The 57,671-nt window shown below is 64.5% G+C and carries 55 protein-coding genes and 3 pseudogenes (2 of these 58 running past the window's edge); 43 read left to right on the top strand and 15 right to left on the bottom strand.

All coding sequences use genetic code 11. The features are described from left to right. Together ACOQPP_RS12725 and ACOQPP_RS12720 are read left to right on the top strand one after the other, a co-directional pair. Positions 1-919 carry the 3' portion of a hypothetical protein gene (locus tag ACOQPP_RS12725; RefSeq protein WP_420636688.1) on the top strand. 5 nt of this gene lie to the left of the window's left edge, so only the last 919 of its 924 coding nucleotides appear in the window; its start codon lies off the left edge, out of view; it ends in the stop codon at positions 917-919. Further along, on the top strand, positions 906-1,772 hold the full coding sequence (locus tag ACOQPP_RS12720; protein WP_419166135.1) for a DNA adenine methylase: 867 nt from the start codon (positions 906-908) through the stop codon (positions 1,770-1,772). The genes ACOQPP_RS12725 and ACOQPP_RS12720 overlap by 14 nt, the downstream gene beginning before the upstream one ends. Before the next feature lie 34 nt (positions 1,773-1,806). Here the strand turns inward: ACOQPP_RS12720 and ACOQPP_RS12715 are convergent, their stop codons facing one another. Beyond that, a complete protein-coding gene (locus ACOQPP_RS12715; RefSeq protein WP_420636687.1) occupies positions 1,807-2,382 on the bottom strand; it encodes an arginase family protein in 576 nt (191 codons plus the stop codon). A gap of 366 nt (positions 2,383-2,748) precedes the next feature. On the opposite strand from ACOQPP_RS12715, the gene ACOQPP_RS12710 reads away from it, so the two are divergent. The 5 genes from ACOQPP_RS12710 (at position 2,749) to ACOQPP_RS12690 (ending at position 6,615) form a co-directional block, all read left to right on the top strand. Next, the gene (locus tag ACOQPP_RS12710) at positions 2,749-3,231 is read left to right on the top strand and encodes a very short patch repair endonuclease (RefSeq protein WP_420636686.1); all 483 of its coding nucleotides are present in this window, start codon (positions 2,749-2,751) and stop codon (positions 3,229-3,231) included. After that, complete coding sequence (locus ACOQPP_RS12705; RefSeq protein ID WP_420636685.1) at positions 3,228-4,559, top strand: DNA cytosine methyltransferase; 1,332 nt, start codon at positions 3,228-3,230, stop codon at positions 4,557-4,559. Before ACOQPP_RS12710 ends, ACOQPP_RS12705 begins: the two co-directional genes overlap by 4 nt. 22 nt (positions 4,560-4,581) lie before the next feature. Next, a complete protein-coding gene (locus tag ACOQPP_RS12700) occupies positions 4,582-5,313 on the top strand; it encodes an endonuclease (RefSeq protein WP_420636684.1) in 732 nt (243 codons plus the stop codon). A gap of 165 nt (positions 5,314-5,478) precedes the next feature. Then, complete coding sequence (locus tag ACOQPP_RS12695; protein ID WP_420636683.1) at positions 5,479-5,706, top strand: DUF2188 domain-containing protein; 228 nt, start codon at positions 5,479-5,481, stop codon at positions 5,704-5,706. A 147-nt stretch (positions 5,707-5,853) separates the two neighbouring features. After that, positions 5,854-6,615 carry a hypothetical protein gene (locus ACOQPP_RS12690; RefSeq protein WP_420636682.1) on the top strand — a complete coding sequence of 254 codons (762 nt, stop codon included), beginning with the start codon at positions 5,854-5,856 and terminating at the stop codon, positions 6,613-6,615. 127 nt (positions 6,616-6,742) lie between these two features. Here ACOQPP_RS12690 and ACOQPP_RS12685 read toward each other — a convergent pair whose 3' ends face one another. Further along, positions 6,743-7,900: a helix-turn-helix transcriptional regulator gene (locus ACOQPP_RS12685; protein ID WP_420636681.1), complete on the bottom strand. Its 1,158-nt coding sequence runs from the start codon at positions 7,898-7,900 to the stop codon at positions 6,743-6,745. Between the two features lie 308 nt (positions 7,901-8,208). On the opposite strand from ACOQPP_RS12685, the gene ACOQPP_RS12680 reads away from it, so the two are divergent. Next, entirely contained in the window at positions 8,209-9,384 is a 1,176-nt protein-coding gene (locus ACOQPP_RS12680) for a toxin-antitoxin system YwqK family antitoxin (protein ID WP_420636680.1), read from the top strand. Positions 9,385-9,793: 409 nt separating this feature from the next. Beyond that, positions 9,794-10,950 (top strand): IS3 family transposase gene (locus tag ACOQPP_RS12675; RefSeq protein ID WP_420636121.1). Its coding sequence is split into 2 segments (ribosomal slippage): positions 9,794-10,043 and positions 10,043-10,950, totalling 1,158 coding nucleotides; the frame shifts between segments, so codons are not numbered across the junction. Between the two features lie 473 nt (positions 10,951-11,423). Here the strand turns inward: ACOQPP_RS12675 and ACOQPP_RS12670 are convergent. Next, positions 11,424-12,547, bottom strand: a protein-coding gene (locus tag ACOQPP_RS12670; RefSeq protein ID WP_420635870.1) for an IS3 family transposase whose coding sequence is annotated in 2 segments (ribosomal slippage) — positions 11,424-12,271 and positions 12,271-12,547 — 1,125 coding nt in all. Because the reading frame shifts where the segments join, the coding sequence is not laid out codon by codon here. An 86-nt stretch (positions 12,548-12,633) separates the two neighbouring features. Here ACOQPP_RS12670 and ACOQPP_RS12665 point away from each other — a divergent pair. The 4 genes from ACOQPP_RS12665 (at position 12,634) to ACOQPP_RS12650 (ending at position 16,482) form a co-directional block, all read left to right on the top strand. Beyond that, positions 12,634-13,299, top strand: coding sequence for a hypothetical protein (locus tag ACOQPP_RS12665; protein WP_420636679.1), 666 nt, complete (start codon positions 12,634-12,636; stop codon positions 13,297-13,299). Positions 13,300-13,798: 499 nt separating this feature from the next. Further along, complete coding sequence (locus ACOQPP_RS12660) at positions 13,799-14,341, top strand: hypothetical protein (RefSeq protein ID WP_420636678.1); 543 nt, start codon at positions 13,799-13,801, stop codon at positions 14,339-14,341. Positions 14,342-14,351: 10 nt separating this feature from the next. Continuing rightward, a complete protein-coding gene (locus ACOQPP_RS12655; protein WP_420636677.1) occupies positions 14,352-14,978 on the top strand; it encodes a YiiX/YebB-like N1pC/P60 family cysteine hydrolase in 627 nt (208 codons plus the stop codon). A gap of 223 nt (positions 14,979-15,201) precedes the next feature. Next, positions 15,202-16,482, top strand: a complete 1,281-nt coding sequence (locus ACOQPP_RS12650) for an Ig-like domain-containing protein (protein ID WP_420636676.1) — start codon at positions 15,202-15,204, stop codon at positions 16,480-16,482. A gap of 369 nt (positions 16,483-16,851) precedes the next feature. Here the strand turns inward: ACOQPP_RS12650 and ACOQPP_RS12645 are convergent, their stop codons facing one another. Continuing rightward, positions 16,852-17,442 carry an XRE family transcriptional regulator gene (locus ACOQPP_RS12645; RefSeq protein ID WP_420636675.1) on the bottom strand — a complete coding sequence of 197 codons (591 nt, stop codon included), beginning with the start codon at positions 17,440-17,442 and terminating at the stop codon, positions 16,852-16,854. 221 nt (positions 17,443-17,663) lie between these two features. Here ACOQPP_RS12645 and ACOQPP_RS12640 point away from each other — a divergent pair, with 221 nt between their 5' ends. Continuing rightward, complete coding sequence (locus ACOQPP_RS12640) at positions 17,664-17,885, top strand: hypothetical protein (protein WP_420636674.1); 222 nt, start codon at positions 17,664-17,666, stop codon at positions 17,883-17,885. Positions 17,886-18,205: 320 nt separating this feature from the next. Then, positions 18,206-19,329 (top strand): IS3 family transposase gene (locus tag ACOQPP_RS12635; protein ID WP_420636673.1). Its coding sequence is split into 2 segments (ribosomal slippage): positions 18,206-18,482 and positions 18,482-19,329, totalling 1,125 coding nucleotides; the frame shifts between segments, so codons are not numbered across the junction. Positions 19,330-19,716: 387 nt separating this feature from the next. Here ACOQPP_RS12635 and ACOQPP_RS12630 read toward each other — a convergent pair. After that, positions 19,717-20,814 carry a helix-turn-helix domain-containing protein gene (locus ACOQPP_RS12630; protein ID WP_420636672.1) on the bottom strand — a complete coding sequence of 366 codons (1,098 nt, stop codon included), beginning with the start codon at positions 20,812-20,814 and terminating at the stop codon, positions 19,717-19,719. Positions 20,815-20,942: 128 nt separating this feature from the next. On the opposite strand from ACOQPP_RS12630, the gene ACOQPP_RS12625 reads away from it, so the two are divergent. Next, positions 20,943-21,374, top strand: coding sequence for a hypothetical protein (locus ACOQPP_RS12625; protein ID WP_420636671.1), 432 nt, complete (start codon positions 20,943-20,945; stop codon positions 21,372-21,374). 234 nt (positions 21,375-21,608) lie between these two features. Here the strand turns inward: ACOQPP_RS12625 and ACOQPP_RS12620 are convergent, their stop codons facing one another. The 4 genes from ACOQPP_RS12620 to ACOQPP_RS12605 form a co-directional block, all read right to left on the bottom strand. After that, positions 21,609-21,959: a nucleotidyltransferase family protein gene (locus ACOQPP_RS12620; RefSeq protein WP_420636670.1), complete on the bottom strand. Its 351-nt coding sequence runs from the start codon at positions 21,957-21,959 to the stop codon at positions 21,609-21,611. A 43-nt stretch (positions 21,960-22,002) separates the two neighbouring features. Next, positions 22,003-22,875, bottom strand: coding sequence for a hypothetical protein (locus ACOQPP_RS12615; protein WP_419166141.1), 873 nt, complete (start codon positions 22,873-22,875; stop codon positions 22,003-22,005). Next, on the bottom strand, positions 22,857-23,981 hold the full coding sequence (locus ACOQPP_RS12610; RefSeq protein ID WP_419166142.1) for a type IV toxin-antitoxin system AbiEi family antitoxin: 1,125 nt from the start codon (positions 23,979-23,981) through the stop codon (positions 22,857-22,859). Before ACOQPP_RS12610 ends, ACOQPP_RS12615 begins: the two co-directional genes overlap by 19 nt. 112 nt (positions 23,982-24,093) lie before the next feature. Continuing rightward, positions 24,094-24,807 (bottom strand): agmatinase family protein, encoded by a 714-nt coding sequence (locus ACOQPP_RS12605; RefSeq protein WP_419166143.1) that lies wholly within the window; start codon positions 24,805-24,807, stop codon positions 24,094-24,096. A gap of 942 nt (positions 24,808-25,749) precedes the next feature. Between ACOQPP_RS12605 and ACOQPP_RS12600 the strand changes: the two genes are divergently transcribed. From ACOQPP_RS12600 to ACOQPP_RS12580, 5 genes are all read left to right on the top strand, one after another. Then, positions 25,750-26,214, top strand: coding sequence for a DUF3800 domain-containing protein (locus tag ACOQPP_RS12600; RefSeq protein ID WP_420636669.1), 465 nt, complete (start codon positions 25,750-25,752; stop codon positions 26,212-26,214). Further along, the gene (locus ACOQPP_RS12595) at positions 26,109-26,525 is read left to right on the top strand and encodes a DUF3800 domain-containing protein (RefSeq protein ID WP_420636853.1); all 417 of its coding nucleotides are present in this window, start codon (positions 26,109-26,111) and stop codon (positions 26,523-26,525) included. The genes ACOQPP_RS12600 and ACOQPP_RS12595 overlap by 106 nt, the downstream gene beginning before the upstream one ends. A 310-nt stretch (positions 26,526-26,835) precedes the next feature. Continuing rightward, complete coding sequence (locus tag ACOQPP_RS12590) at positions 26,836-27,171, top strand: helix-turn-helix domain-containing protein (protein ID WP_420636668.1); 336 nt, start codon at positions 26,836-26,838, stop codon at positions 27,169-27,171. A 349-nt stretch (positions 27,172-27,520) separates the two neighbouring features. After that, positions 27,521-28,666 carry a hypothetical protein gene (locus ACOQPP_RS12585; protein ID WP_420636667.1) on the top strand — a complete coding sequence of 382 codons (1,146 nt, stop codon included), beginning with the start codon at positions 27,521-27,523 and terminating at the stop codon, positions 28,664-28,666. Positions 28,667-28,932: 266 nt separating this feature from the next. Then, positions 28,933-29,328, top strand: coding sequence for a hypothetical protein (locus ACOQPP_RS12580; RefSeq protein WP_420636666.1), 396 nt, complete (start codon positions 28,933-28,935; stop codon positions 29,326-29,328). 60 nt (positions 29,329-29,388) lie between these two features. Here the strand turns inward: ACOQPP_RS12580 and ACOQPP_RS12575 are convergent, their stop codons facing one another. Beyond that, positions 29,389-30,465: a hypothetical protein gene (locus tag ACOQPP_RS12575; RefSeq protein WP_420636665.1), complete on the bottom strand. Its 1,077-nt coding sequence runs from the start codon at positions 30,463-30,465 to the stop codon at positions 29,389-29,391. A gap of 384 nt (positions 30,466-30,849) precedes the next feature. On the opposite strand from ACOQPP_RS12575, the gene ACOQPP_RS12570 reads away from it, so the two are divergent. Then, complete coding sequence (locus tag ACOQPP_RS12570; protein WP_420636664.1) at positions 30,850-31,611, top strand: DUF2442 domain-containing protein; 762 nt, start codon at positions 30,850-30,852, stop codon at positions 31,609-31,611. A gap of 127 nt (positions 31,612-31,738) precedes the next feature. Here ACOQPP_RS12570 and ACOQPP_RS12565 read toward each other — a convergent pair whose 3' ends face one another. Further along, positions 31,739-32,896, bottom strand: coding sequence for a helix-turn-helix transcriptional regulator (locus tag ACOQPP_RS12565; protein ID WP_420636663.1), 1,158 nt, complete (start codon positions 32,894-32,896; stop codon positions 31,739-31,741). Positions 32,897-33,191: 295 nt separating this feature from the next. Here ACOQPP_RS12565 and ACOQPP_RS12560 point away from each other — a divergent pair, with 295 nt between their 5' ends. The 6 genes and pseudogenes from ACOQPP_RS12560 (at position 33,192) to ACOQPP_RS12535 (ending at position 39,078) form a co-directional block, all read left to right on the top strand. Beyond that, positions 33,192-34,379 (top strand): toxin-antitoxin system YwqK family antitoxin, encoded by a 1,188-nt coding sequence (locus tag ACOQPP_RS12560; protein WP_420636662.1) that lies wholly within the window; start codon positions 33,192-33,194, stop codon positions 34,377-34,379. Positions 34,380-34,478: 99 nt separating this feature from the next. After that, positions 34,479-35,687 carry a hypothetical protein gene (locus tag ACOQPP_RS12555; RefSeq protein ID WP_419166153.1) on the top strand — a complete coding sequence of 403 codons (1,209 nt, stop codon included), beginning with the start codon at positions 34,479-34,481 and terminating at the stop codon, positions 35,685-35,687. A 105-nt stretch (positions 35,688-35,792) separates the two neighbouring features. Continuing rightward, entirely contained in the window at positions 35,793-36,140 is a 348-nt protein-coding gene (locus ACOQPP_RS12550) for a hypothetical protein (RefSeq protein ID WP_420636661.1), read from the top strand. Between the two features lie 132 nt (positions 36,141-36,272). Then, positions 36,273-37,448 carry a hypothetical protein gene (locus ACOQPP_RS12545; RefSeq protein WP_419166155.1) on the top strand — a complete coding sequence of 392 codons (1,176 nt, stop codon included), beginning with the start codon at positions 36,273-36,275 and terminating at the stop codon, positions 37,446-37,448. 155 nt (positions 37,449-37,603) lie between these two features. Further along, positions 37,604-38,556 (top strand): annotated as a pseudogene (locus tag ACOQPP_RS12540) (IS630 family transposase); the annotation flags it as partial. Positions 38,557-38,820: 264 nt separating this feature from the next. After that, complete coding sequence (locus ACOQPP_RS12535) at positions 38,821-39,078, top strand: hypothetical protein (protein ID WP_420636660.1); 258 nt, start codon at positions 38,821-38,823, stop codon at positions 39,076-39,078. A 745-nt stretch (positions 39,079-39,823) separates the two neighbouring features. Here the strand turns inward: ACOQPP_RS12535 and ACOQPP_RS12530 are convergent. The 4 genes from ACOQPP_RS12530 to ACOQPP_RS12515 form a co-directional block, all read right to left on the bottom strand. Continuing rightward, positions 39,824-41,614: an IS630 family transposase gene (locus ACOQPP_RS12530; protein ID WP_420636659.1), complete on the bottom strand. Its 1,791-nt coding sequence runs from the start codon at positions 41,612-41,614 to the stop codon at positions 39,824-39,826. Positions 41,615-41,986: 372 nt separating this feature from the next. Then, positions 41,987-43,120 carry a hypothetical protein gene (locus ACOQPP_RS12525; protein WP_420636658.1) on the bottom strand — a complete coding sequence of 378 codons (1,134 nt, stop codon included), beginning with the start codon at positions 43,118-43,120 and terminating at the stop codon, positions 41,987-41,989. A gap of 86 nt (positions 43,121-43,206) precedes the next feature. Further along, a complete protein-coding gene (locus tag ACOQPP_RS12520) occupies positions 43,207-44,040 on the bottom strand; it encodes a PDZ domain-containing protein (RefSeq protein WP_420636657.1) in 834 nt (277 codons plus the stop codon). 38 nt (positions 44,041-44,078) lie between these two features. Continuing rightward, a complete protein-coding gene (locus tag ACOQPP_RS12515; RefSeq protein WP_420636656.1) occupies positions 44,079-44,378 on the bottom strand; it encodes a hypothetical protein in 300 nt (99 codons plus the stop codon). A gap of 239 nt (positions 44,379-44,617) precedes the next feature. On the opposite strand from ACOQPP_RS12515, the gene ACOQPP_RS12510 reads away from it, so the two are divergent. The 15 genes and pseudogenes from ACOQPP_RS12510 to ACOQPP_RS12440 form a co-directional block, all read left to right on the top strand. After that, positions 44,618-44,836, top strand: coding sequence for a hypothetical protein (locus ACOQPP_RS12510; protein WP_420636655.1), 219 nt, complete (start codon positions 44,618-44,620; stop codon positions 44,834-44,836). A 42-nt stretch (positions 44,837-44,878) separates the two neighbouring features. Continuing rightward, positions 44,879-45,064: pseudogene (gene mobC / locus ACOQPP_RS12505) on the top strand (plasmid mobilization relaxosome protein MobC); the annotation flags it as partial. Positions 45,065-45,413: 349 nt separating this feature from the next. Further along, positions 45,414-46,145: a hypothetical protein gene (locus ACOQPP_RS12500; protein ID WP_420636860.1), complete on the top strand. Its 732-nt coding sequence runs from the start codon at positions 45,414-45,416 to the stop codon at positions 46,143-46,145. A 46-nt stretch (positions 46,146-46,191) separates the two neighbouring features. Beyond that, positions 46,192-46,410, top strand: a complete 219-nt coding sequence (locus ACOQPP_RS12495) for a hypothetical protein (RefSeq protein WP_420636859.1) — start codon at positions 46,192-46,194, stop codon at positions 46,408-46,410. A gap of 778 nt (positions 46,411-47,188) precedes the next feature. Next, complete coding sequence (locus tag ACOQPP_RS12490; RefSeq protein ID WP_420636654.1) at positions 47,189-47,653, top strand: hypothetical protein; 465 nt, start codon at positions 47,189-47,191, stop codon at positions 47,651-47,653. 120 nt (positions 47,654-47,773) lie between these two features. Beyond that, positions 47,774-48,994: an ISL3 family transposase gene (locus ACOQPP_RS12485; protein WP_420636653.1), complete on the top strand. Its 1,221-nt coding sequence runs from the start codon at positions 47,774-47,776 to the stop codon at positions 48,992-48,994. 381 nt (positions 48,995-49,375) lie between these two features. Beyond that, complete coding sequence (locus tag ACOQPP_RS12480; protein WP_420636652.1) at positions 49,376-50,092, top strand: hypothetical protein; 717 nt, start codon at positions 49,376-49,378, stop codon at positions 50,090-50,092. 175 nt (positions 50,093-50,267) lie between these two features. Beyond that, positions 50,268-50,627: a hypothetical protein gene (locus tag ACOQPP_RS12475; protein WP_420636651.1), complete on the top strand. Its 360-nt coding sequence runs from the start codon at positions 50,268-50,270 to the stop codon at positions 50,625-50,627. 434 nt (positions 50,628-51,061) lie between these two features. Next, positions 51,062-52,213, top strand: coding sequence for an ImmA/IrrE family metallo-endopeptidase (locus ACOQPP_RS12470; RefSeq protein WP_420636650.1), 1,152 nt, complete (start codon positions 51,062-51,064; stop codon positions 52,211-52,213). 16 nt (positions 52,214-52,229) lie between these two features. Continuing rightward, complete coding sequence (locus tag ACOQPP_RS12465; protein WP_420636649.1) at positions 52,230-52,712, top strand: DUF4411 family protein; 483 nt, start codon at positions 52,230-52,232, stop codon at positions 52,710-52,712. 432 nt (positions 52,713-53,144) lie between these two features. Continuing rightward, positions 53,145-54,392, top strand: a complete 1,248-nt coding sequence (locus tag ACOQPP_RS12460; protein WP_420636648.1) for a tyrosine-type recombinase/integrase — start codon at positions 53,145-53,147, stop codon at positions 54,390-54,392. Next, a complete protein-coding gene (locus ACOQPP_RS12455; protein WP_420636647.1) occupies positions 54,389-55,339 on the top strand; it encodes a tyrosine-type recombinase/integrase in 951 nt (316 codons plus the stop codon). Before ACOQPP_RS12460 ends, ACOQPP_RS12455 begins: the two co-directional genes overlap by 4 nt. A gap of 34 nt (positions 55,340-55,373) precedes the next feature. After that, positions 55,374-56,327 carry a tyrosine-type recombinase/integrase gene (locus tag ACOQPP_RS12450; protein WP_420636646.1) on the top strand — a complete coding sequence of 318 codons (954 nt, stop codon included), beginning with the start codon at positions 55,374-55,376 and terminating at the stop codon, positions 56,325-56,327. 567 nt (positions 56,328-56,894) lie between these two features. Then, positions 56,895-57,014: pseudogene (locus ACOQPP_RS12445) on the top strand (IS481 family transposase); the annotation flags it as partial. A 232-nt stretch (positions 57,015-57,246) separates the two neighbouring features. Next, positions 57,247-57,671, top strand: the 5' portion of a protein-coding gene (locus ACOQPP_RS12440) for an ATP-dependent helicase (protein WP_420636645.1). It continues 2,332 nt past the right edge of the window; the window shows 425 of its 2,757 coding nt (coding positions 1-425); it begins with the start codon at positions 57,247-57,249; its stop codon lies off the right edge, out of view.

Here is a 57,671-nt window from a genome sequence, read left to right as displayed (position 1 = left end):
GGTCGAGGACAACGCCGACCGTCTGGAGTGGGTCTGCGCGGCCGCCTCTGCCGGCTACCTGGCGTGGGCCGACGTGATCCGGCAACTCCGGCTCACCACTTCCGAGGATGAAGCGGTCGCGACCTACGCGGAGCCTGGTGAGGAAGTGCCGGAGGCGGGGTGGCGAGACATCGAGCCCTTCGAGATGCTTCTCGACGAGTGGGTGGAAGTTCTCTCTCACCGGGATCGGGCTTGCGGGCCGGGTGACGCATATCCTTTTGAAATCGCGCAGCAGGGGCTTCAGCTTCGTGACGGGCCTTCCGCCGCATATCTGTTCCAACTCCTCGTGTCCGTCGGCATCACGGACAACCACGAGGATGGAACCACCGTCTACAAGCTGTTCGAGGAATTGAGTGCGGCGGCGGCCGGCCGGTATCTCGGTGACAGCAGGACGGTCGTAATATTCGGATCGCCCCGGCAGGACCTCCCGGCGGGTTTCCGTGACGCCGTCACGCACCTGGTCGCCCTTCTGCGCGAGGGAAAAGCTTGCGGTGATCGGGAGGGCTTGAATCAGTCCAAGGATGATGATCTCGACGTTGTGGCGTGGAGGGATTTCCCCGATCGGAGACCCTCGAAGCTGATACTGTTTGGCCAGTGCGCGGTCGGTCGGCGATGGAAGAAGAAGGCGCACGAACTGCGGCCCAAGAGCTGGTGCAAGAGGAATATCGCCGGAACGATCGCCGTGGATCCGATTCCGGCTTTCTTCGTGCCAAGAGCTTTGTCGAAAAAGGACGCGGAGGATGCGGGGGTCGATCAACTCCTGCTCGACCGTTGCCGCATCTCCTCACTGTGTTCGCGAACGTTGGATGATCAGCTTGAACGGCGTCTACAAGACTGGATCGAAACCTCCCTGAGGTTGGGGCTCCATGGGGACTGCTAGCCCTCTCCGTTATCCGGGCGGGAAGTCGGCGATGGCGGGGCTCTTCAATCGCGTGCGGGTCGCCAATCGATTGCGAGACCGAGATTTCGCGGAGCCGTACGCGGGTGGAGCCGGGGCCGCGCTGACTCTGTTGTTCCGCGAGGAGGCGCCCGCAATCCACATCAACGATATCGATGAGGCTGTTTCGGACATCTGGTGGGCGGTTCTGGAGCAGACCGACCAGTTCTCCGAGATGATCCACACGGTACCGCTCACCGTGGACGAGTGGCACCGTCAGCGTGCGATCTATCGCGATCCGGGGTCGGCGTCACGGCTGGAACGGGCGTTCGCCGCGTTCTATCTGAACCGCTGCAATCGCTCCGGAATCATCCGCAACGGGGGTCTGATCGGCGGAATCAAGCAAACCGGGAAATGGCGTCTCGATGCCCGGTTCAACCGGAAGGGGCTCGTGGAGCGGTGCCAACGAGTCGCCCGGCACGGCGCGCGGATCCGTTTGTCCGCGCAGGACGGGATCGACTTCGTTCAGAGACTCGCGAGCGACGGCGTGTTCTTCTTCATCGATCCGCCGTACTTCGGGAAGGGGCCGACGTTGTACCTGAATGCCCTCGATCCGCCGTATCACGCGGCGCTCGCCGAGGTCCTTCGGGGGACAAGTGACAGCCCGTGGGTCCTGACGTACGATGACTGCCCGGAGGTGCGAGCGCTCTACGAGGAGTGGGCGACGGTCAGGTCGTATTCTCTCCGCTACTCGGCCTCCAGCCGTCGGCGCGGAGGGGAACTCTTGATCGCTCCACGTTGGATGATCCTACCCACGGAGACGGGCTCGGCGTCGATTCGCTGGCATTCGGCTTAGGCTTCCGGCCGACGCGTTCCCGCGCCCAATTCCTTCACGCTCCTTCCCGAAACAGCATGCCGGCGATCTCACGGTGGCTCCGGCCCAGGCCGTACTTCAGCCGGAGTACATCTCGAGCCATGCGCATGTAGTCGACGGAGGCCGAGGGCCTGCTGCCCCGCAACCCCACCTGGATGAAGTTCCTGCCGAAGATGTGGCCGTCATCGACGAGCCGGCGCACCGGCTGGGCGTGCGATATCGGGTGGCCGTGCCGGGCGTCCCCCGCATCGTAGTGCGCGTCGAAATGGATGACGCCGACGTTCTCCTTGCCGTACACATCCGCGAGTCCCGCCACGTTGGCGAACTCGATCGAGTGGTCTCCCCCGATGATCACGGGGATGGCGCCGGTCTCCGCGATCTCGCGCACCATGCGGCGGATCGGCGGCATGATGCGCTCCACGCTCAGGTTGTCGATGGGCGCGTTGCCGAAATCGACCGCCGTGAGTTCGCTTCGCCACTGCACCATCGTCTCCATGCTGCCCACGCTGCGCCGCATGGCGCGGAGCGCGGTCGGCCCCTCGCCCGCCCCGCGGAACCCCACCCCCATGTCGACCGGAGTCTCGGTGGTCACCCGTGGTAGGGTCTAGTGTACGGGTCCGGGACCCTCTTAACCCAAGAGCCCCGAGGACGAAAAGGCCCCGGGGCTCCTATCTCAGCGTCTTGCTGCGCCCGAAGGTTCTGTGCAGTAGAGGACGACCTGAGACGTACACATGAAGTGTCGTCAGGCCCCACCCATAACGCAACTTGTGGAGTTGCCATGCTATCCATCGGAGGCCTTCGACGAGCTCTTTCAGCGGAGCGGTTGAGCGCTACCGCCTTGCCTGAGGACACCGGTTGAGAGGGCGATGATGGTCCGGGCCGATAATCGGCAGGTGTGTCTCCACGGCCTCGGAGTTATCGTACTTCCGGGCTGGATCCGTGGCCGATGGGACAAGCGATGGACACGCGCACCGAGGAACAGCGTCGGCGGATCATGCAGGCCGTCAAAAGCCGCGACACGGGGCCCGAGATGGTCGTCCGTCGGCTACTTCACAGCCTGGGCTACAGGTATCGGCTCCATCGGAAGGATCTGCCGGGAAAGCCCGATGTCGCTTTTCTGTCCCGGCGGAAGGCGATCTTCGTTCACGGGTGCTTCTGGCACGGCCACGGCTGCCCGAAGGGGCGTCTGCCGAAGTCGCGCCTCGACTACTGGGAGCCGAAGCTCAACGGAAACAAGGAACGAGATAGGCGAAAAGAGGAGGAGTTGCGTTCGATGGGGTGGGGTGTGCTGGTGATATGGCAATGCGAGACGGCCGATCTCGGGGTATTGGCCCGACGCCTACACGGCTTTCTCGGCGGCCGACCGGCTCGCCTGGCATCCACCGCGGGTCACGTCAGCCCCGCATCGGGCGCCGCCGACGCAAGAGTTTCAGAGCCGTGAGACCCATCGGGATCGACCTCTTTGCGGGGGCCGGTGGGCTGAGCCTTGGCTTCGAGCAGGCCGGTTTCGACGTGGCGGCGGCCATCGAGGTCGATCCGGTCCACTGCGCCGTCCACGAATTCAACTTCCCTCGCACGGCCACCATCCCCCATCCGATCGAGACCCTGTCCGGCGCCGATATCCTGGAGTCCGCCGGTATCGCCGGGCGCCGGGTCGACTGCGTGTTCGGCGGCGCCCCCTGCCAGGGGTTCTCCCTCATCGGTCAGCGTGCCCTCGACGATCCTCGCAACGGGCTCGTGCGCGACTTCGTTCGCATCATCGCGGAGATCGAACCCCGAACCTTCGTTTTCGAGAACGTCAAGGGATTGACGATCGGCCGGCACCGCGAGTTTCTCGACGAGCTGATCGAGGAATTCTCTCGGATCGGATACGTCGTGCGCGAACCTTGGCGCGTTCTCAATGCCGGACACTTCGGCACGCCTCAGAGTCGCGAACGCCTGATCCTGCTCGGTGCCCGAGAGGGCGATGCCTTGGCCGATTATCCGGAGCCCACAACCGAGATCCCCAGCCCGCAGCAGCGCATCGTGGGCTTGCCGGAGGGGCCGACCTGCTCGGACGCGCTGCGAGACCTCCCGGACGTTGACGGGATCGAGGATCTGACGCGTTCGGATGCGACGGACGCCGCCGTTTACGGCGAGCCGTCGGAGTATGCGGCTCAGTTGCGGTGCCTGTCCGACGACGCCTGGCATTTCGGCTATGTGCGCGAGTGGGATCCTTCGGTTCTTACGTCGAGCGCTCGTACCGGGCATACGGAGATCTCGCGGCGGCGTTTCCGCGAGACGGCGCCCGGTACCGTGGAGCCCATCAGCAGGTTTTTCAGGCTGTCGGAGTTCGGGGTCTCCAATACACTGCGCGCGGGTACCGATGGAGCACGCGGGGCTTTCACCAGCCCTCGTCCTATCCACTACCTCCATGATCGCTGCGTAACCGTGCGGGAGATGGCCCGGTTACACGGGTTCCCGGACTGGTTCCGATTCAATGCCACCAAATGGCACGGCGGCCGGCAGATCGGGAACTCGGTCCCGCCCCCGCTTGCGAGGGCGATCGCCGGCGAGGTCATCCGAGCGCTCGGCGCGACTCCGGTTCGACCGAAAGCCGCGACCTCCCTCGGAGATCCCGCGCTTCTGTCGTTCGATCTCTCGAGTGCCGCCAGGTACTTCGGAGTCGAACCGCCTCCGAGCCGCCGCGACAGGAAGAGCGGTGCGAGGAAGCGCAAGCAGATCGACATCGAACGCGAGCGGCTGGGCAGGCAAGCGGCGCGTGTCTGAGACGTTGAACAGGTACCAGGCCGTGATCGAGAAGGTGTTTTTCGGTCACTACGCGCAGGGACTGACCGAGTTCGAGTTCCAGCGGGAAGAGCTTGAAGACGCAGTTGCCGCTCTCGGCGTCGCTCGCGTCAAGAATCTTGGCGACATCGCGTATTCCTTTCGTTACCGAAACCCCTTGCCCGACAGCATTCTCGAAACGCAGCCCGAAGGGCACGAATGGATCATCGAAGGGGCCGGGAAGGGCCGGTACAGGTTCAAGCTGGTTACGATGTCGAGCCGTATCCTGCCGCGGGAAGATCTCGTCGTCATCGACATACCGGATGCAACGCCGGAGCTGATCCGGGCGTACCAGCTCGATGACGAGCAGGCGCTGCTCGCGATGGTCCGCTACAACCGCCTGATCGACACGTTTCTCGGCCTTACAGCCTATAGCCTGCAGAACCACCTTCGGACGACGGTCAAGGACCTGGGACAGATCGAAATCGACGAACTCTACATCGGCATCGACAAGCTCGGCTGCCATTACGTGATCCCCGTTCAAGCGAAGGGCGAAGAAGCTATCGCCCGTAACCAAAACCAAGTGCCTTCGGTCTCGGCTCGCCGCTCCTCACAGAATGCGTGTACGGGCCACATGGAAGGCAGTGGGGCGGGCATTAAGCCGATTCGTGCCTACCGTCGCCGCGTCGACAGGGGGTCCAGATCGAGCGGGTCGCTCTCGACGTATTCGCGGGCGGTCAGGTCATCCAGAGTCTGAACCACGCCATCCACACGGACGAAGCGCCCGGATGTTGACTGCGCCTGGGGCAAAGCCGTCAGCCTGGATCGGCATCGCGAGACTGCAGCGACACTTTGACCGGACATGATGGACAAATTACAATACGATCCTGTCCGGTAGTCGCAGGTGGAGGAGGTGCAGACCATGACGAGGAAGCGTAACCAGCACGTTGTCCCTACGAAGGATGGATGGGCAGTCAGGCCCGCGGGCAGCCCGAGAGCAACGAAGGTGTTCGACACGCAACGGGAAGCGATCGAGCGGGGGCGCGAGATCGCAAGGAATCAACGGTCCGAGCTGTTGATCCATGGACGCGATGGGAGGATTCGGGAGAAGAACACATATGACCGGGACCCCTACCCGCCCCCGGGATGAGGCTGTCAGCGGATGAGTGAGGCGAGGCCGTTCGGCCACATCGCTTTCTGCGGGACGGTGAAGGATTACTTGCCGGACGCCGGGTGTCGCGCTTTGGCGAGACAGCTGTCTGCCGCCGCTCAGGCTGGGCCGTCTCCGAGCCTGGTCGTGGCTCTGGCGAGTGAGCTGATGGGCCGGGACCGGCTCAGGCTACCGAACTGGGTGGATACGGACACACGCTACCTGGTGGTGCTGGACGTGCCGGAGCAGGCGGTCCTTCGTCTCGCCTCGAGGCTTCGACTCCACAAGCCGGACCGGCGGCTGCAAGTGTGCCGGGACCCTTCCGTTGTGAAGCGTCTGGTCATCGCGCTCCAGCGACCGGCCCCGTGGGAGGGCATCCTCGACGCATATGTGCTCAGAGACTCCCTGGTGGTGGTCCTTGGGGACATGAGCGTATGGGAGTTCCCGGTCGGAAGGCTTCCCCAAGTCAGACGGTTTGAGCCGACCGCGGTCGGCCGGTTCGTGATCGATTCATCCGGTTCCTACCTGCATTGGCCCGACCGGGATGTGCACATGGGTCCGTCTCAGATGTTGCAGGCCGTGGATCCCATGCATCTGGCCGATGTGGAAATCCGCCGGTATGAGATGGAGAACGTGTCGCGGGCCCTCCTTGACATGAGGCATGACCGGCAACTGAAGCAGACGGAGATCCCGGGGCTGTCGGAGAGGCATGTCCGGCGGTTGGAAAGAGAGGAAGTCCGTCTCACCGTCGAGGCGGCGGACAAGTTTGCGCGTGCGCTCGAACTGACGCTGTCGGAGTTCCTGGACGAGCTGAGTGAGCGGATAACGGCTCTGCGGGGGACTGTAGGGCCGAAGCGGCCACGAGAGCAGGTGGACGAGCGGAGGAATGCAGTTCTAACTGGTTCGTGATCCGTCCCTTCACCCTTAGGTATGGTTCCGCTGTACTGAAATAGCCGGAAAGCGACATCAATGGGACGGATCGCCTACGTGGCGTCGCCGAATGCACCCCGGGCCGCGGCGGGCCGGCCGGTCGGAATCAGGGTGAGCGGGAGGATCCTCCTATCGCCCCCAGGGAAAGGATCCTCCGCGCCAGTTCGGTCTGCCCCGTGATCCCCAGCTTGCGATAGCTGTGCTTCAAGTGCACCCGTACCGTACCCTCCGCCACGCCCAGCGCCCGCGAAATCTCGGCCACCGTCCGGCCGGCGGCCAGCGCCACCGCCACGCGGCTCTCCGCGGGCGTCAGGCCCAGCGCCGCAGCCGCTAACGCCGGATCTATGCGGGATCGGCTCGCCGGGTCGACGATCAGCACCAGCGCGCCGACCTTCCAGGCCCGATAATCCGTGCGCATTCCGCCCACGGGATGAATCTTGAGGACGAGCGGCGTTCCAGCCCCCGGGCGCGTGATCTTCATCGAGCCTCCGGCGCCCTGTGTGCCGTACAGGGGCAGGACGGCCGCCAGCAGACGCTGTAGCTCAACGTCTTCCGCCGGTACCTCGGCGGTCAGCGAACCCTTCTTGTCGCGGAGCCCATCGCCTCTCAGCAGGAGAGCCCGGGCCTGGTCGTTCGCCTCCAGGATCCGTCCGCGACGGTCCAGTTGAATGATCCCCGACTGCCTGTTCTCGAGCAGTTCGGCAAGCGACGCACCCAGCGCCTCGGCGTCGGCCATCAGGCGCCGGACGCGCACGAAGTGGCGTATGTGGGGCGCGAGACGTCTGATGTCCCGGATCTGATCGTATCCCCAGCCTCCGGGTTGAGCGGAATCGGAAACGGACCATAGGATCCCGCATCCGTCCAGTCCATCGAGCAACATGAAGAGGCCGTCCTGCGACCTGGTGACGCGCCGAAAGTCGTTGTATGCGGGCGAGGTCTTCTTCTCTTCGTCGGTGTAGAAATCCGCCTGGTGGGCCAGCTCGCCTGGAGGAAGCGTGCGGAGACGCGGCATCGCCTCATCCCGTCCCCAATAGCGGTCGAAATACAGGTCCTCCCAGTCCTTCCGACGCTGCCGGCCGGAGAAGCATCGTGCCAGGAAGACCTCGGGTTCGCCCTTCCGACGCGGATCGCCGTAACCCAGGCTGTGGCCGCTCGTCCGGGTCAGGTCGTCGACGGCGGCGGCCGCCGAGACCCACTTGGCATCGGCCAGTGCCGCGCTGTACAGCAACGCCAACGTCCGCTCGAACCTGTCCTGCGGGGTCATGTTGTTCCTGCTGCCAGCTTTGGTGTGCCTGCCCAAGAGATCGTGGCCTCATCCATGTGATAACACCAAGCAGGCAAGCGCCAGCGTTCTACCCCAAATAAGGTAGTCAGCAGGCGAAGGTATGACCGGGCGGACTTCCGCTCCGCCGCCGGCTGCCGTCAAGGCCGCATCCGTAGGTCGGAATTACCCCATTTGAGCAATTGCGGGCCTTCGGCGTCTCGCTGAGCCTTAAGACCGTGATCGATACGGGAGTTCGTACTCGGCGTGGGCAGACGACAGTGCCTTGCCTCGGAGGTGACATAGTTCGTGTGAACCGGGCGTGGATCACTACGGTGGCGCTGTTCTCGCTGATGGCGGAGCCGGCACACGCACAGCGTCTCTTCGAGATGGAGGGAATCGAGTTGCGCGGCAGCGCGCGCGTCCTGCAGTACGGGGCCGGGACGTGCAACGTCCTGGAGCACGTGGAGACCGCAACCGAGTACGAGCGCAGGAAGGCGAACCACGGCCAACCCGTCGATGTGTGGCAACTGGATCTCTCCGTCTACAACGGGTCCGGCAAGCCGTTGGATCATCTGATTGCGAGATACGGGATCGCGGCCGAGAGCCCGCCGTGCACGAACTGGACCTCGCCCGAGGCCGGGCAAATCCCCGGCCACATCGATTGGGGGGACTGGTACGGCACCATACAGCGTAGCGGCAGCGGCGACCCGACCGCGCCGGGCGAAACGCTGGCGAGGACCGTGTACCTGCTCGTGTTCCGCGAGCATCAGCCACGCTTCGACACCTGGAGCGTCGACTACAACTTTGCGGCCGCTGCGCCCGCCGTTGGAGCCGAGAATCCGGCGGCCGCCGGTGGCGCGGCCGCCCGCTCCCAGCCGGGCAATGAGCGGCTCGAGCAGCCTGACTCGCCGGCTGGCGGAGCGCCGAGTACCCCCGCGCCTCCCTTGGTTGGCCTCGAGACGTGCACAGGCCAACCCGTGGGTTCTACGTGCTGGATGGAAGTGAGCAACCAGCCCGGGTGCCATCTCTGGAACCCGAGTCTCCACGCGGGTGCCACGGTCACATGGATTGGCGAGTGTTCCGATGGCTACGCTCAAGGCACAGGAACGACTCATTGGCGCTACGACGGTGGATTGCAGACCGGGGACGGGTCCTTCCTTGACGGCAAGCAACACGGAACTTGGGTCGTCCACTACGCGGACGGGGATGTGCCTCAAGGTCTCTTCGTTAGCGGTCAGTTGACGGGCATCTGGACATCGTGGTTTTCGAACGGAAACGTCAAGGAATCTCCGTACGTGAACGACGAGCGGAATGGGAGAGCAATCGAGTGCGCGCGTGACCCCGGCGACGTCATCGCATGGGTCACCTCGTACATTGACGGTGAGGAGAGTGTTGTCGAGACGATCGGTCCCCGCGACCCGGATGCGCCGACCATAAGAGCCCGATGCTCAGCCCTCCAGAGCAAACCAAGGCCCAGGCCGTGAGGGCGGCCCGCCGACTCGCTCGTCAACGTCTTCACCGGGATCCTCGAACCGCCCTTCCCAAGGGCTCGCTCGGCCGGAACGGGTTGCTGGCCGTGACCCGGTCTCGCCTCGTCGCTTGGTCCCGCAGCCCTCGGGGATCTTCCCCCTTCGCGTTCGCAGCCCCCGCACGGATCAGCCAAGCTGCTGGGCTTGCCGCCGATTTCTGTCGCGCGGTCGCCCCCGTCCGTTCCACTCCCGCTCTCAGGAGACGTCCATGAAGACACCTCGGTGACCAACCAATCTTTCGTGGGCGATCATTCCCTCCCTCGGCCTTAGCCGCGTCCGCAATCCGCCGCCGAAACGCTCATCGATGGAGTTACCCCGAGTTGGTGGACACCTTTGAGCGTTGGTCACAACGAGGAGGTGTCGCATGTCGGGACGGAGATACGCGCCGGAGTACAAGGCGCGGATGGTGGATCTGGTCCGTGCGGGGCAGAGCGCGGACCAGTTGGCTCGCGAGTTCGAGCCCTCGGCGACGGCGATCCGGCGCTGGGTGGAACAGGCCGATCTGGACGAGGGGCGTCGCACCAACGGTCTGACGACGGCTGAGCGCAAGGAAGTCCGGGAACTGAAGCGCGAACTGCGCCGTGTGAAGATCGAGCGCGACATATTGGCAAAAGCCACGGCCTGGTTCGCCAAGGAGAGCGGATCGATCCCCCGAGGGGGTTCCGGTTCGTGAGCGATCACCAGGCCGCCTATCCGGTGCGCGTGATGTGCCGCCTGCTGGGACTCTCCCCGAGCGGGTACTACGCGTGGCGGACGCGGGAGCCGTCGGAGCGGGCGCGTGCGAACGCGGCGCTCACCGGGGAGATCCTTGAGATTCACGCCATGAGCGACGGAACGTACGGGGCGCCGCGGATCCACGCCGAGCTGAGGGCCCGGGGCCGCGAGGCGGGCGTGAACCGGGTCGCCCGGCTGATGCGGGCGGCCGGGGTCGAGGGCGTGAGCCGGCGCCGCAAGGGCAGTACGACGAAGCGGGCCGCGAAGTCCAGGCCCGCGCCGGATCTCGTGGACCGAGACTTCTCGGCCTCCGGACCGGACGAACTCTGGGTGGCCGACATCACGTACGTGCCCACCTGGGCGGGCTTCCTCTATCTGGCCGTCGTGCTCGACGCCTGGAGCCGCCGCATCGTGGGCTGGTCGATGGCGACGCACCTGAGGACGTCCCTGGTGCTGGACGCCTTCGACATGGCGCTGGCGCGGCGGCGCCCCGAGGAGGTGATCCACCACAGCGACCAAGGCGGCCAGTACACGTCCCACGCCTTCGGCGGCCGCTGCCGGAGGGCCGGGGTCAGGCCCTCGATGGGCTCGGTGGGCGACGCCTACGACAACGCCATGTGCGAGTCGTTCTTCGCCACGCTGGAGTGTGAACTCATCTGGCGGCGCTCGTTCCGGACGCCCGGCGAGGCCCGCCGGGAGGTGTTCCGGTTCATCGAGGGCTGGTACAATCCGCGCCGGCGGCACTCGAGCCTCGGCTACGAGTCGCCCGCCAGCTTCGAGGCGCGCGAGAAAGGGGAGGCGGCGTGACCCCCGGGCCGCGTCCCTCTCCCACGGTCCGCCACGCCTTCGGCGCGGCGACCGCTCTTCTCTCCCGCGAGGTGGCGAGAAAGGAGGAAACCACCACTTTCACCTGTCCACTGAAACGGGGTAAGCCCACGAACCTATTGAAGAACGACCTGTAGAAGGAGAAGATTGAGGTGGTCTTACTTCGTTGGACAGTCCGAGGGCAAAGTTAAGGTGGATTCCGAGTGGTTGTGAGAGCCCTCGGGAGCCTTCTCCGTGTGTTCTCTCGGGGTGGATGCTCCACCCATGGGTCCTCCCCCGGCAGGGGAGGGACAGGTTCCAAAATGAACCCCGGCCGGCGGGAGGGGAACCCGGTCGGCGACGGGGGCTTGGCCGCGGGCGGAACGAGGTGCGCGGCATGGGGAGATCCCAGGCTTCTCCCGCGCCCCGCTGCTGCTTTGCGAAGGCGACCGTCGGCGCACGCCGAGATCCGCCGTTCACACCGCCCCCGTGCCGTTGCGGTAGGCCTCGCCCGGCGTCCGTCCGCCGAGGGACGAATGCGGACGCACCTCGTTGTAGAAGTCGAACCACGAGCCGATGATCCGTTCGGCGTCCAGCCCGTCGCGGAGTTCGTGAAGGTACACCGCCTCGTACTTCAGCGACCGCCACAGCCGCTCGATGAAGATGTTGTCGAGGAAGCGGCCCCGGCCGTCCATCGAGAATGCCACGCCCGCGCCCAGCACCCGGTCGGCGAACGCCTCGCTGGTGAACTGGGCGCCTTGATCCGTGTTCAGGATCTCCGGAGCCCTCCAGCCCAGCGCGTGGTCCAGGGCTTCGACGCAGAACGACGCGTCCATCGTGTTCGACAGCCGCCACGCGAGCACGTGCCGGGTCGCCCAGTCCATCACGGCCACGAGGTAGAAAAAGCCTTGCGTCACCGGAACATAGGTGATGTCCGCGCACCACACGTGGTCCGCCCGCGAGATCGTGAGGCCGCGCAGCAGATAGGGGAAGACCCGGTGCTCCGGACCCGCCACGCTAGTGCGCGGCCGCCGGTAGGTTGCCTCCACCCCCATCAGGCGCATGAGCCGCCGGATCCGGTGCCGGCCCGCGGCAACGCCCTCGCGACGCAGATGCCGCACCAGCTGCCGGCTTCCGTAGAACGGATACGCCATGTGCAGCTCGTCAATGCGACGCATGAGCGCCAGGTTCTCCGCGCTCTCCCCCCTCGGCCGGTAGTACAGCGACGACCGGCTCACGCCCACCAGCGCGCACTGCCTCGAAAGACTCAGCGGTCCGTCCCGCTCGATCATCCGCCCCCGCTCCGCCCGGCTCAGCGCTTGAGCCCGCGCCGAAAAAAATCCCGCTCGACCGTGAGCTCCCCGATCTTGGCGTGCAGCTCCCGGACCTTCGCCTCGTGCTCCTTGGCGAGCTTGCGGCCCGCGCCCCCGGCGAACACCTCCGGCAGCCCCTCGAGCAGCTGCCGCTTCCATGTGCTCACCTGGTTCGGATGAAGCTCGTGCCGCCTCGCGATCGCCTGCACGCTGTCGTGCTCGCGCAGCGCCTCCAGCGCCACCCGCGCCTTGAACTCCGGCGTGAACCGCCGTCTCTTCCCAGCCATCTCGGTGCCTCCTGTTCCGTCCTGGAATCCACCTTAACGACCTGTCCAAAAAACTGGGACCACCTCAGATAATGGATAAGTCAGACTTGACACCTGACCAACAAGCCGCATTGGCCCAAGTGGTTTATGACGCTTTGGAAATGTTGCCAGACTCACGTTCCCATTCGCTGGGACTGCTCGCTGAGGTCGTCCAAGGTCGAATTCATGACAGGCGCAGGGAGTTTAGGCTCTGGCTTATTGGGATCATGGTTGCCCTAGCCAGCGGATTCTTGGCGTTATGGAATGCGCTAAACGACGACTTAGCTGAACTAAGCCAAGAGATCGACAACGTAGAAGTAGGCGTGAAGAGAAGTGTGCCAGCACCAGACACCGTGATCTTATCCCGTGCTCGGGCAGTTCCAACGACGAGTACGGGCAACCTAGGAACAATCCCTAAGGCCACGCATGAACTGCCAGAGGGCTCAAGTATACGCTTCCGAATCGAAGATGCAAACGGACTGTATAGCATCAAAGCCGACGGCAAAGACGATTTCGATCCGTACATCGACTTGTACAGCATCGATAATCAAATTCAGACACACATCGGATCTGATGACGATAGTGGAGGCGAACTAAGTGCTGAGATCAGGCGCCGCTTGGATCCACAAGAGATCTACGAATTGGAGGTGTGGGAGTTCTTCGGAAAAGGTGGAGAAGTTACAGTCTCTGTGACGTTAATCAGCGAGGGACCAGGTAGTTCTGAGAATCCGTAATCATGGACTGTTGTCAACCATGTTGGCAGACATCGATGTTGGAACGGGACGACGGTGCATTCCCATCCGGCGCACGTTAGCTGACGGGGGGATCGTCGCGCGCGACCTCGGCATCTGCGTCTGGAGCGGCGGCGGCAAGCACATTCGGTGGGACGACGCTTTGGACGACAGCCCCCTCGTGAGCGTCCTCGCGGAGTCTGCCCGACCGGACAAGGCGCGACTGATTGCGACAGCAGTCGAGAGGCCCACGATGGCCGGCGTGATCCTTGTACGGGCGGAGGTGCCATGACGGGTGCCAGCCAACGACGGGTCGCGGGTTGACGGGGGATTCGTTGTGCTGGCTGGAGCGGCAGAGTGTTTTCCGGCTGGAGGGGACGGCGCCCAGGTTCGGGAGGATCTGTAACGGGGCCGCGGCTACCGGAGAACGCGGCAGCGGGCCGCGAATCAGACCAGAGGAGTCGAAGCGATGACTCGAGAGCGAAGTTGGGCCGGAGCGGCGTTGGGCGCCGCGGTGCTGGTCCTTAGCCCGTGGGCGGGGTGGGGCGACGTCACGGCGCAAAACGAAGAAAACCACGCGGCGGCCGCCGAGCGCATCGCCCGCGTGCTTCTCGGCATTCGAGCGGAATACGGTTTTCCGGACGACGGGGGCGCGTGGGGACTGGTCGTCGGCCGGTTCGCGAAGGGCGACGAGAAGGCCTTGGACTTCAGCGCCAGAGTAGGCGAGGCCTATGTCATCGTTGGCATCGGCCTCGACGACGCGGATGTCGATATCAGGCTGTTTGGTCCCGACGGCGAACTCATTAAGGAAGATGTCTTGGATGATCACGTCCCAGTAGTGAGCTTCACCGCCGAGACCCGGGGCACGTACAGAGCAGTCATGTCTGCAGCCGCCGTCAGCGGCGGAAGCTCGTACGGCGGGATGGCGGTCCTCCGACCTCCCGTGGAGGGCAGCGGCCGCGGGGAACCTGAGGTGACCCCGATAGGAACCGCAGACGCTCCGTGGCGTCAAGATCATCGTGGTCACCGGTCCGTAGCCAGATAGCGAGTGCACTATGGCCATCGCGACAAAGGGGTTTCCGAGGCGGCCAACCGTTCGCTACAGCGACTTGCGGCCCGAACTGAGATCTGGAGACCTGCTCCTGTGCTCAGGTACAGGCATGTTCTCCCGCATGATTCAGGCGGCCTCCGATAGCGTCTGGAGTCACGTCGCTTTCGTGATGCGGCTGGACGCCATTGATCGTGTGATGGTGCTGGAGAGTCTCGAGCCGATCGGAGTGCGTACCGTCCCGCTACGGAAATATGTGGAGGACTACGACAGCCGCGGTAGTCCGTATCCCGGTCGATTGGCGGTGGCTCGGCACGACGAGTTCGAGAAGAAAGCGAACGGCCGTGCGCTGCGTAGGCTCGGAAAGTTCGGCGTGGACTTGTTCGGATATCCGTACGACAGGAGCGAAGTGGCGAGAATCGCCGCTCGCATCGTGGCGTCCAAACTGAGGTCTCCCCGTCTATCCGTCCGGGCCGTCAGGAGAGATCGTGAGTACATCTGCTCCGAATACGTATGGGAATGCTACAAGAGCCTCGGCATCAGCATCGATTACGACCGACGAGGGTTCATCGCCCCTGCTGATTTCGCCAAGGCGAAAGGCGTGCGACTCAGAGCCGTGGTGGGGCTCGGGTGATGATCGTCGAGATCGGCCGGACGTCGAGCTCCGACCGTCACGTATGGCCAGCGCAACCGGATCCAATGCCACGAGGGAGGGAGGTACGGTTGTGGTAGGGTATCGCACAGACCGTATCCGCACCTTCGGAGCGATGTGGCTGGCGGCGGTGCTTGGGGTCCAGGCCTGCGGGGGTGACGCCACGGAGCCGAGACCCACGCCCGAAGTGCCCCGGCCGACGACCGTGACCGTGACGCCGGCTACGGCGGCGTTGACGGCTTTCGGCGAGACCGTCCGGCTGCGGGCTGCGGTGCGCGACCAGAACGGACAGGCGATGCCGGGCGCCTCGGTCACCTGGTCGAGTGACAGCGCCTCGGTCGCCACGGTGGATGCGTCGGGTCTCGTCACGGCGACCGGGAACGGGACGGCGACGGTCACGGCAGCCGTGGCGGAAGCCCGCGCGAGTGCGGCAATCACAGTCCAGCAGCGGGTTGCAGAGGTAACGGTCTCGCCGGCGGCGGACACGCTCGTCGCTCTGGAAGACACGCTACGACTGTCGGCGACAGCGATCGACGCGAACCAGCATCGGGTACCGGATGTCACTCTCACGTGGGAATCGAATGACACAGCGATTGCGAGCGTCGACTCCGTCGGTGTTGTGCGGGCCGCCGGCGTGGGGAGCGCCACCATCACGGCGATCGTGAATTCCGTGCCGGGCACAGCTCAGGTGACGATTCCCGGCCCCGCCCCGTTCGATCCGACGCCTCCGCCCTCGGATCCGACACCGGTATCGCCGGACGAGGAGGCGTGCAGGGGCTGGGAGGAGTGGTTCGTGGGAGACTACCGCTACTCCAACAATGTCTGGAACAGACAGAACACGACGGATTACGAACAGTGTATTATGAAGCGGACACTTCCCGGGTCGGGCGGGAAGGAGGAGTACGGTTGGCGATGGCGATGGCCGATAAGGGAGGGCCGTGTGAAGGGCTACCCGGAAGTAGTCTACGGCCGCAAGCCTTGGAGTCGCATCTCTACCACCTCGGAGATGCCGAGGCAGATCGGCGCCGTTGAGCGTCTGGAAGTCGACTACGAGGCGTATCTCGCGGCTGAGGGACGATACAATCTGTCGTTCGACTTCTGGATCACTCGAGACAACCCACCCAGCGAATCAGGCATCTCGCACGAGGTAATGATCTGGATGGACCACGATTCCAGACCTGCCCCGCCGCAGTTCTATGTCGGACCCGTGAGACTCGACGGCGCCCTGTGGGACTTGTACGTCTGGCCGGATCGAGTTTGGCACGACTCCGCGGGAGGGGTGAGATACGTCGCCGATTTCATCGCATTCCTGAGGCACGAGGATCAGTACATCGGTTCAGTCAACGTACTGACCTTCTTCCACTACCTGGTGGACAAGGGATATGTGCCGGCCCACCACTATTTTACGGCCATAGAGCTGGGTAATGAGGCGAGGAGTGGCACCGGTAAACTCTGGCTGAAGAAATTCGAGGTCCACCAACGCTGATCGACGCATCCAGATAGGAAGCACCCGACCATGTGGCCGACACAAGCCGTCGATCCGCCGGCACGACGCTCCTTGCAGACCCATCGTGCAGTCGGACCATGACTCCACGCTATCGCGGAACCTGGCGGGTTGGCTTCTGTGGCGATGGACCGGCCCACCCGTGAGTCTCCGCGTCAAGCGCTGTGAGGCTCGCCGGGCGTAGAAGCCTGACCTCCGAGGCCACGTCCGTCGAGCGCTCGCCGACCTTGCGAGGCGGCTACCGGCGTCTAACCCTGAGGGAAGGACCATCGACGGGCAGGCGCGGGCGACCATCGTGGCTCCTGCGTGGCTCCTGCGCGACAACAGCCGACCTCCTCACCGCCGGCACCGTCAACCGCGCCCACGCCGGTGGCCCCGTTCGGTTCGAGCGGCGCGTGCACGCCCCGGTTCCTGGTGTACACGGTCGCTCTTCGCGTCGTAGAGCTCGTCGGGCGGGAGGGGCTTACGCGCAATCTGGGCCGCTTCACCGAGCGGGGTCAGCGCCGGGACGAGGCGCGTGCGCCCTCTACCAAGGGCTGCATGTGCTTCCCGAAACCGCTGGTCCGCCAACATCTCGAACGAGGTCGTACCCTCACGGGCATCGAGCAGAGCCGCACGCGTGCTGCGTGCTGTGCCACGGTCGGCATCCCGGACAACATCCAGCACACGCATGAGCCGCTGGTGGTTGGTGGCGTTCAACGGCTTCCCGCTGGCCCAGAAGTGGACGCTGCGGCGCGATACCCCGAACAGCCCGGCGAGCTGCTCCCAAGTCAGGCCGGAGATTCGACGCAGCTCCGAGACGGCCTTACGGGTGGCCTCAGTCTCGATCTCCATCTGTGTCGTCACCGCGTTGCGGCCTGGTCCGCCAGCGGTCGTATCCTGTATGTACGGTGCACGCCAGATTGTCGTAGGCTCTGCGGATGACGTGTCGGCGATTCGCACCTGAGATGCTCGGGGATCATTCAATTCCTCAGTCACCCGTGGTAGGGTCTGGTGTTCGGGTCCCGCGCCGTTAAACGCAAGAGCCCCGAGGACGAAACGGCCCCGGGGCTCCTATCTCAGCGTCTTGCTGCGCCCGAAGGTTCTGTGCAGTAGAGGACGACCTGAGACGTACACATGAAGTATCGTCAGGCCCCACCCATAACGCAACTTGTGGAGTTGCCATGCTATCCATCGAAGGCCTTCGAAGTGCTCTCTCAGCGGAGCGGCTAAGTGCCTACGCCCGGCCTGAGGACACCGACGAAGTCGACGGCGTGGCCAGGTATCTGTGGAATCTGGCGCTGTGCAGTGCCCTCCAGCCGGCGCTTCACACCCTTGAGGTTACCGTCCGAAACCGCCTCTTCAGAATTTCCGGAAGGATCGTAGATCAGACCACGCTCCGTTGAGCCTGTGCAAGAGGTCATATGAGCAGGGGCGTGCCGGCGGGCCGCGCCTCTGGCCCGAACTGGCGACGCGGGGATTCCCGCATCTACCCAAAGCCAAGCGCACACGCAGCCAGATTCTCCACGCCTTGGATCCGCTCCGCGACCTGCGCAACCGCGTCTCTCACCATGAGTCCGTTTGGGACCGGAAGCTCAACCGAAGCCATCGGGACATCCTCGAAACCATAGCCTGGATCAACCGTGACTTGGCGACGACTGAGGTGGTCCCAGTTTTTTGGACAGGTCGTTAAGGTGGATTCCAGGACGGAACAGGAGGCACCGAGATGGCTGGGAAGAGACGGCGGTTCACGCCGGAGTTCAAGGCGCGGGTGGCGCTGGAGGCGCTGCGCGAGCACGACAGCGTGCAGGCGATCGCGAGGCGGCACGAGCTTCATCCGAACCAGGTGAGCACATGGAAGCGGCAGCTGCTCGAGGGGCTGCCGGAGGTGTTCGCCGGGGGCGCGGGCCGCAAGCTCGCCAAGGAGCACGAGGCGAAGGTCCGGGAGCTGCACGCCAAGATCGGGGAGCTCACGGTCGAGCGGGATTTTTTTCGGCGCGGGCTCAAGCGCTGAGCCGGGCGGAGCGGGGGCGGATGATCGAGCGGGACGGACCGCTGAGTCTTTCGAGGCAGTGCGCGCTGGTGGGCGTGAGCCGGTCGTCGCTGTACTACCGGCCGAGGGGGGAGAGCGCGGAGAACCTGGCGCTCATGCGTCGCATTGACGAGCTGCACATGGCGTATCCGTTCTACGGAAGCCGGCAGCTGGTGCGGCATCTGCGTCGCGAGGGCGTTGCCGCGGGCCGGCACCGGATCCGGCGGCTCATGCGCCTGATGGGGGTGGAGGCAACCTACCGGCGGCCGCGCACTAGCGTGGCGGGTCCGGAGCACCGGGTCTTCCCCTATCTGCTGCGCGGCCTCACGATCTCGCGGGCGGACCACGTGTGGTGCGCGGACATCACCTATGTTCCGGTGACGCAAGGCTTTTTCTACCTCGTGGCCGTGATGGACTGGGCGACCCGGCACGTGCTCGCGTGGCGGCTGTCGAACACGATGGACGCGTCGTTCCGCGTCGAAGCCCTGGACCACGCGCTGGGCTGGAGGGCTCCGGAGATCCTGAACACGGATCAAGGCGCCCAGTTCACCAGCGAGGCGTTCGCCGACCGGGTGCTGGGCGCGGGCGTGGCATTCTCGATGGACGGCCGGGGCCGCTTCCTCGACAACATCTTCATCGAGCGGCTGTGGCGGTCGCTGAAGTACGAGGCGGTGTACCTTCACGAACTCCGCGACGGGCTGGACGCCGAACGGATCATCGGCTCGTGGTTCGACTTCTACAACGAGGTGCGTCCGCATTCGTCCCTCGGCGGACGGACGCCGGGCGAGGCCTACCGCAACGGCACGGGGGCGGTGTGAACGGCGGATCTCGGCGTGCGCCGACGGTCGCCTTCGCAAAGCAGCAGCGGGGCGCGGGAGAAGCCTGGGATCTCCCCATGCCGCGCACCTCGTTCCGCCCGCGGCCAAGCCCCCGTCGCCGACCGGGTTCCCCTCCCGCCGGCCGGGGTTCATTTTGGAACCTGTCCCTCCCCTGCCGGGGGAGGACCCATGGGTGGAGCATCCACCCCGAGAGAACACACGGAGAAGGCTCCCGAGGGCTCTCACAACCACTCGGAATCCACCTTAACTTTGCCCTCGGACTGTCCAACGAAGTAAGACCACCTCAGACCCTACAGGAACACTCGCCGCTGCCGGCAGTACTCGACAGGGGCGTAGCCGGTTTCCGCGCTCAGGCCGAGGCAATCATCAAGTGATGCCGGCCCTGAGCCGATAGGCCGGACCGGTGATCTGTTGCTCGACCGCGTCGAGGGATTCGTTGAGGAGAGTGGCCGCCCGGACCGGCGAGATCAGCTCTTCGCCGAGCGCGCGCCAGACAAGGCCCTTGAAGCGCTGGGGCTTCTCGAACGCCGCGAACCCACGGTCGCCGTGAATGGGTTCTGGTTCCGACTTGCGCCAGGAGCGGGCGAAGGTTCGAAACGCGCGCTGGACCGCGGCACGAGGCAGCACGCCGACTTGGCCAAGGCGTACCAGCATGGCCGCCGCTGACACGCCGTACATGTGTTTGAGGCGGACGATTTCATGATAGGTGATGCGGCGGCGGCCTTCACCGGCTTCCCCAATGAGATGTTGGCTCGGGACAAGGAAGGCGCCTGCGAACCGGTTCATGGCCGCTTCCAGCTTGATGGCCGGGTTGCCGGTGGAAGGGATGATCCTGTGCGCGAGTTCGTGAGCGAGAGTGGATCGTTTCCGCTCCACGTCGGTCCGGCTCGATACGAGGACGGCGTCGGCGATCGGCTTGCCCTCTCGCACGACTTGGCAGGCCAGCCCGTTGATGCGCTCGGGGAGATCGTCTTCGACCACCATTATCCCCTTCTCCTCGAGGAGGGCGCACAGGCTGGGCACGGGATCCAGACCGAGGTCCCACGCGTTGCGAAGTTCATCGGCCCTGTCGTCGATCTCTTCGACATCGGCGACGCTGTCGTACCGGCGGCCTTCAAAACGGTCGCGCGGGGGCGGAATGCCGAGGACCTCCTCGATGGTCAGGTATCGCTCGAGGTTGTCGATCAGCACGGCTTCGGCCTTGGCGCGATCCCGGGCGGAGGTGCTGGAGTGCTTCCGGAACTCGAGGCCGTCGAGGACCTCGACCTGGGAGCTCATGAGGAAGTCCAGCGAGACGTCGAGAGCCTGCCCGAGACCGACCAGGACGGCCGAAGACGGCATCATCTTCCCCGCCTCGTACTTGCTGATGGCCTGAGCGGTGATCTTCGGATCCATCCGCTCGGCCAGCGCCCGCATGGAAAGGCCGGCGCGTTTACGGGCGAGCCGTAGTCGTCTTCCAAACATGCCGTCCCCTCCCTTCGCGTAAACGATGGTTGACAATCTGTGTGAATTATCTCCATAATGTCAACCACAGGTTGTTCGCCGTGCGGAGACCTGATCCAGATTTCAGAGGAGAAGCTTCAGGGAGGAACATGATGCTCAGGAACATCCTCGCCGCCATCGTCGGCTACATTGCCATGGCCGCCGTGCTCTTCGCACTCTTCTCGCTTCTGTGGCTGACGCTGGGGCCCTCGCGCGCCTTCCAGCCGGGTTCGTGGGAGGTACCCGGCGGCTGGGCACTCGGCTCGGGCGTGCTCGGGCTCGTGGCGGCGTACATCGGCGGACGAGTCTGTGCCAGGGTGGCGCACGATGCCGGGGCCGCCACGATTCTGATCGCCATCGTGATCGTACTCGGGGTGGTGAGGGCCCTGATGCCGGTGGAGATGGCGGCGGGACCGCGCCCCGATGACGTGTCGATGATGGAGGCGACCGCGGGCGCCCTCCACCCGGCATGGTTCAACTGGCTCAACCCGCTGATCGGGGCCGTGGGCGTCTGGTTCGGATCGCGGAAGTTGCGCGCGTAGCAGTCCATTCCCGGGCTGCCGAAGTCGCGCCCGGCCTCGATCAGCAGGGACTCAATGGATGGCCGGACCGGCGATCCGCCGCTCGACCACGTCGAGGGATTCGAGTTGATGGCCGTGCAGGGAGTTTGTATCCTTCGGTACACGTCCGGCATACGCGCCTGACCAGGAAACTTGCTCCCCGCCCGACACGCCGAAAGGCCTCGGGCGGGGTTATTTTCTTAGTTCGAGAAACGGTCACGGGGCATAAACGACCCGCGCGGATTCCAGGATCGCCTTCCGGCGAATGTAGTTTCGGCTCTCGTCGATCGCGGCGCGGTTCACCAGATCGACTCTGCGGGCGAGCAACTCGGCCAGTTCCCGCTCCATCCCGGCGATCCCGAACAGGCCCGGCGTTCGCTCCGTCCGGAAGCGGACCAGTACGTCGATGTCGCTGTCCGGCCCGAAGTCATTGCGCAGCACCGACCCGAACAGCGCCAGTTCCTCCACCTGCCAACGGTCGCAGAACGCCTTGATGGCGTCCATGGGGACGCCCATCCGCGCCGCCAGCCGTTCCCGGTCTTCAACGGTTCCTGTCGCAGGTTGCACTGAAGCCTCCGCTACGCCAAATGCACGATCTTGACCGCCCCGTTCATGTAACCCTCAGGCCAAGTTCTCTGAGCCATGCGTCAACCTGTCCGAAAGCGTCTTGCTGCCATTGATCCGCGGTGCGGTCGCCGAGCAGGTCGGATTCCTCCACGAACTGCCTGACGCTCGTCGGTCCAAAGTCTTCGACGTCACGGAACTTGTCGGCGATCAAGCAGTAGCCTCGCCGTGCCGATGGTACGTCAAGAAGAGGTCTGGTTGCTTCTACAAGTGCGTCCATCCCATCCGGAAAATTCCGGATCGAATAGTAGATGTCATAGGCGTCCTTGCGTTTAAACCGATTGGCGATGGCGTAGCCTTTCATGGCCAGGAGGGCTGGAATCGACGCAACGGCGATACGAACGATATTCCTGCCCCCATCGGGCATATCTCCTTCGATGGCGACCATCTGATAGAATCTGAGCGCCAGCTCGGCCCCGTCGGCACGCTGGACGGCGAACTGGCTGATGAGCGGCGGCCTGTTCCTTACAATCTCCGCGTCGCGCGGCATCAGGAAGTCGACGACTACGTCGATGTCGGGTCCCCCATCCCTGGTGGGTACGGTGCGGACGAGCTGGAAACGCCGGTGAGTGTCCCGCTGATTGTAGCCATGTGTCTGCAGGGCTTCGACAAGTCGAACGTACTCGCCGTCACCCAGGGCGGAGGCGTCGAGACCGAGGTCCACATCGAGGGTTCCGATATGGGGCATGTCGGCTTCGCTCAGCAACAGCCAGGGAACAGCCCCGCCGATAACCGAGAATTTGCCCCTGAAGCTGCCGAGGATCTGGCCGATCTCGACCAACACGGACTTGACCGCCGCCGTCGTCCGATCATCGTAGTCGCCGGCGGATTGAGGCTCCGTCACAGCCACGGAAAGCACCTCGAAGCCAAGTGGTCGGCCGCCTCACGATCCCGATCGTTGCCGTTCCAGAGATCGAGGTACGTGACGATCGGGCATGTGCAGAAGACGCTTGGCGCCGGCTCAACAGCGTCCTTGAGTAGACTCTCATCTTTCGGAATGCACACGGTAACATTTGCTCCTTTCTCGGCACGGGTCAGCTTCAACACCTCCTTCAACACCCGAGCGCCCGGTTCGTCGGCGTAGAAGCTGTGCGTGCCACCACGGAGGAAGGGCGCCAGCCATTGGGCGGCTGAATTCGACGAGTAGATTGCGCGCGGACGCTGTGGTTCCGAATTGAGCTTTCCCGACAGCCGCTCGTGGAGTTGCTTGCCATGGAAGAGCGTGTACCCGCTGATGCGGCGGCCAGTCGGCCTGCGATATTCTTCGCGCCAGGTCTTCAGTAGCGCATCCGGCTGGACGAGGATGACACCGTCCTTCTGCGTCTCGATCCATTCCCGCGCCAGCAGGGCTTTGCGAACGTTACTCACGTGGCCGAGGCTCGCGCCGGCCGCTTCCGCCAGTTCCGTTACGCGCCATGCCCGGGCAGGATCGCGAAGGAGCACCCGGAGAATCGCGGCCGCCTTCGGCGTGAACATCGACCTTAGAGCGCGGGTTGCAGACTTGGGTCGGTCAGCGACGGTCCGATCGATATAGACGTTATCGAAAGCGAGATGAGCGTTCCCGACCAGGTCCAGGTAAGCGACGTCGTGATCCATGCAGATCGACCGAGACTCGGGCGACAGGTATGGGCTCACGAGCATGGGGATCCATCGTCGGCCGGAGCCCCCGGGATCGGACTCGCGAGCATGCGCCAGGTATCCCTTGAGCTGATAGACTGCGGAACGGACGAAACGAGGAGCACCGCTCCGCTTGACCTCGATGAGGAGGGCATAGGCTTCATCGCCGTGCTTGAACTCGATGCATCCGTCGATGCGAGCGTGCCTTCCGAGCGGGTGCTCCCGGCGGACCGCACCGGCCTCCAGGTGCGGCACGTGCCCGAGCAGGTCGCGGGCCGCGTGCAAGGCGGCGATTCCTGGGTCGTTTACTGAATCATGGGTTTTCATCATACGCTGAAAATAGCGCATACGGTGAAAACCGTCAAGTGATTTTCACCCATATGGCGTTTTCAGCGTACCGGTGAAATGCCTCTCTCGAGAGAAAACCGGCGTCCTCCCGAGGCTGGCGCGCGATGGGAGACTACCGCCGACCGTCCCCGCGCGTCAGCGGGCTCAGGTAGTCCCGGTTTCCGAGTCCCAGCTTCCTGAGCGCGATTCCCGTCATGCACTCGTCCACGACCTGCTTGGCGTTCAGCACGGTCGTGTAGCCGGGGTCGACCAGCGGGTTGAGTTCGACGAGGTCGAAGCCCACCACGTTGTTCTCCGAGCAGAGCCCGCGGACGATGTAGAACACTTCCCGGGGCGTCAGTCCGCCCGGGACCGGCGTCCCCGTGCCCGAGGTGTAGGCCGGATCCATGACGTCGATGTCGAAGGAGATGTGCAGGTACTCGGGACCGTCGTTCGCCTCGTCGAGGACTTGCTGCATGACGTCGGTCCAGCCGTCCCGGTCGATCTCGGCCATCGTGTGGTACCGCAGGCCGTTTTCCCGCATCCACTCGAAGCCTTCCTCGCCGGGCCAACTGCCCCGCAACCCCACCTGGAGGAAGTTCCTGCCGAGTATGTGACCGTCATCGACGAGGCGGCGCACCGGCTGGGCGTGCGAGATCGGGTGGCCGTGCCGGGCGTCCCCCGCATCGTAGTGCGCGTCGAAATGGATGACGCCGACGTTCTCCTTGCCGTACACATCCGCGAGTCCCGCCACGTTGGCGAACTCGATCGAGTGGTCTCCCCCGATGATCACGGGGATGGCGCCGGTCTCCGCGATCTCGCGCACCATGCGGCGGATCGGCGGCATGCTGCGCTCCACGCTCAGGTTTGTCGATGGGCGCGTTGCCGAAATCGACCGCCGTGAGTTCGCTTCGCCACTGCACCATCGTCTCCATGCTGCCCACGCTGCGCCGCATGGCTCGGAGCGCGGTGGGTCCCTCGCCCGCCCCGCGGAACCCCACCCCCATGTCGACCGGAGCCCCCGGAAAGGCGACTTCGACCTCGCCCGCGACGAGGTCCTCGGCCGTGCGCGCGATCGGCAGCCCGAAGAATGTGAGGACGGATCCGACCTGGATCGGTCCGGGTTCGCGAGGAGGATCCCCGGAGATGTCGCGGTCGCGCCACACCGCGAGGTTGGGGTCGCTCGCGTCGAGCCGGATGATGGCCGAGTCGGCCGGGAGGGGCTCCCGTTCGGAGGCGGCGTCGGCCACGGTGTCGGCCGGCGTATCCGAAGGGGCGACCTCGGCCTGTTCCGGCGGTGGAACCTCGCAGGCCGTCAGCGACAGGCTGCACAGAAGGAGGGCGGCGGAAGACGGGCGGGATGTCATGGCTTCGATCACGTCCGGCTCAGGTGGCGATGAGCAGGTGTCGACTCGAGGGGAAGCCCATTGGGCGCCGAGTCGGGGGGCAATCGGGAAGGCGCATCAACGACAACACCTTGACTGGGATACGACCGGCAGGGGCGCCCGCTGGCCGCCTCCAACGGGACGAAGGGAGCATCGTCGTGAGGCGGCGCATGGCCCCCGCTCCGACTCGTCTCCGCAGGCACGATGTTCAAACCGGGCATGTTACGTGCTACCAAACCGGACAACTTCATTTGCTCCCTACACCTGACCGGCATCACATCTTGCCATCTTCTTCGTACGCCTGTTATCTTTTTTCTTGAGACGCAAATCCTTCCGGGGTTCGCCCTCGTTCCGAGACCCGCGCCTCCGGGCGCGGGTCTTCGTGTTTAAAGGAGAATCACGCCATGACCTACTTCGCCTACCTTGACGAATTCGGCCACATCGGTCCCTACGTGAGTCGAGAAGATCCCAAACATAACGACAGCCCGGTATTCGGGTTGGCTGGTTTCGTCCTGCCTTCCGAACGGGTACGTGGTTTCGGTACGTGGTTCTTCAAGCGCAAGTGCCAACTTCTCGAACGCGACATCGAAGAGTCCGGACAACATCCTGCTCGATGGGAAAAGAAGGGGTCCCGCCTTTATACCGTCAGGAACATCAAGCGCTATCCCGCATTAGGCAGTTTACTGGACGACTCTTCAACAAGATTGATGAGCTTGAGGGCTTCGTTTTCTATGTTGGACTCAAGAAAACTCATCCACCAGACATCCACGATCCAAACCGGCTATACAGGGGAATTCTTCGTGAAGCTATCAAACGCATCGACCAATTCTGTACCGAAGATTGTAATCCTGTTGCCAATTTCGTATTGATTCTCGATGATCACGATCAACGGCAGGCTCTTCTTACCGCAGCATCACAAGCCATGTATGATCCATCCCTCGCCGAACGTCGTCGGCACCTCATCGAGCCTCCCTTCCACCTGGATAGCCATCGTTACCAAACCCTCCAGGCAGCAGATTGGATTGCCGGATTGATTGGACGGCTTGGTGCAATGAGGGGAGACCCCGAGGCATATTCAGAAAACGAAGTGTTTCGTTACTACTTCGAGCAGCGCCTCAAGATGGTCCAACGCAGAAGCGGTATTCGTACAGGGAGATTACCTCCAGCACGGCTGAAGTAGTAGAACATCCGCCAAGGTCCAACTGCGGCGGGATTCCGTGGCGAGCGCCTCGAACTGGTCCTACCCCGTCTTGGTGGACGGGCGAAAGTGGAACGATCTTCTCGGTGAGCGCCGCGTTCGCCCGCGCCCGCTCCCGACTCCGCCACGCGTAGTACCCGCTCGGGGAGAGGCCCAGCAGGCGGCACATCGCGCGCACCGGATATCGGCGTGGTGACCGCTCACGAACCGGACCCTATAGCGCACCCGGTTTTTCTGGACACTCGTTTAGCAGGGTTCAACGTTACGGGGTCCGGAGAGAGGGGGTGCGAGGATGTCGGAGAAGCCGACGGAGGCCGGGGGCCTGCCGAAGCGCTGGAGCGCGCGCCGGAAGTCGGAGGTGGTGCTGCGGCTGCTTCGGGGCGAGGACATCGGCGAGGTGAGCCGGGAGATCCGGGTTTCGCCGCCGGAGCTGGAGCGCTGGCGGCGGAAGTTCCTGGAGGGGGCGTGTGAGGGACTGAAGACGAAGAACGCGCCGGACGGGGAGCTGATGCGGACGCGTGCGAAGCTGGGGGAGATGACGATGCGGGTGGAGCTTCAGGCGGAGCTCCTGGAAAAAAGGGGGTACGGGGAGGAGTTGAGGAAGCTCTTGCGGCGCGCGGGCGGGTGAGTCCCTCGACGGGCCGGTCGTATCCCTTGACGCTGGTGTGCGCGACGTGGCGGGTGCCTCGATCGAGCGTGTACGCGCTGCGCTCGGCCCCCGGCGGGGAGTGCAAGCCGGGCAAGCGCGGTCCGAAGACGGAGTTGAGCGACGAGGCTCTCGTCGTGGAGATCCGGACGGTGCTGTCGAGAGTCCGTTCGTGGGCGAGGGGCACCGGAAGGGTCGGGCGCGCCTGGCGGCCAAGGGGATCGCCGCGGGCCTCGGCCTCCCAGAAAACCGGGACCACTACAATCATGACGCCGGGTGATTCCCCGCGAACTGCTCAGGGACGAAACTACCCAACCGGATTGGATATGAGATGAACGACCCGACGATGGCCGAGAATCACGTGGCCGCCGATTTCGACGAATGGTGGCAATTCGATGACCGCGGTCCGGATGATCCTGCGCTGGGACCTGCGCGGCAGGCGGAGGTCACGGGACGCTGTACGGGTTGCTGGGGCCCGGTGAAGGGACTGAAGGACAGCGATGGTGGCTGGATTCGCATCGAGTGTCAGTTCTGCGGGCGGTCGATTGAAGCGAATGACGCGGTTCGGGAAGCGGAGCGGATGCAGCTGGAGGCGGAGGACAACCTACCCCAGGTGCGGGTCGGGCACGGTTCCGTGTACGACAAGAAGGCGAGGTTCGTGTTGAAAATCCTGCCGGATATGGACAGAGACGCGACGTGGTTTGAGCAACGGGTCGCTACCATGCGGGAGGCAAAGCCGAAGCGAAACCGGTTGGATCGGCGAGCCTTTCCGTTGGGTTCCCCCGGGTATCTGTACGCGCAGGCGTGCGCATTCGTGGCCGGGTTCGCCAACCTGCCTCGTGAAATGTCCGCGATCTCGCTCGCAGACTTCCACTTCGGGGAACCGCAGATGGTCGGCGTAGAAATGCCGACAGCTGAAGCGACGGGTCGGATATCCGGGGAGGTACCGGCAATACACCGGGAACCCTCCAATGCGGTGATGATGGCAAGGATGGGAACGGCACTTGTTGCCGGTATGGTCGCGGCGTTTGCCTGTGAGCTTGGGATGAAGGCAATCCTGATGACTCGGCAGCACGAACTGGAGAAGACGCATGACCTGCTGAAGCTGTACGAAGCGCTCCCAGAGGACAGCCGGAAGAGACTCGAAGCGGACTTCGCCGACATCGCGGGCGTCTTTAGGGAATACCGGGATGTGTTTGGGAAGTGGCGCTACCTTGAACATGGCACCAGACCGGCGATCGGGGCGCTCGTGGACACGGATCGGGTATTGGGGCTCGGCAAAGCAGCCCGGGTGATCGTTGACGAATGCGTCGTGGCCGGCCTTCAGTACGAGATTGACGTCGCCTCGGACTTCGAGTTCACGGTTGACCAGGATGATGCGAGCTATTCGGAGCAGCGTCGCCTGCGTGTCCTTGGGCACGAATCTGCGATCCCCTGGGATGCAATCTTGCCGGTGGGCAGAGACGAACGGGGATGAGCGCAGCGGTTGGAACTTCGATCGCGTTGCACCGCACCGCGCGGACCTGAATCCCAACCTGCGGATTCCGACGCGTGCCGATCACTGATTCCGATCCATGCCGATCACCGATTCCAGTGCATGCCGATCAGTGATTCCGACGCATGTCGATCACCCTGGAGTGAGCGAGTAGCCGTGCTGGAGAACCTGCTGTAGCGCCCCCCTCTTCCCTTCTCGACGAGGTCCTTGAGACGAGGAGGGAGAGGGTGTCGCAGAAGAGGTTGTCCATGCGCAAGTTCAGAGAACTGATGCGCCTGAAGTACGAGCTCGGGCGCAGCCACCGCGAGATCGCCGCCTCACTCGGCGTCGCCAACAGTACGGTGAGCGATTACGCGGGCCGGGCGAGCGCGGCGGGGCTCTCCTGGCTGCTGCCTGAGGGGCTGGACGACACCGCTCTGGAGGCGGCGCTGTTCCCCCCGCTTCCGCCCTCGGGGGTCCCCCGTCCCGAGCCGGACTGGGACCGGGTGCACCGGGAGCTTCAGCGCCACAAGGGCGTCACGCTCAGGCTGTTGTGGCGGGAGTACCGGACGGTGCATCCGGACGGCTACCGGTACAGCAGTCGTCCACGCCGCGGCATGTGGGGAAGCGCCGGCAGTCGACCGCACTCGCCGAGCTCGGCGTGAAAGAGCGCAGCGGCATCCGATAGGAGACCGGACGCAGCCAGCTTGCAGAACGCGTCGCTGTCAACGAGAAGACGCATCGGCGCTGGGAGGCGGCCCAGGGACAATCACCCTCATGAGTTCCTGGTCACTCGGAGACGCGCCCTCAGCGTCTACGAACCTCCTGAAGTACTGCCGCAGGATTCGGGTGGCTCCGGTTGCGAGGTACAGGGCTTTCGTGGCCGTGGTGGCAGTTGCGTAGTCGCCCGTAGTACGCACCCAGGAGAAGATGATCGATCCCGCGTCGACGCCTGTTTCCCGCGCCGCCGCCGCGGCCTGAGTGGCCAGGTCCCTGAAGTTGCCAAGAGCGCTGGGGCTCGGCAAAGAAATCGCGGCTTCGCCAACGAGCGCTCGGACCGCATACTCGTCTGCGAGTTCCTCCATTTCGTCGTCCTGCAGAATCTCCTCATCCTCATCGACCACGGGAGCGTCGGGCGTGCAATGCCCCTTTGCGATGTGGCCAACCTCATGAGAGATGCGGAAAGCGACCCGGCCCGGTTCGTCATGCCTGTGACCCAAGACGACGACGGGCCTGTCCTCGACCACCGCGGCAAGGCCCTGGAAACCAGGCGTCGGCAGCAGGTGGGCTGGAACAACGGGAATCCCTCGCGTCCACAGGTCTTCGACGATGGCGTCCAAGACTGAGCTGCCGTCGAAACCCCGGATCTCTTGGCGCCACGCGAGTCCGTCGGAAGGGGGGGCCGTAGGTGCCGGCACCGGCTCCTTCAGGTTGCGCACCACGGCGCCGGCGATCTGCATCGCAGCATGGATTGCTGGAGCCAGACGGTCGCGGCCGATGTCACGGACGCACCGAAGTCGGGCCTCGGGGTATCCCAAGGGCTCCAGCGTTGTTTCGGGGTCGCTCACGGTCGACAGCGGGACTGCCAAGAAGCGGCCTACCCGGATCTCGATTTCGGGGAGCAGCTCCGGTTGCTTCAAACAGCTCTGATCCCACCAATCGGGTAGCATCGCGGCAGAGACGAACTCGCTTCCGAAGCCCGCCTGGCGGAGCCGACGAATCAGCAATGGTATGGATCGCGTTGCCAGATTACTCCTCCAATCGATGGTTTCGCCGAGATACCTGAGGGCGCCAGAAGGCATCTGCTTTCTCGGGTGCCCAGAAACGTAACCTAACACGCTCACATCGGTCCCTCCGCGGCGATTGGGGCCGCTCGAGGCACGATAACGACACGTTGGCCGGACAAATATCCTAGATTACGATACGATCATGTCCGGTAATCACGGGTGGAGGAGGTGCAACGCATATGGTTGGGCAGTCAGGCGCGTGGGTAGCCCGAAGGCGACGAAGGTCGGGACCCCTACCCCCCTCGGGGATGAGGCTGTCCGCGGATGAGTGACGCGAGACCGTTCAGCCACATCGCTTTCTGCGGGACGGTGACGGATTGCTTGCCGGACGCCGGGTTTCGTTCTCTGGCGAGACAGCTATCTGCCGCCGGTCAAGCTGGACCGTCTCCGAGCCTGGTCGTGGCTCTGGCGAGTGAGCTGATGGGCCGGGATCGCCTCAGGCTACCGGATTGGGTGGATACGGACACACGCTACCTGGTGGTGCTGGACGTGCCGGAGCAGGCGGTGCTTCGCCTCGCCTCGACGCTTCGACTCCACAAGCCGGACCGGCGGCTGCAGGTGTGCCGGGACCCTTCCGTCGTGAAGCGTCTGGTCATCGCGCTCAAGCGACCGGCTCCGTGGGAGGGCATCCTTGACGCATATGTCTTCAACGACTCTCTGGTGGTCGTCCTCGGGGACATGAGCGTAGGGGAGTTCCCGGTTGGAAGGCTTCCCAAGGTCAGACGGTTCGAGCCGGCCGTCGTCAGCCGGTTCGAGATCGATTCAGCCGGTTCCTACCTGCATTGGCCCGATCGGGATGTGCACATGGGTCCGTCTCAGATGTTGCAGGCCGTGGATCCCATGCATCTGGCCGATGTGGAGATCCGTCGGTATGAGCTGGAGAACGTGTCGCGGGCCCTCCTTGACATGAGGCATGACCGGCAGCTGAAGCAGACGGAGATACCGGGGCTGTCGGAGAGGCACGTCCGGCGACTGGAAAAGGAGGAGATACGCCTCACCGTCGAGGCGGCGGACAAGTTTGCGCGTGCGCTCGAACTGACGCTGTCGGAGTTCCTCGACGAGCTGAGTGAGCGGATAACGGCTCTGCGGGGGACTGTAGGGCCGAAGCGGCCACGAGAGCAGGTGGACGAGCGGAGGAATGCAGTTCTAACTGGGTCGTGATCCGTCCCTTCACCCTTAGGTATGGTTCCGCTGTACTGAAATAGCCGGAAAGCGACATCAATGGGACGGATCGCCTACGTGGCGTCGCCGAATGCACCCCGGGCCGCGGCGGGCCGGCCGGTCGGAATCAGGGTGAGCGGGAGGATCCTCTTATCGCCTCCAGGGAAAGGATCCTCCGCGCCAGTTCGGTCTGCCCCGTGATCCCCAGCTTGCGATAGCTGTGCTTCAAGTGCACCCGTACCGTACCCTCCGCCACGCCCAGCGCCCGCGAAATCTCGGCCACCGTCCGGCCGGCGGCCAGCGCCACCGCCACGCGGCTCTCCGCGGGCGTCAGGCCCAGCGCCGCAGCCGCTAACGCCGGATCTATGCGGGATCGGCTCGCCGGGTCGACGATCAGCACCAGCGCGCCGACCTGCCAGGCCCGATAATCCGTGCGCATTCCGCCCACGGGATGAATCTCGAGGACGAGCGGCGTTCCAGCCCCCGGGCGCGTGATCTTCATCGAGCCTCCGGCGCCCTGTGTGCCGTACAGGGGCAGGACGGCCGCCAGCAGACGCCGTAGCTCAACGTCTTCCGCCGGTACCTCGGCGGTCAGCGAACCCTTCTTGTCGCGGAGCCCATCGCCTCTCAGCAGGAGAGCCCGGGCCTGGTCGTTCGCCTCCAGGATCCGTCCGCGACGGTCCAGTTGAATGATCCCCGACTGCCTGTTCTCGAGCAGTTCGGCAAGCGACGCACCCAGCGCCTCGGCGTCCTCCATCAGGCGCCGGACGCGCACGAAGTGGCGTATGTGGGGCGCGAGACGTCTGATGTCCCGGATCTGATCGTATCCCCAGCCTCCGGGTTGAGCGGAATCGGAAACGGACCATAGGATCCCGCACCCGTCCAGTCCATCGAGCAACATGAAGAGGCCGTCCTGCGACCTGGTGACGCGCCGAAAGTCGTTGTATGCGGGCGAGGTCTTCTTCTCTTCGTCGGTGTAGAAATCCGCCTGGTGGGCCAGCTCGCCTGGAGGAAGCGTGCGGAGCCGCGGCATCGCCTCATCCCGTCCCCAATAGCGGTCGAAATACAGGTCCTCCCAGTCCTTCCGACGCTGCCGGCCGGAGAAGCATCGTGCCAGGAAGACCTCGGGTTCGCCCTTCCGACGCGGATCGCCGTAACCCAGGCTGTGGCCGCTCGTCCGGGTCAGGTCGTTGACGGCGGCGGCCGCCGAGACCCACTTGGCATCGGCCAGGGCCGCGCTGTACAGCAACGCCAACGTCCGCTCGAACCTGTCCTGCGGGGTCATGTTGTTCCTGCTGCCAGCTTTGGTGTGCCTGCCCAAGAGATCGTGGCCTCATCCATGTGATAACACCAAGCAGGCAAGCGCCAGCGTTATACCCCAACTGAGGTAGGAGCAGGCGAAGGTATGGGCGGACTTCCGCTCCGCCGCCGCCTGCCGTCAAGGCCGCATCCCGTAGGTCGGAATTACCCCATTTGAGCAATTGCGGGCCTTCGGCGTCTCGCTGAGCCTTAAGACCGTGATCGATACGGGAGTTCGTACTCAGCGTGGGCAGACGACAGTGCCTTGCCTCGGAGGTGACATGGTTCGATTGAACCGGGTGCAGATCACTACGGTGGCGCTGTTCTCGCTGATGGCGGGACCGGCGCACGCACAGCGTCTCTTCGAGGTGGAGGGGATCGAGTTGCGCGGCAGCGCGCGCGTCCTGCTGTACGGGGCCGGGACGTGCAACGTCCTGGAGCACGTGGAGACCCCAACCGAGTACGAGCGCAGGAAGGCGAACCATGGCCAACCCGTCGATGTGTGGCAACTGGATCTCTCCGTCTACAACGGGTCCGGTAAGCCGCTGGATCATCTGATCGCGCAATACGGGATCGCGGCCGAGCACCCGCCGTGCACGAACTGGACCGGGCCGGAGGCGGGGCAAGTCCCCGGCCACACCGAGTGGGGGAACTGGTACGGCACCATACAGCGGAGCGGCGGCGGCGACCTGACCGTACCGGGCGAAACGGTGAGCAGGGCCGTGCACCTGCTTATGTTCCGCGGGCACGAACCACGGTTCGACACCTGGCGCGTCGACTACAACTTCGCGGGTACCCCGCCCGCTGCAGGAGCCGAGAATCCGGTACCCGCCGGTGGCGCGGCCGCCCGCTCCCAGCCGGGCAATGAGCGGCTCGAGCAGCCTGACTCCCCGGTTGGCGGGGCGCCGGGCGCCGCCACTCCTACCTCCGTCGGCGCAGGTGAGACGTGTGCCGGGCAGCCCGTGGGCTCCGAGTGCTGGATGGAAGTGACCAACCAGCCCGGGTGCCATCTCTGGAACCCGGGTCTCGCGGCGGGCGCAACGGTCACATGGAGTGGCGAGTGTTCCGCCGGCTATGCGCAACGAACGGGAACGGTTCATTGGCGCTACGACGATGGACAACAGACTTGGGACGGCGCCTACGTTGACGGCGAGCAGCAGGGGAACTGGGTAATCCAGGAGGAGGACGGGGACGTAGCCGAGGGATTCTACGTCAGCGGCCAGCGGCAGGGGACTTGGACATGGTGGTTCACAAACGGAAACGTCTTGGATGCTCCGTATGTGAACGGCGAGGCGAACGGAAAAGGGATCGAGTGCGCGCGTAACCCGGGCGACGTCATCGCAGCGATCGGCTCGTACGTCGACGGTGAGCTGAGTGATACGGAGATGATCGGTCCCCGCGATCCTGATGCGCCGACCATAAGAGCCCGATGCGGCGCCCTCCTGAGCAAGCCGAGGCCGAGGCCGTGAGGCGCCCAGGCCCCATGTCGCGGGAGATCTGTGGGAACGACCGGGGGCGATGCAGCCGCTACGACTACCGAACGTGATACCCGAGCGGAAACCCCGTTGATGAGTCCGGGCTCGAGGCGTGCGTCAGCAGCGGCCGCCAGCACACTGGCGGGGCTGACTCTCCTGGCCTGCGTCCGTCCCGGCGCCGCCCAGCAGGACCTTGGCTCCGTCGTGTGCGTGGCGAGCGAGCTTGAGTCCCTTGCGAGTTCGGGCCCCGTGCGGCGGGTGATTCGACGGGACACCGAGCTCGTCTACCGCGTCGGGGTCGACCTGTCCAGTCAGGCCGAAGCCGAACGAACTCTCAGGGCGGAACTCGAATCATCGGGGGAGGTCTCGTGCGCGTGGTCGCAACCCGGCCAGAGTCACGTCGTCGCGGTGAGCTACAACGGCGTCGTGCGGCAGGATCTCATGATCGACCCGGAGGATCCCCGGTATCAGAGTTTCGCGGTCGGGTACGGAACGAGTTGGGAGGAAGCCGAACAGTTCGCCACGACCGTGAACGACCATTTCGCCACCAACTACTACGACGGCGGCGGTTACGAGGTCCTGGTCCGGGAGACGTGGGGTGCCGCGAGACCGCAGGCGACGCAGACGTCGGCGGGATCGGCCCCCTCCGGTGCATCGGCAAATCCCGGTGCCCGGGCCCGCCCGGAAGCGCCGTCGACTGCCCCGACAGCAGTCCCGTCACCGGTCGCCGCAGGAGAAACGTGCGCCGGGAAACCGGAGGGCAGCGCCTGTTGGATGGAAACGTCCAACGTGCGCGGCTGCTACCTGTGGAACCCGAACCTCAGGTCTGGCGAGACGATCACTTGGACTGGCGGGTGCTCCGGCGGATACGCCCAAGGAAATGGGATGATCACATGGGCCCATGACGAGGGCGTCAGTCTTTTGGATTGGATGCTCCGAGACGGCAAACCGCATGGGGATGGGGTCGAGTGGGAGGCCGACGGCGAGGTGCTCCAAGGCCCCTATGTGGACGGCAAGCGGCACGGGGATTGGGTCCGGTGGTGGACCTGGTCTGGCAACGGGAACGAATACGTCAGCTATTGTCCCTATGTTGACGGAGAGGTGCATGGTCCACGTGTCATCTGTCAGTCCAGCGATCGCGACAGCTTTTTTGCGGTCACGGTGTATGAGCGGGGCCTCAGCACCGGCAACGAGTACTACGGTCACGACGACATCCAAGACCGGCAACTCGCACGTACGGCTGCGGCTGCTTGCGTCCGTGTGCTTTCCCTCGCAAAGCCGAGCCCAAGGCGGAACCCGTGAAGAAAACTCGTCACATGTGCAACGCCTTGATATCCGGACGGACTCTAATCACGCAAATACTTCCCCGGCCGAAGCTAGCCGCGACAACCGCGGAGGAGCAGACGTATGCCCACCCCTGATCAGGAACTCAAAGCAAGATACAAGGTCAACGGGGGCAAAGTGCGAGTCTCCGTCATCATCGGCGACGCGCAACTCGGGCGCTCGCGGGTGTACTTGGACGGCACTAGGATCCACGACTCAACCAACCTGTGGAAGGCCTTAGTCGGTTCCGGTGTCGAGGGCTCACTGTTGGTTGTTCGTACAGTCATCAGTGACGTGAACAGGCACACCAACCGGGTCACCGCCACGTACGTGCTCGAGGGAGGCACCACTGACGAGCAGTGGGAACTGAGTAGCGAAGTCGACCAAGATGGCGAAGACGCCTACTTCCGCGCCCAGTTCGAGCTCCGCTGATTGAGCGCTGGCGCGATGTCGCACTGCCCCCAAGCCGGTAGTCCAAATCCGGGAGCAATCATGAACCCTCGTAGTCGGAAGCCACCCACCTACCCTCTTATTTCCGTCTTGGTTCTCGCCGGGGTCACAGCCTTGGCACTGTCGACGCCCGGCTCGGCGCTCGGCCAAACCGAGCAGGAGGCCTCGACCCGTGAGATGACCATCCAGGATGTACGAGCACCGCAGTCGCCGGCCTTCGTGCTGCTCGGAGCGTCGCCGACCAGCGTCGAGCGACCCATGACACCGAAGGCCTTCGCCATCAGTCTGGCATCGGCCCGTGGGGGCGACACCGACCTCATCCCCAACAACTACGCCCTTGAGGTGGCGCCGTATTGGCTCCGTGAGCACCCGCAACTGACCTTCGACGACTACTACGACGCCGGATTCCTACAGCGTATCGCCCAGACGCTATCGATCTCGTTGGCTAGCCAGCGGCTGACGGACGCTGGCAAGATCGCGGACTCCGAACTGGAGGGAGGAGGGACCGTGACCACGATGAGCGGCAGCCGGGTGTCGCTCGGAGCGCGCACCATGCTAGTGTCCGGCCGGGCCCACCCGAGCTTGAAGCAGAAGCGCGACTCTCTCAACGTCCTCCAGGGGAAGCTTCTCGATCTGATCGAGCAGGAAGAAGACGAGAAAATCACCAAGGAGCAGTATGACGAGCGGTCCGCCTCGGTTCGTCAAGCGATGCAATCGACTGCGCTTGAGGTCCAGGAACTCGATCACAACCGCGTGGGCTGGCAGATCGAACTCGCCGGTGCCTCCTTGTGGTCGTTCCCGGGCGACACCTTCGAGGGCGGCAGGGTGTCGAAGTGGGGAGCCTGGTTGACGGCATCGTATCGTTGCGCATGCCGGGAGACTCCGTTCGAATCGGGCGCCGAACTCATCGCCGTCTTTCGCTACATCGACGACCGGCCCCTGCCGCCGACGGGGTCGGCGCGCGCGACGGCGATTTTGACGCCCGAGGAAGACGCCCTTGATGTCGGAGTCCGAGGCGTTTGGCACCTCGACGACAAGATGTCGCTGTCGTTCGAGACCGTGCGCAGGAGCGTACGCGACAGCGACGGCGTCATGGAGATGATAGAGGCGGCCGACTCCTCGAACCGCACCGTGGGCATTATCGAGTACCAGATCACCGAAGGCAGCTATCTGTACGCCAGCTTCGGCAAGGACTTCGCCAAGGCCGGCCGGCCGGCGGGCGTAACCTCGGTTTTCGGCATCAACATCGGGCTTGGCGACAAGCCTGTAGTGCGGTTCACCGAACCGTAGGCCCCCGCGCCATGGTCAGCGACAGAACCAGGCGGGGGGTTGACATCAACAGGAAGGACGAGTGTAGTGCCGCTAAAGAGCCATAACGTTGAGGGGGTGCGCATGCCCAAGATACGAAGGATCATTGCGACCCGGGGACCGCAAGGAGCTCGTGGGTTCGGGCCCGCACGACCCCGCAGCGGCGCGTCGAGCGCGCATGGCTCGGCCGAGGCCTGTCGGCCCGGGCTCTACGCCGGGAGACGGTGAAGCGCTGGCTGGAGGCGGACGGTCCGGCGGGACTGGAGGACCGGCCCCGCGCGGGGCGTCCGCGAACGAGCATCACGCCGGAGGTGGAGGCTGAGATCGTGCCGGACGCTGGAGGAGAAGCCTCCGCGGGGGACGCACTGGAGCACGCGCCTGATGGCGGAGGCGGCCGGGGTGCACCACAGCCAGGTGGGGCGGGTGTGGCGCGCGCACGGGCTGAAGCCCCACCTCACGCCACCTTCAAGCTCTCGACCGACCCGGAGTTCGTGGAGAAGCTCCGCGACGTGGTGGGGCTGTACGTGGACCCGCCGGAGCGGGCGGTCGTGTTCGCCTTCGACGAGAAGAGCCAAATCCAGGCGCTGGACCGCACGCAGCCGGGGCTTCCGTGGAAGAAGGGCCGGTGCGGCACGATGACGCACGACTACAAGCGCCACGGGACGACGACCCTGTTCGCGGCGCTGGACGTGGCGACCGGGGAGGTGATCCACAAGTGCATGCCCCGCCACCGGCACCGGGAGTTCCTCCGCTTCATGGCCGAGGTGGAGACGCGGGTCGATCCGGAGCTGGACCTTCACGTCATCCTCGACAACTACTCGACGCACAAGCACGGGAGGGTGGAGGCGTGGCTGGAGAAGCACCCCCGGGTGAAGTTCCACTTCATCCCCACGTCGTCCTCGTGGCTCAACCTCGTCGAGCGCTTCTTCTCGGAGCGACGCAGCGCCAGCTCAAGCGGCTCGCCGTGACCAGCGTGAAGCAGCTGACCGACACGATCACGGCCTTCGACGACCGGAACCGGGACCCGGCGCCGTCAAGTGGACCGCCGCCGTGGAGGAAGGCGAAAGTGAACCGTGCGAACTCCACTTTAGCGGCACTAGATAGCCTGCTGTGTGATGAGGCCGCCCCCTTCGCAACGGGATCTGGCCGGACGGACCCCGGGAATCCCACCCCCGGCATCGCGTCAGTTCAATGGGCGCGAGTGGATTTGAACCACCGACCGTACGCTTATCACGGAAGCCAACAGCCAGCGATCCAGAAGTCCTGGAACCTCGGGGTTTGGGTGGTGACGGCCAGCCCCCCGCCACCTTAGCATCGGACACGTCTTTCCGCCCAGGAACACAAGGAGCTTTAGATGAAGTGGCCTTGGAATACATACGACCACCTTTCCGTCGACGAGCAGATCAAGATCCGGCGAAGCAGGGTCCGCACCATGGTGACCCACGGAGCCGCTTGGTTTTTGTTCGGCGGTGCCATGCTCCTGATCGCCTATCTCATGATCCGCGGTGGCACGGAAGGACGGCAACAGGGAGTCGATCTCTTCCAGACGGTTCTCCCCGTCGCGGCATCCATCATTGCCTTCTGGTTCGGAAGGCAGAATCAGAATACCTAGTCTGAATTCCTCAGTGCGCCGTGGAAAGGCGCGCTTTCCTGGTGGGTGCGAATCCCACCCAGCATCTGTCGCTCCGGCTGGTAGCGGCCAGGGCGGTCCATGGAGGTAACGACATGGATTGAAGCACTCTGGAGAGAAGGGCCGCCTTGGGCGGCTCAGCGACCATGCGGGCCGGAACGCGAGTGAACGCCGAGCAGGCCTCGAGACGGGTGTCGCGGAAGCCGACCCTCCTGAGTTAAGGGGAAGGCCGCTGGCCGGCCGGGAAGAGAGCGACGAGAGCACCGGCTGGTTTCCGCCGGGGTAGTGGCGCCGGCGTGCATGGAAGATGGAAGGCGCGGCAACATGGGAAGCCCCGCCGGTGCCGAGCACGCGGCAACCGGAACCCCGCGAGGGACAGGCCGGGCCGGCGGGGTGGCGGAGAGGCCCGTAGGACCGAAGACGCGGGGTAATGCCCGTCGAGGAAAGGGGCCTCAGGTGTGGAGGGATGCCGGAAGGGCGAAAGCTTGCGGGAGTGGCTCTGCCTAATACCCCGCTTCAAGGGCTGGACGTAGGAGTCCGGAGGCATCACATGCGGAAGCGAAGGAGTCGGGCCGAATGATGGTGGGAGGCTCGATGCCGTCAGGGCGTGAACAGGCTTGGCGGCGCGCCTGAGAGGGGCATTGCGGGTGAAGCCGTGCAGCTTCTGGAAGCTTGGGGGGCACGCAAACCTCCGGTCCCGCTGCGACCGGCATGGCTGGAAGCGGCCTCAAACGGGCGTTCCGTGTGCGAGGTGCATGATCCCACTGGAGAGCCGGATGCGGGAGATCCGCACGTCCGGTTCGGAGGGCAGGGGAGTGGAAACGGACCTACCGGAGCCGGACTGAGTACCGGAGCGAAAGCGACGGACAACGCACCGGACCCTACGGGCACCGCGCCACCCCCTGACTCTACCAGGGATGGAGTAGGCACCGGCTTCGAGTAGCGGCTTAAGGGTCGGCTGCGCCATGCATTCGTCGACGACCTGGTTGACGTTGAGGACGGTCGTGTAGCCCGGGTTGACGAGCGGGTTGAGTTCGACGAGGTCGAAGCCCACGACGTTGTTCTCCGAGCAGAGCCCGCGGACGATGTAGAACACTTCCCGGGGCGTCAGTCCTCCCGGAACCGGCGTCCCCGTGCCCGAGGTGTAGGCGGGATCCATGACATCGATGTCGAAGGAGATGTGCAGGTACTCGGGACCGTCGTTCGCCTCGTCGAGGACTTGCTGCATGACGTCGGTCCAGCCGTCCCGGTCGATCTCGGCCATCGTGTGGTACCGCAGGCCGTTTTCCCGCATCCACTCGAAGCCTTCCTCACCGGGCCAACTGCCCCGCAACCCCACCTGGATGAAGTTCCTGCCGAGTATGTGGCCGTCATCGACGAGGCGGCGCACCGGCTGGGCGTGCGAGATCGGGTGGCCGTGCCGGGCGTCCCCCGCATCGTAGTGTAGTGCCGCTAAAGTGGAGTTCGCACGGCTCACTTTCGCCAGGATGTCCTCCACGGCGGCGGTCCACTTGAACGGCGCCGGGTCCCGGTTCCGGTCGTCGATGTAGGCCGCGATCGTGTCGGTCAGCTGCTTCACGCCGGTCACGGCGAGCCGCTTGAGCTGGCGCTGCGTCAGCTCCGAGAAGAAGCGCTCGACGAGGTTGAGCCACGAGGACGACGTGGGGATGAAGTGGAACTTCACCCGGGGGTGCTTCTCCAGCCACGCCTCCACCCTCCCGTGCTTGTGCGTCGAGTAGTTGTCGAGGATGACGTGAAGGTCCAGCTCCGGATCGGTCCGCTTCTCCACCTCGGCCATGAAGCGGAGGAACTCCCGGTGCCGGTGGCGGGGCACGCACTTGTGGATCACCTCCCCGGTCGCCACGTCCAGCGCCGCGAACAGGGCCCTCGTCCCGTGGCGCTTGTAGTCGTGCGTCATCGTGCCGCACCGGCCCTTCTTCCACGGAAGCCCCGGCTGCGTGCGGTCCAGCGCCTGGATTTGGCTCTTCTCGTCGAAGGCGAACACGGCCGCCCGCTCCGGCGGGTCCACGTACAGCCCCACCACGTCGCGGAGCTTCTCCACGAACTCCGGGTCGGTCGAGAGCTTGAAGGTGCGCGTGAGGTGGGGCTTCAGCCCGTGCGCCCGCCAGATCCGCGCCACCTGGCTGTGGTGGAGCCCGGCCGCCTCCGCCATCAGCCGCGTGCTCCAGTGCGTCCCCCGGGGAGGTTCCTCCTCCAGCGTCCGGCGCACGACCTCCGCCTCCACCTCCGCGGTGACGCTCGTTCGCGGACGGCCCCGGCGCGGCCGGTCCTCCAGTCCGGCGAGACCCTCGGCCTCGTACCGGTCCAGCCAGCGCTTGACGGTCGGCAGCGAGACGCCCACCTCCCGGCGCAGAGCCCGGGCCGAGAGGCCATCGGCCGAGCCGAGGACGATCCTGGCGCGCTCGACGCGCCGCTGCGGGGTCGTGCGGGCCCGAACCCAGCTCTCGAGCTCCTTGCGGTCCCCGGGTCGCAACCGGATCCTTCGTATCTTAGGCATGCGTGGAAAAATAGCATGCCTACCACCGCTTGTACATCGCGCTTTAGCGACACTACACTAGGTCGTGCCCAACGGCTTCGTCCATATGCTGGATTCGGCCGGGTGGCACCGTCACTGTGCTGGCCATCAGCGGCCGACGTGTCGTCTGTGATGGGGCTGGCAATGAGGTCCTGCGGGACCGCGCCGGTGGAACGATGGTGATCGCCCTCCACGACCGCGCTGTCGTGCCGGGCCATCCCGATGACCATTCCCTTATGCTGGGGCGGCCGTCTGGGCCTCTTCGCGCCCGCGAGTCAGGCCCACACGTAGCGGCTGGAAGTTAGTCCAGCACCGTCTGGATGTTGACCTTGCCCGGCCCACTCGGGTCAACGATCAGAGACTACAGGCAACGGAGGCAACAGGTTGCTCCTCCTTCCTCTCGATCCGGAGACGGACAACGTATTCGACGTCAAATGCATCTCTGGTGACCCCGAGGATACTCGAAGGACCGGCAGGCAGCCAAGGGCTGATGTCGAGCGGCACGGGCGGGGTCGCAGAGCCTAAGTGATTCCCACAAAGGTCGAACAGATCCCACGAGTCTTCGTCCGGATTGGACGCCCGGAGCCGCACCCAAAGCCACCCGTTCCGGCCCACTCTGAGGCCGCGGATCAGCGGCTTATGCGCTGGGAGATCGTCGACCGCAAAGGCTACCGCCGCTTCCGCTACGCTATCCCGTTCGCGTCCGACCAACGGTTCCGGATTGCGGGTAAGCTCCACGGTCCGAATCGTGTCCCCGCTCATCGTGATACGATGAATTCGGTACTTCCCGGTCTGTGCCAGCCAGATGTCGCCAGAGGGGTCAACATCCCAAACGATCTCGCTGCGCAGGGGCAAAGGTTGCAACTGCACGCCGCTCCCTGCCGCTCCCTGCCGCGCCGGGACGCGGCTCATTCTGACTTCTACTCTTTCGAGTGGCAGGCTATCGGCGACGGAGACGGCACCATCGTGGGCTAAGGCCAGCCTTTCGATGGATGTTCGAAGTGCAAGCGCCGACTGATCCAGGGCTTCTGGCCAGCGGTTAAGGCGGTAGAGTCTGTTCAGAGTGTCGGCGCGACCGATCCACGCATTGTTGGGAGATACGCGGTAGCGCGGGCTGCCAATGTTGCCCAAGGAGTCAAGGAACAGCAGTGTCGGCGTCGCACCAACCCAGAGTCGGTCCAGTCTCTCCGACAGGAGGGTAAACGGGAACGCGGAGTTTGGGATTGCGCTCGGTCCTGGCCCGCGGCGAACCATGATCCGGAGAAACTCCCCATCCGACGCGAAGGCTTTAACGTCGCCGATGATGTAGTCGCCGACGTAGATCACGTCGTTTGCGCCCACCGCCAGAGTGCCCACGTTCCCAAAAACATCGGGCCCTACCCCCTCGGCGGCACCAATCCGCATTTCCTCCACAAAACGAAGCGCCTCGGCGCGGTGCGGATCGGGGTTCACGATCACGATGCGACCCGTTTCGAGCGTATCCACCATCACACCGCGCGCGGGTACGACCGTCCGATCGCATGCGGTACACAGTGTTGAGATCAGAAATGCTGCTGCGAGATGGCCGCTCTGGGTTACGTTGGTGGCGGATCCTCGACGCATTTCTTTAGCCCCGGGTCGTCGTATGAGACTTCCGTTAGCAAAACGTCGAGCGTATCTCCTCCCCGCTGGATGCGGAGCTCCTGGACGGCGCCCGGCCGCGAAGCGCGCCACATGCGGGCAGGAGAGCCGGTCGCGTCTTGTCCGTTGACGCGAACGATAACGTCTCCCGCGCGAAGATCGACTTCAGCGGCAGGAGTACAAGGATAAACCTGAACGATCTGTGGATAGGGACGTCCAGACGTGGAAGGGATAATGATGTTCCCGTGCTCGTCTAGTTGTGGGGGCAAGATTCCGCCGGGGGAAAAACGAGCGGAGAAGCCCTTAAAACCCGGCATTGCCGTTGCCTCACCTCGACCAGGAGCCGACCGGGACGATCCCGAATACCCCTGGCACTCCGAATCCCAATCGTAGTAGGAGATCTCCGTCAAGGAGACGTCGAACGTGTCATCCCCCCGGCTAACCCGCAGTTGTTGGACGACACCGGGCCGGGACTCCCTCCATATTCCCGGCCCGCTGCGTGCGTCTTGGCCGTTGACGAGGATGAGCCGGTCTCCTGCACGGAGCCCAACTGCATCAGCCGGAGCGCATGGGTGAACCTCAACAATGACTGGGTGCGGCCGCTGCGCCGCAGGAGGGATGACGATGTTACCGTTCTCATCGCGCGTTGGATAAACAGGGCCTCCAAAAGGACTGTACGAGAAGCCCCTCCAGCCCCGTGGCGCTGGCAACTCTTGGCCGAAGAGCGAGTCGGTGCTCGCCAAATTAAACGCGAACACTAGTACCAAGCCCACTCGAATCTGGCGCATGTTCCTTCGCCCCGTGCTTCGTGAAATCAACAAGGGCTCTACAGTATGGGGATCAAGCTGCGGTCACAAACCAGCAGCAGCATCGCGGGATCCCCGTTCGCATCGCAGAACAAGAAGAACTGGCCGTCGCTTGGGGTTGGGCATTCGTTCAAGGCGTCAAACCCGACCTGGATGGCGGCGTCGTTACAATCAGCCATCGAGACCGCCGTGCATTCTTCCGCGAAGACCGGTGCGGTCGAGATCGCCGGTCCCGAGTTCGGGGTGGCCGCTTCGGAAGCGCCGGTGAAGACTGCGAGGCAGAGAATAGCCGCCGGGAGCATGCTGAAGAGCTTCTTCACGATCATCTCCTTGCTAGTAGGGTTGCGCAGGTTGTAGTAGGGTTGCGCAGGTTGTATCGCATGGCGCCTAAACTCTTATCGTCCGTCGGCTTGGCGCGCAAGGCGTGAGTCTTGTCCAACGGGGGATCACCCCACTCTGCCGCTCAGGAGACATTCAGTCTTGCCCACCCGATGAGTTGACGGGACCGCCGTGAGCGGTCCCCCTCCGGATCCGACTCGCGATCCAGAGGGCAGGTGCGATGAAGCTGAGCCAGGAGGCGGTGATAATGGCGAAGGGGATGTCGGATCAGCGCACGGCGCTGGACGGCTACGCGGCGGTGGTCGAGGCGATCCAGGTGGCGCTGGAGGACGGCCGGCTGACGGGGGAGGGTCGCTGGCCCAGGTGCGGCAGATCTACGAGGTCCCGGTTCGGGACCACGGCTCCGGGGGCAGCCATCAGGCGGTGGTGCGGCACCTGAGGCGCAAGGCATGCGGGAAGCCGCGGGTCCGGGCGCTCAGGCGTGTGGAGACGCCCCCGCGGTGCAGGCGCAACACGACTGGTTCGGGTCGATCTGGACGCGCTGGCCGAGCGCTGCCAGAGCCTCAAGCTCGCCGGGCGCGCACCTGGACCCGTGGCGTACGCCGAGGTCGAGCGCGAGCGCACCCGCGAGTTGGCGCGTATCGGCAACAACCTCAACCAGATCGCCCGGTGGGCGAATACCCACAAGGGGGTGGCCGAGGCCGTCGAATCGTCGCCCGTCTGGTCGCCATCGAGCGGGCGCTCCGGGTACTGGCTCCCGTCGAGAGCCCCGAGGCCGATGCTCGTTAAGTTCCTCGCCCGCGGAACCAGCTCGGCAGCGGCGGCGGCCGACTACCTCCTCGGCAAGCGGGACGCGGGCGGGCAGCCGCGCGAAGGCGTCGAGTTGTTGCGGGGAGATCCCCTCCGAGTGGCTGCGGTGGCCGACACGCTGGGGTTCGATCACAAGTACACCTCGGGCGTGGTCGCCTGGGCGCCCGACGACGCTTCGACCGACGAGCAGATCGGCGCGGTTCTCGATGAGTTCGAGCGGACGGCTTGGGCCGGACTCGAACCCGATCGCTACGCGTGGGGCGGCCGTGCTGCACCGCAAACGTGGCGGCGGCGCGCACGTCCACATCCTCGCCGCGCGGTGCGACCTCGAGACCGGGCGGAGCCTCAACATCGCGCCGCCCGGCTGGGAGAAGACCTTCGGTCCCCTCCGCGACGCCTTCAACCACGAACACGGCTGGAGCCGACCCGACGACCCGGCGCGGGCCAGGGTCCAGCAACCCGCCCACCGCGCCTATGTCGAGGCGGCGCGGCTGCGGGCCGGACTCCGGCTCGAATCCTCCCCCCGCGACCTGATCCGGGACTACCTGCTCCAGCGTGTCGAGCACGGCACGGTGCGGAACCGGGCCGATATTGTCGCGGCGCTGCAAGATGCGGGTCTCGAAGTGCCGCGCCAGGGCAAGGACTACCTGACCGCGCTGGACCCCGAGACCGGGGACCGGTGGCGGCTGAAAGGAGAACTGTATGGAGAGAACTTCGAGCGCGAGCGATTTGACCGACCGGCTGCGGAAACGGCTGGAGAGCGAACGCCGGGAGATCGAGGAGTTGACCTCAGGCGAGCTCGAAAGGCTCGCCGAGAACTCGCGGCGCGTCGCGAGGAGCGCGCTGCGTACCATCGAGCGCGATACGGAGGAGGCGACCGGACGGATGCGCGACCTGCTGCTGAAGTCATGGCTCCGGCCTCTGGTCGTCGGCCTTAGTCTCTGGATAGGTATCTGCGGAGGAAGCTGGGCGACGATGCACTGGTTGGCGAGGAGCATCCAGGCCCGGATCGAGACCCGCGCCGAACTGAATCGGGACATCGAGGACGCCCGGCGGACGCTGGCCCAGCTGGAGATGGACACATGGGGAATCGTGTTCCACGAGATCGAGGGCGAGCGGTTCGTGGTGGTGCCGGACGAGGCGCTGGCCGATCCGCCCTGGAGGGTGGACGACCGTCCGGCCTTGAAGCTGTCGAACGAGTGAGGGAGTCGTATGACCGTGTTAGAGGAGCAGTTGACGAAGGCCTTGCGGAGGTTGTCCGCGCAGTACGAGACGGAACAGCGGCGGCACTCCGAGCAGGTCGAAGCCTTGCGGCAGCAAGTCGAGCAGCTCGAAAGGCGGATGACCCGCTTAGCCGAATACTACAGGACGCTCGCCGCGAGGTCGCGAGGCCCTTGGATCTGACGCGCGGGCGCGGCGGGGAGCGAGACCATGGGCCGAGCCGCTAGCGAGAGGAAACCGGGGCCACCGACGGGCGGGGAGGACCGCGTGGGGCGACTTGCCAACCGGCCCCTCGTGCCCGTCGCGCAGGACACCACGTTGCTTGATTCTCAGCCCCTTAAGCACCAGACTTAAGGTGTGGATCGTGGGTCTTTCCACCTGAACGAGGAGCACCGAATGCCCGGAAGGAGAAAGGGCGGAGCCGAGACCAGGAAGATCGGCCGGGACGCAAGGACCGGACGTTTCATTTCCGTGAGAGAGGCTCGTCGTCGTCCGAAGACTACCGTTGTCGAGACAATCAAGAGGAAGAAGTAAGGCCGCCCCTACCGATCCCGGTATGCTTGAAGGAGCGCGGGCGGCTGCTTGGTCGGCGCACCTGCCCGCCGTCGGGCGACCACATCGACTTCACCGAACTCGCGCCCTGGGGGGCCTCGGGGACGAAACACGGGGCGATTGGTCGTCCGTGAGGTCGCTTGAGATCGGAGCCGTGGCGAGGGTCGGGAGTTGGTGGCGCAATAGTGGGCCTCGGTAGATTCGAGCTATGCCACTTGGGCCGAAGGTCGCCGCCGACGATGCGCTCGCTCGCGCCTGCACAGTTCTCGCTCATGCCGAGGACGGCAATCTCGATGAGGGGCTTCGGGACGACCTCTTGCGAGCCGCAGTGACGATGGGGATCGCCGCCCTCGACACCTACCTACACATTGCGGTCCTGAAGTCCCTCAAGCCCCAGAAGCTGAACCCCGCACTCGCGGCGCTCCAAGTCCGCCTCGACGTACTAAGGAACATGGTGTACGAGTTTCGCGGACAATCCAACTCAAGACCGTGGGGCTCCATCAAGAAGATGCTGCACGAGCAACTCCTACTCAAGAAGACTTTTCAATCTTACGAAGATGTCGCTCTGGCGCTCAAGATGTGTGGGGTGACGGATGGCTGGAGCAAAGTCGCTGAGGAACTCGGAGTCGAGAAAAGAGGCTCCTCGCTGTTCGGGGTGGATGAGGGGCGGTAGAGTGGCGGTGTCGGCGGCGTCGGCCGGCGGTGCCCTTGCCGGTCCGCGATGTGCCCGGTGGTCTCCGGGGGTCGGCCGGGGCGGTTGGGGGGACTCGGAGCGGCCGGGCGGGACGGCGGCATGGCGGAGAGGGGACTGTTCGAGCGGGCGCTGGGACTCGAGTGGCCGTGGCGGGTGAAGCGGACGGAGTTCGACGCGGCGGAGCGCCGCCTGGACCTGCATCTGGACTTCGAGCCGGGCGGGACGTTCGACTGCCCCTCGTGCGGGCGGGAGGGCTGCAAGGCGCACGACGCGAGCCCGAAGCGATGGCGGCACCTGGACTTCTTTCAGCACCGGGCCTACCTGCACGCGCGGGTGCCGCGGGTGAGGTGTCCGGCGTGCGGGGTGAGGCAGGCGAAGGTGCCGTGGGCGGAGCCGGGCTCGGGCTTCACGCTGTGGTTCGAGGCGCTGGTGGTGGCCCTGGCGCGGGAGATGCCGGTGCGGGCGGTGGCCCGCCTGGTGGGCGAGCACGACACGCGGCTGTGGCGGCTGCTGAAGCGCCGCGTGGGGGAGGCCCGGGCGGAGGCGGACTTCTCCGCGGTGCGCGCGGTGGCGGTGGACGAGACGGCGTGCCGGCGGGGCCACGACTACATCACGCTGTTCGCGGATCCGGACCGTTCGCGGCTTCTGTACGCGACGCCGGGGCGCGACGCCTCGGTCGTGAGCCTGTTCCGGGAGGATCTCGAGGCGCGCGGGGGCCGGGCCGGGAGCGTCCGGGACCTCTGCATGGACATGTCGGCGGCCTACATGAAGGGGGCGCGGGAGGCGTTCCCGGAGGCCGGCGTCACCTTCGACCGCTTCCACGTCCAGCGGCTCATGAACCGGGCGGTGGATGAGGTGAGGCGCGCCGAGCGCAAGGAGCGCCCCGAGCTGAACCGCACCCGCTACCTGTGGCTCAAGAGGCGCGGCAAGCTCACCGCCTCCCAGCGCGAGTGGATCGGCGAACTGCTCGATCCGTCGCGGCGGAGCCTGAAGACGGCCCTCGCCTACCGGTTCAAGCTCGCCTTCGAGGCGTTCTGGACCCTCCCGCCCCGGCTGGCCGAGGTCTACCTCGAGAGATGGTGTTTCTGGGCCGGCAAAAGCGGTCTCCAGCCCGTCATCGACGCGGCGAAGACGATCGAGAAGCACTGGGACGGCATCCTCCTCTGGTTCCGCTCGAGGATCAGCAACGGCATGATCGAGGGCATCAACTCGCTCGTCCAGGCCGCCAAGGCCAGGGCCCGAGGCTACCGGACCACCGAGAACTTCATCACCGTCGCCTATCTCGTGTGCGGCAAACTCGACTTCAACCTACCCACCTGAAACAGCGAGGAGCCAAAATGTAACCTGACACGCTCACATCGGTCGTCCCTCCGCGGCAATGGGGCCGCTCGAGGCACGATAACGATACGTTGGCCGGACAAATAAGCTAGATTACAATACCATCATGTCCGGTAATCGCGGGTGGAGGAGGTGCAAACCATATGGTTGGGCAGTCAGGCGCGCGGGTAGCCCGAAGGCGACGAAGGTCGGGACCCCTACTCCCCTCGGGGATGAGGCTGTCCGCGGATGAGTGACGCGAGACCGTTCAGCCACATCGCTTTCTGCGGGACGGTGACGGATTGCTTGCCGGACGCCGGGTTTCGCGCTTTGGCGAAACAGCTATCCGCCGCCGGTCAGGCTGGACCGTCTCCGAGCCTGGTGGTGGCTCTGGCGAGTGAGCTGCTGGGCCGGGACCGGCTCCGGCTGCCGAAGTGGGTGGATACGGACACACGCTACCTGGTGGTGCTGGACGTGCCGGAGCAGGCGGTGCTGCGTCTCGCCTCGAGGCTTCGACTCCACAAGCCGGATCGACGGCTGCGGGTGTGCCGGGATCCTTCCGTCGTGAAGCGTCTGGTCATCGCGCTCAAGCGACCGGCCGCGTGGGAGGGCATCCTTGACGCATATGTCCTCAACGACTCTCTGGTGGTGGTCCTCGGGGACATGAGCGTATGGAAGTTCCCGGTCGGACGGCTTCCCAAGGTCAGGCGGTTCGAGCCGGCCGCGGTCGGCCGGTTCGTGATCGATTCATCCGGTTCCTACCTGCATTGGCCCGATCGGGACGTGCATATGGGTCCGTCGCAGATGTTGCAGGCTGTGGATCCCATGCATCTGGCTGATGTGGAGATCCGCCGGTATGAGATGGAGAATGTGTCGCAGGCTCTCCTTGACATGAGGCATGATCGGCAGCTGAAGCAGACGGAGATTCCGGGGCTGTCGGAGAGGCACGTCCGGCGGTTGGAGAAGGAGGAGATCCGCCTCACGGTCGAGGCGGCGGACAAGTTCGCGCGTGCGTTGGGGCTGACGCTGTCGGAGTTCATGGACGAACTGAGTGAGCGGATCACGGGTCTACGAAGGACGACGGAGTCGAGGCGGGGATGATACTCTACGACCCCGATCCTACGGATCAGAATCAGAGCGACCACGCGTGGAACGAGGATGACGTGAGAACGCTATGGCTCAAGAACCTGTACAACGGTCGATGGATAGCAGGCGAAGGACGGCAGCGGCTCTCACCTTCCTCGCCTCGAGCTTGGTGTTCGCCACAGGCTGCGGTGTGTTCGACCCAGGCCCGCAGTTCGGCGCGCTCACGGGGAACTGGGCGGGCTGGTGCTGCACCGGCCTCCTGGATGCAGGCGGTCAGTGGTATCTCACCTTGGAGGAGGGTTCTTCAGGGGACGTGACCGGAACCGTCGAGTACATCGAGGCGGGCGGTCCGAGCATGCAGCCGAGGATCGCTTCGGGGACCGTAAGCGGGAGACACAGCGGCGCGGATGTTTCGTTGGGTTTCCGGTACGATGACGGACGCCGAGGCAGCTTCACGGGAGCGCAGAACTCCGAAACCGCGTTCCGGGGCAGCATGTCTGGCTGGACGAGTTTCGGACCGGATGCCGTGCTCTTCGAGCGCACTCCGTAGGGATCAAAACTCTCCGTCAGCTCGTCACCTCCGGCCGGGTGTCACTCTTCGCCCGTCCCATGTGTCACATTCGGTCGCCGTCTTGCGCCGGGTGCCGAAGATGAGGACGGAGTCTTGATGACGAGCGGTTGAGATCGCGCCGGATCGTTGAGTTACAGCCGCTCGGGCTCCAAGGACGTTTGTACCGGTCCGGGGCCGATACCTTTGCAACCAGCATGTTTAGGAGCCATCTTGAACGCACCATCTCGGGTCACGCCCCCTTTCCTGGAACGGGATCGACCATCGGCACGCCGCGGGATCAGCGGTCGGCGTGCGTGGGAATCGACGATGGGGGCGGGTTGCTCCGCGCCGCGGCACCGTGCTACGATTGCGGTTAGCGGGTAGAGGTCGCACAGGGACACAACGGAACCGCATACGCTATCTTGTCGATACACGTGAATCCTGACGTGCTCCGCTGGGCCCGCGAATCCGCAGGCCTAAGTCTAGCGAAGGCTGCTGGCAAGCTGCAGATAAAGCCTGCCCGCGGCTTCGAGCCTATCGCACGTCTCCGAAACCTTGAAGCTGGCAGGGAGTTTCCTACCCGAGCCATGCTCGCCAACATGGCGGACAAGTACCAGCAATCTCTCATCTCCCTTTACGTTGACGAGCCACCAGAACTGGGCCATCACGCCACTGACTTCAGGACAACGGTGAACAGGGAGTTCGCAGAGGAAGAGGAAGCGTGGCTCAACCTCCTGTTGAGAGACCTGACAGCGCGCCAGTCACTACTGAAAGAAGCAATCATCGACAACGAAGAGGATGAGTCGGTGTCGTTCGTAGGAGGCATGGGTTCGCGTTCGGTGCTCGACGCGGTTGAGGAACTCCGCAAGATCTTGGGCGTTACGCACCGCGAGTATCGCCTTGAAAGCAATCGCGACCAAGCGTTCCGCCTCTTGCGCACTAGAACCGAGGAGGCGGGCGTGTTCGTCCTCCTGGTCGGCGAACTCGGGCACCACTCGCGGACTATAAGTGTAAGCGTGTTCCGGGGACTGGTCCTGTGTGATGAGATCGCACCAATGGTTGTCGTCAATCCTGGGGATTCGTACGGGGCGCGTTCCTTCACGCTGCTACACGAACTGGTGCATCTATGCCTTGGAAACACAGGGGTCAGCAACTGGACGCCGGCTGGTAGGGTGGAACAGTTCTGTAGCGATGTTGCTTCGCGATTCCTCCTCCCGGATAGTGATTTGGATGAGCTTGCCACCAAGCAACGTCAAGGTGAGGAGGAATGGATATCTGAAATAACCTCATTCGCGGGCCGCATGAACCTAAGCCCTGCCATGGTCGCATACCGGCTTCACCGACGCGCGGCGATTAGCAGAGATGTTTGGATCTCCTTGCGGAAGAACTTCTATCGTCGCTGGCAGATGTCGAGGTCAAGCGGTGGGGGCGGAGGAAGCTACTACAACACCGCCCGGTATCGGCTCGGGAACCGCTTCGTAGGTACAACGGGACGTTTGATGCAGTCGGGAGTTCTGACCACTACCAAAGCGGGATTCGTCCTCGGTGTCCGCCCCAACAACGCACACCGGCTCGTCGAGCCATAGGATCTATTTTACCACTTTGCGCTACCTACTGGATGCGAACGTACTGATAGACGCGGATAAGCTGTACTACTCCATCGACCGCGTACCCGAGTATTGGGCATGGCTCTTGCACCACGCATCGGCAGGGCATGTGAAGGTTCCAATCGAGATCTACAATGAGGTGAAGGTGGGGAAGGACCGGGTTGCAAAGCTCGTAAGGCAGGAGAGGTCGAGATTGGTACTTCAGGCGCAGGTGAGTGCCGCGAGTGCGAGGACGGTCCTCAACCGTTATGGGAAGAACCTCACTGCAGCTGAGTTGCAGAAGATCGGTCAGGACCCATTCTTGATTGCGCATGCGGCATCCAACCCAAACGTCTATTGCATCGTAACGACGGAGGTATCTGCGGTGTCAAAACGACGCGCCAACCGCAAGATCCCGGATGTTGCGGCGGAGCTCAAGACCTGTGATCCCTTCCAGTTCATAAGGCGGCTCGATTTCAGCACCAGTTGGGTCCCGTAGGTAGCCGCTAACTCACCCGATGTCGGTACAACAGGCTCCGCTGCCTATTCGGACGAAGTCTCCACCGATTCCGAGGCTAGGCCGTCGACCGGTTCCGTGGAAAACTGGGTGATACCGGGCGATGCCGTCCGTGGGGACGGTCGATCCTGAAGCGGCAGTGGACACGGATCGATCAGTCGTCGTGGCGGTTGACCTCCTTGGGTGAGTCGTAGAGCATTTTCAGGGAACCGCCCTGAGGGTGATCCTGTGGGCGTTGTTGAGTTATGCTGAATGACACATAACTGAATATATGTTGCGGATCGGATTATGGTGCGGAGAGTCCGGATCGGCTGCTTGGACCACGACAAGTCTCTGTATCTCCGCAACATAATATTCCGATTTTCTTTCGTCGGGCTCTTATGGTCATCCCTCCAGCCACAAGGAGGCATGACCATGTTCGAGGAACTCTTCACGCGACGCGGCACCATCGCGTCCTACCGCGCCGGGCCCCTGTTGGACGAACGGCTCCGCTACCTCAGGCATTGCACACAAGCGGGCGTCGGACGGGCAACATTGCGCCAGATTGCGGCGCATCAGCTCCACCTCGTTCATTTCCTGGGCCTGCGGAAAGCCGAGCGCGTCGGCATGCCCCGGATCGAGGCGGCAGCCGCGCAGTGGTTGAGGCGCAGTCAGGGCCGACCAACCGGCCCCGTGCGACCGAAGACACGTAGGGTCTTTGTCGGTCGCGCGTTACGATGGCTGCGCTTCGTGGATCTGCTCGCAGAACCCTGCAAGGTGCGACACACCCTAGCTGGGAAGGTTGCGGTCTTCGCGGCGTGGATGCGTAAGGATCGCGGGTGGTCCGAGGAGACGATCCGCTCTTGCTGCAATACGGTTGACCGCTTCTTCGAGTGGCTCGACGAATGGGACGTTGCTCTGGCTTCGGTGGGGACCGCCGACATCGACCGAGCTGTCGCGCGGTGGCACGCCCGCGGCTGCAACCGGCTCACCATCCGAAATTACGCGCAGCAGCTTCGCAACTTCTTCCGGTTCGCGGAACACCGGGGTTGGTGCGCACCGGGGCTGGCCGACGGGATCATGCCATTGCGCTTCCATCCCCGTGAGACAGTCCCGAAGGGGCTGAACCGGGACGAGGTGCTGCGGCTGCTGAAGACCTCCGAGGGCAACCGGCCGGTCGATGTTCGTGACCGTGCCATCCCGATGGTGCTGATCGCCTACGGGTTGCGCTCCGGAGAGGTCACCGGCCTACGGCTCAACGATGTGGATTGGACCGAGGAGACGCTGCGGGTACGTCGCCCCAAACCGGGGCGGACGCATCACTACCCGCTCTCGCGCGGCGTCGGCCAAGCGATCGTGCGCTACCTCACCGACGTTCGTCCCCCGCGGCCTGAGAAGGCGCTCTTCCTCACGCTCGCAGCTCCGATCCGTCCGCTGGGCCGGAACGCTGTATCGATGGTCGTCGGGAGACGGCTCGATCGTATCGGCCTCACCGGCAAGCGGCGCGGCGCTCATGCCCTGCGCCACGCTGTCGCGCAGCACCTACTGGACCACGGCTTCTCGATGAAAGAGGTCGGCGACTACCTCGGCCATCGCAGCGTCTCGTCCACTGCGATATACGCCAAGGTGCGGCTCGGCACGCTCCGCAAGGTAGCCGACATCGACCTGGGAGGGCTGGTATGACTCTCGGGGATGCGGTCAACGACTATATCGCCTGGCGCCGGACACATGGCGCCAAGTTCCACTCCGGTGGACGCCTGCTGCACCGGTTCTGCGACCATGTCGGCAGGAACATCGGTTGCGGCGCCGTCGGCGAAGCGGACGTTCTCGGCTTTCTGGCCGGGAAAGGGCCGCTCACTTCGTATCGGGCCGTCAAGTACAGCGCCCTGGCCGGCTTCTACCGCTACGCGATCAGCCGCGGCCATGCGGTCCGGTCGCCGCTTCCGGTACGCGATGATGAGCCGAGGCAGCCGCGGTCGCTACCTCCTTACGTATACTCCCGTAACGAGTTGCAGCACATGTTCGCCACCATCGATGTCAGCCGGCGGCGTGCGCTTCAGCTCGATGGCGATACCCTGCGGGCGCTGCTGCTTCTTCTCTACGGCGCGGGGCTGCGCTTCGGCGAGGCGCAGCGCCTGACCCTCGACGATGTCGACCCGGGAGAGGCGCTCCTCACCGTACGCGACACCAAGTTCTACAAGACCCGCCTCGTTCCGGTCTGCCCGCAACTCGCTGATGCGCTGAAAGTCCATGCTGCCAAGCGCGCGCAACGGCCTTTCCCGAAGGGTACGGCCTCGACCTTCCTCGCCAACCGCACTGGGACGCCCCTGATCGCAGTTACCGCCCGCCGCGCGTTCGCCCAGCTGCTCCGGGAGGCCGGAATCGGGCGGAGCCACGACGGACAACGAGCTCCGTGCCTTCACTCACTGCGCCACGCCGCAGCCGTTCACCGGCTGGAGGCCTGGTACCGGCGGGGTGCCGATGTCCAACGATTGCTGCCGGCGCTATCCACTTGGCTCGGACACAAGGATCTCGACGGCACCCGGATCTATCTGTCCATGACCTCCGAACTGCTGCATGAGGCTTCGGTCCGCTTCGATACCTATGTCAATGGAGGAGACCATGAGTAACCCCCGCACCCTCGGCCCCTGGCTCCGCCGCGTCTTGGCCGAATACATCGTCACCGAGCGCAACCTCGCCCGCAACACCCAGAAGAGCTACCGCGATACCTTCGCCCTCCTGTTGCCCTTCGCCGGCACGAAGATCCGTAAGCCGGTCGAGCGGCTCACCGTGCAGGACCTCACAGCCGGGCGCATCCGGCAGTTCCTTGGCCATCTGGAGGATGAGCGCGGCTGCTCCGCGCAGACCCGCAACCAGCGCCTGTCGGCGATCCGCGCCTTCGCCCGCTTCGTCGCCAGCCGCGACCCCGGACATCTCGAGTGGAGTGCAAGTATCCGCGCCATTGCCTCCAAGAAAGCAACGCCGCGGCCGATCGGCTGGCTCACCAAGACCGAGATGAACAAGCTGCTCGACGTTCCGAACCGCCGGACACCGAGGGGCCGCGTCGAATACGCCTTCCTCCTGTTCCTCTACAACACCGGAGCGCGCGTCTCCGAAGCCACACGACTCGTGGCGGGCGATCTCCAAGTCGGACGACGTGATGGCCGGCACGCGCTCGTCAACATCCACGGTAAGGGTGGGAAACACCGGCAGTGTCCGCTGTGGCCGCGGACCGAAAAAGCGCTCGCCGAGTTGGTGCGAGGACGGGCTACCGGCGATGCCGTCTTCCTCAGCCAACAGCGAAGACCCTATACGCGGTCCGGAGCCTATCGGCTCGTCCAGCGCTGTGCCGCCCGCGTGCCGTCGCTCGCCGGAAGGAGGATCACACCTCACACGATCCGTCACACCAGCGCCTGCCACCTGCTCCAGGCCGGAATCGATCTGAACACGATCCGTGCCTGGCTCGGTCATGCCAGCCTCGATACCACCAATGTCTACGCCGAGATCGATCTGGAGATGAAGGCAAAGGCCATGGCGCTCTGCGATGCCGCGCAGTCCGGACCGGATCGACCGTGGAAGGAGAGAAAGGGGCTGATGGCCTTCCTCGTCGCGCTCTGATGGCAGGAGATTATGTTGCGGAGATACGGACACTTTGGCGTGTCCGAGCAGCCGATCGGACTCTCCGCACCATAATCCGATCCGCAACATATGTTCAGTTATGCTGAATGACACATAACTCAACAACGCCCACCGGATCACCCTCAAGGGCGGTTCCATGAGGCGGTTCTACGACTCGACCAAGGAGGTCCACACCCCTCACGACCAGACCTGATCCACCCGTGTCCAGCACCCCCTCGGGATCACCGCTCCAAACCGGACGGCTTCGCTCGGAATCGGTGGACGGCTTCGCCCGGAACAGGTGGACGGCTTCGCTCGGAACAGGTGGACGGCTTCGCTCGGAATGGGTGGACGGCTTCGCTCGGAATGGGTGGTCGACTTCGTCGGAATACGCAGGAGTCGTGGAGCCCGCCACATCGGCTCGATATTGACAGATTGGCTCCGTCTGCTCTGATACGGTAATCGCCTGACAGCTGTCCCCGAAAAGGGGGACGGCGGCCATCCGGCTTCCGCCGAGGTTGGTCGAGAAGTGCTCAAACCACCCAACAACCACGAGCGGAGAGAAGAATGACCACCGTCCAGGCCGAGAAGATAGCTCGGAACAGGCTGTCGCTGCTACTAGAACTTGCCCAGGAGCGGGGCAACGTCTCGAAGGCGTGCCGAATCGGGGGCTGTAGCCGGCAGCGCTTGTCTTGCGGTTACGGATCTGCCAGCTTCACGACCCCCAGTGACAGGGGATGCTGTTCACTCCCGACCCAGCCTCCTGAAGCAGCGGATGGCATGACATAGCCGCAGCACGAACCGGGCACCATGTCGCCAGGAGCGGTACTCAGCTTGTTGATCTTCTCCAATAGGACGAGCAGCTTCCGGGTCGGTTACCCGGTTGTGTTGCTGAACCCTCTGCACCGGAACTCTTCTAATGAACCTCACCGATTCCCAACGTCAAGCGATCGAACACGATGGCCGCAACCTTCAGCTGATCGCCTGCGCAGGCTCCGGCAAGACTGAGGTCGTTGCACGTCGGGTGGTGCATCTGCTGACCCCTGGGAGTCCGGACTCCTTGGCTCCCGAGAACATCGTTGCTTTCACGTTCACCGAGAAGGCTGCGGCTGAGCTGAAGGAACGCGTCGTAACGCGCACCCGGGAAGCCTTGGGTGAGATCGCAGGCATGGCCGAGATGTTTGTCGGTACGATCCACTCCTTCTGCCTGGAGCTGCTGCAATCGGAATCGCCCAAGCACCTCAAGTACGACGTGCTGAATGAGGTGCAGCAGCGGCTCTTCGTTGACCGGAACAGCAGAAAGAGTGGTCTCACCACCTCCACGGTCCTGACCGGGGCCGCCCT

The organism is Candidatus Palauibacter sp. (assembly GCF_965222475.1).
Taxonomy (GTDB): Bacteria; Gemmatimonadota; Gemmatimonadetes; order Palauibacterales; family Palauibacteraceae; genus Palauibacter.
This window is presented reverse-complemented; position numbering and strand designations above follow the sequence as displayed.

Coding starts and splice junctions, on each gene's coding strand:
- ACOQPP_RS12640 (WP_420636674.1), top strand. CDS start 17,664: ATGCTATCCATCGAAGGCCTTCGAAGTGCTCTCTCAGCGGAGCGGCTA.
- ACOQPP_RS12625 (WP_420636671.1), top strand. CDS start 20,943: ATGATGCTCAGGAACATCCTCGCCGCCATCGTCGGCTACATTGCCATG.
- ACOQPP_RS12520 (WP_420636657.1), bottom strand. CDS start 44,040: ATGCGCCAGATTCGAGTGGGCTTGGTACTAGTGTTCGCGTTTAATTTG.
- ACOQPP_RS12555 (WP_419166153.1), top strand. CDS start 34,479: ATGAGTCCGGGCTCGAGGCGTGCGTCAGCAGCGGCCGCCAGCACACTG.
- ACOQPP_RS12610 (WP_419166142.1), bottom strand. CDS start 23,981: ATGCGCTATTTTCAGCGTATGATGAAAACCCATGATTCAGTAAACGAC.
- ACOQPP_RS12590 (WP_420636668.1), top strand. CDS start 26,836: ATGTCGGAGAAGCCGACGGAGGCCGGGGGCCTGCCGAAGCGCTGGAGC.
- ACOQPP_RS12525 (WP_420636658.1), bottom strand. CDS start 43,120: ATGGTGGATACGCTCGAAACGGGTCGCATCGTGATCGTGAACCCCGAT.
- ACOQPP_RS12550 (WP_420636661.1), top strand. CDS start 35,793: ATGCCCACCCCTGATCAGGAACTCAAAGCAAGATACAAGGTCAACGGG.
- ACOQPP_RS12695 (WP_420636683.1), top strand. CDS start 5,479: ATGACGAGGAAGCGTAACCAGCACGTTGTCCCTACGAAGGATGGATGG.
- ACOQPP_RS12500 (WP_420636860.1), top strand. CDS start 45,414: ATGAGTTCGAGCGGACGGCTTGGGCCGGACTCGAACCCGATCGCTACG.
- ACOQPP_RS12560 (WP_420636662.1), top strand. CDS start 33,192: ATGGTTCGATTGAACCGGGTGCAGATCACTACGGTGGCGCTGTTCTCG.
- ACOQPP_RS12565 (WP_420636663.1), bottom strand. CDS start 32,896: ATGACCCCGCAGGACAGGTTCGAGCGGACGTTGGCGTTGCTGTACAGC.
- ACOQPP_RS12485 (WP_420636653.1), top strand. CDS start 47,774: ATGGCGGAGAGGGGACTGTTCGAGCGGGCGCTGGGACTCGAGTGGCCG.
- ACOQPP_RS12685 (WP_420636681.1), bottom strand. CDS start 7,900: ATGACCCCGCAGGACAGGTTCGAGCGGACGTTGGCGTTGCTGTACAGC.
- ACOQPP_RS12490 (WP_420636654.1), top strand. CDS start 47,189: ATGCCACTTGGGCCGAAGGTCGCCGCCGACGATGCGCTCGCTCGCGCC.
- ACOQPP_RS12510 (WP_420636655.1), top strand. CDS start 44,618: ATGAAGCTGAGCCAGGAGGCGGTGATAATGGCGAAGGGGATGTCGGAT.
- ACOQPP_RS12600 (WP_420636669.1), top strand. CDS start 25,750: ATGACCTACTTCGCCTACCTTGACGAATTCGGCCACATCGGTCCCTAC.
- ACOQPP_RS12655 (WP_420636677.1), top strand. CDS start 14,352: ATGGCCATCGCGACAAAGGGGTTTCCGAGGCGGCCAACCGTTCGCTAC.
- ACOQPP_RS12535 (WP_420636660.1), top strand. CDS start 38,821: ATGAAGTGGCCTTGGAATACATACGACCACCTTTCCGTCGACGAGCAG.
- ACOQPP_RS12575 (WP_420636665.1), bottom strand. CDS start 30,465: ATGCCTTCTGGCGCCCTCAGGTATCTCGGCGAAACCATCGATTGGAGG.
- ACOQPP_RS12710 (WP_420636686.1), top strand. CDS start 2,749: ATGGACACGCGCACCGAGGAACAGCGTCGGCGGATCATGCAGGCCGTC.
- ACOQPP_RS12455 (WP_420636647.1), top strand. CDS start 54,389: ATGACTCTCGGGGATGCGGTCAACGACTATATCGCCTGGCGCCGGACA.
- ACOQPP_RS12580 (WP_420636666.1), top strand. CDS start 28,933: ATGCGCAAGTTCAGAGAACTGATGCGCCTGAAGTACGAGCTCGGGCGC.
- ACOQPP_RS12460 (WP_420636648.1), top strand. CDS start 53,145: ATGTTCGAGGAACTCTTCACGCGACGCGGCACCATCGCGTCCTACCGC.
- ACOQPP_RS12630 (WP_420636672.1), bottom strand. CDS start 20,814: ATGTTTGGAAGACGACTACGGCTCGCCCGTAAACGCGCCGGCCTTTCC.
- ACOQPP_RS12605 (WP_419166143.1), bottom strand. CDS start 24,807: ATGCCGCCGATCCGCCGCATGGTGCGCGAGATCGCGGAGACCGGCGCC.
- ACOQPP_RS12530 (WP_420636659.1), bottom strand. CDS start 41,614: ATGCCTAAGATACGAAGGATCCGGTTGCGACCCGGGGACCGCAAGGAG.
- ACOQPP_RS12720 (WP_419166135.1), top strand. CDS start 906: ATGGGGACTGCTAGCCCTCTCCGTTATCCGGGCGGGAAGTCGGCGATG.
- ACOQPP_RS12585 (WP_420636667.1), top strand. CDS start 27,521: ATGAACGACCCGACGATGGCCGAGAATCACGTGGCCGCCGATTTCGAC.